Annotated in this window: 49 protein-coding genes and 5 pseudogenes; 34 read left to right on the forward strand and 20 right to left on the reverse strand. The window is 65.6% G+C overall.

What is annotated here, in order from left to right:
* Positions 1-10: 10 nt before the first annotated feature.
* From ACSQ9A_RS35195 to ACSQ9A_RS35270, 16 genes and pseudogenes are all read left to right on the forward strand, one after another.
* A complete protein-coding gene (locus ACSQ9A_RS35195; RefSeq protein ID WP_436307380.1) occupies positions 11-2,167 on the forward strand; it encodes a TonB-dependent siderophore receptor in 2,157 nt (718 codons plus the stop codon).
* A 19-nt stretch (positions 2,168-2,186) separates the two neighbouring features.
* The gene (locus ACSQ9A_RS35200; protein WP_436307381.1) at positions 2,187-2,951 is read left to right on the forward strand and encodes an ABC transporter ATP-binding protein; all 765 of its coding nucleotides are present in this window, start codon (positions 2,187-2,189) and stop codon (positions 2,949-2,951) included.
* Positions 2,948-4,375 carry an ABC transporter permease gene (locus ACSQ9A_RS35205; protein ID WP_436307382.1) on the forward strand — a complete coding sequence of 476 codons (1,428 nt, stop codon included), beginning with the start codon at positions 2,948-2,950 and terminating at the stop codon, positions 4,373-4,375. Before ACSQ9A_RS35200 ends, ACSQ9A_RS35205 begins: the two co-directional genes overlap by 4 nt.
* A complete protein-coding gene (locus tag ACSQ9A_RS35210) occupies positions 4,372-5,730 on the forward strand; it encodes a DUF3526 domain-containing protein (protein ID WP_436307383.1) in 1,359 nt (452 codons plus the stop codon). Before ACSQ9A_RS35205 ends, ACSQ9A_RS35210 begins: the two co-directional genes overlap by 4 nt.
* Positions 5,731-5,879: 149 nt before the next feature.
* Complete coding sequence (locus ACSQ9A_RS35215) at positions 5,880-7,283, forward strand: aspartate aminotransferase family protein (RefSeq protein WP_436307384.1); 1,404 nt, start codon at positions 5,880-5,882, stop codon at positions 7,281-7,283.
* 65 nt (positions 7,284-7,348) lie between these two features.
* Positions 7,349-7,843: an Lrp/AsnC family transcriptional regulator gene (locus ACSQ9A_RS35220; RefSeq protein WP_436307385.1), complete on the forward strand. Its 495-nt coding sequence runs from the start codon at positions 7,349-7,351 to the stop codon at positions 7,841-7,843.
* Positions 7,844-8,335: 492 nt separating this feature from the next.
* Complete coding sequence (locus tag ACSQ9A_RS35225; RefSeq protein ID WP_436307386.1) at positions 8,336-9,817, forward strand: aldehyde dehydrogenase family protein; 1,482 nt, start codon at positions 8,336-8,338, stop codon at positions 9,815-9,817.
* A 42-nt stretch (positions 9,818-9,859) separates the two neighbouring features.
* Positions 9,860-10,393 (forward strand): cupin domain-containing protein, encoded by a 534-nt coding sequence (locus tag ACSQ9A_RS35230; RefSeq protein WP_436296956.1) that lies wholly within the window; start codon positions 9,860-9,862, stop codon positions 10,391-10,393.
* A 20-nt stretch (positions 10,394-10,413) separates the two neighbouring features.
* On the forward strand, positions 10,414-11,739 hold the full coding sequence (locus ACSQ9A_RS35235; protein WP_436307387.1) for an NAD(P)/FAD-dependent oxidoreductase: 1,326 nt from the start codon (positions 10,414-10,416) through the stop codon (positions 11,737-11,739).
* A gap of 40 nt (positions 11,740-11,779) precedes the next feature.
* Positions 11,780-12,922, forward strand: coding sequence for an NAD(P)/FAD-dependent oxidoreductase (locus ACSQ9A_RS35240; RefSeq protein WP_436307388.1), 1,143 nt, complete (start codon positions 11,780-11,782; stop codon positions 12,920-12,922).
* On the forward strand, positions 12,912-13,220 hold the full coding sequence (locus tag ACSQ9A_RS35245) for a (2Fe-2S)-binding protein (protein WP_436307389.1): 309 nt from the start codon (positions 12,912-12,914) through the stop codon (positions 13,218-13,220). Before ACSQ9A_RS35240 ends, ACSQ9A_RS35245 begins: the two co-directional genes overlap by 11 nt.
* Complete coding sequence (locus ACSQ9A_RS35250; protein ID WP_436307390.1) at positions 13,210-14,586, forward strand: NAD(P)/FAD-dependent oxidoreductase; 1,377 nt, start codon at positions 13,210-13,212, stop codon at positions 14,584-14,586. Before ACSQ9A_RS35245 ends, ACSQ9A_RS35250 begins: the two co-directional genes overlap by 11 nt.
* A 34-nt stretch (positions 14,587-14,620) precedes the next feature.
* Positions 14,621-14,974, forward strand: a complete 354-nt coding sequence (locus ACSQ9A_RS35255) for a RidA family protein (protein ID WP_436307391.1) — start codon at positions 14,621-14,623, stop codon at positions 14,972-14,974.
* Positions 14,975-14,999: 25 nt separating this feature from the next.
* On the forward strand, positions 15,000-15,662 hold the full coding sequence (locus tag ACSQ9A_RS35260; protein ID WP_436307392.1) for an aspartate/glutamate racemase family protein: 663 nt from the start codon (positions 15,000-15,002) through the stop codon (positions 15,660-15,662).
* A 349-nt stretch (positions 15,663-16,011) separates the two neighbouring features.
* Positions 16,012-17,280, forward strand: a complete 1,269-nt coding sequence (gene otnK / locus ACSQ9A_RS35265) for a 3-oxo-tetronate kinase (RefSeq protein ID WP_436307393.1) — start codon at positions 16,012-16,014, stop codon at positions 17,278-17,280.
* Positions 17,277-17,570, forward strand: a pseudogene (locus ACSQ9A_RS35270) (class II aldolase/adducin family protein); the annotation flags it as partial. The gene otnK and the pseudogene ACSQ9A_RS35270, both read left to right, overlap by 4 nt.
* A 543-nt stretch (positions 17,571-18,113) precedes the next feature.
* Here ACSQ9A_RS35270 and ACSQ9A_RS35275 read toward each other — a convergent pair.
* The 3 genes from ACSQ9A_RS35275 to ACSQ9A_RS35285 all read right to left on the reverse strand — a co-directional run bounded on the left by ACSQ9A_RS35275 (position 18,114) and on the right by ACSQ9A_RS35285 (position 23,675).
* Positions 18,114-19,466 carry a hypothetical protein gene (locus ACSQ9A_RS35275; RefSeq protein WP_436307394.1) on the reverse strand — a complete coding sequence of 451 codons (1,353 nt, stop codon included), beginning with the start codon at positions 19,464-19,466 and terminating at the stop codon, positions 18,114-18,116.
* A 2-nt stretch (positions 19,467-19,468) separates the two neighbouring features.
* The gene (locus ACSQ9A_RS35280) at positions 19,469-21,550 is read right to left on the reverse strand and encodes a LamG-like jellyroll fold domain-containing protein (RefSeq protein ID WP_436307395.1); all 2,082 of its coding nucleotides are present in this window, start codon (positions 21,548-21,550) and stop codon (positions 19,469-19,471) included.
* Between the two features lie 571 nt (positions 21,551-22,121).
* Positions 22,122-23,675, reverse strand: coding sequence for a carboxylesterase family protein (locus tag ACSQ9A_RS35285; RefSeq protein ID WP_436307760.1), 1,554 nt, complete (start codon positions 23,673-23,675; stop codon positions 22,122-22,124).
* On the opposite strand from ACSQ9A_RS35285, the gene ACSQ9A_RS35290 reads away from it, so the two are divergent.
* Positions 23,634-23,780, forward strand: coding sequence for a hypothetical protein (locus tag ACSQ9A_RS35290; RefSeq protein WP_436307786.1), 147 nt, complete (start codon positions 23,634-23,636; stop codon positions 23,778-23,780). The two genes, ACSQ9A_RS35285 and ACSQ9A_RS35290, sit on opposite strands and share 42 nt — an antisense overlap.
* A 174-nt stretch (positions 23,781-23,954) precedes the next feature.
* Here ACSQ9A_RS35290 and ACSQ9A_RS35295 read toward each other — a convergent pair whose 3' ends face one another.
* From ACSQ9A_RS35295 to ACSQ9A_RS35320, 6 genes are all read right to left on the reverse strand, one after another.
* Positions 23,955-24,878: a LysR substrate-binding domain-containing protein gene (locus ACSQ9A_RS35295; protein ID WP_436307396.1), complete on the reverse strand. Its 924-nt coding sequence runs from the start codon at positions 24,876-24,878 to the stop codon at positions 23,955-23,957.
* Positions 24,879-25,243: 365 nt separating this feature from the next.
* Positions 25,244-25,489, reverse strand: coding sequence for a hypothetical protein (locus ACSQ9A_RS35300; protein WP_436295118.1), 246 nt, complete (start codon positions 25,487-25,489; stop codon positions 25,244-25,246).
* 317 nt (positions 25,490-25,806) lie between these two features.
* The gene (locus ACSQ9A_RS35305; RefSeq protein ID WP_436307397.1) at positions 25,807-27,138 is read right to left on the reverse strand and encodes an MmgE/PrpD family protein; all 1,332 of its coding nucleotides are present in this window, start codon (positions 27,136-27,138) and stop codon (positions 25,807-25,809) included.
* 13 nt (positions 27,139-27,151) lie between these two features.
* On the reverse strand, positions 27,152-29,245 hold the full coding sequence (locus ACSQ9A_RS35310) for an acetate--CoA ligase family protein (RefSeq protein WP_436307398.1): 2,094 nt from the start codon (positions 29,243-29,245) through the stop codon (positions 27,152-27,154).
* Complete coding sequence (locus ACSQ9A_RS35315; RefSeq protein WP_436307399.1) at positions 29,242-30,045, reverse strand: enoyl-CoA hydratase/isomerase family protein; 804 nt, start codon at positions 30,043-30,045, stop codon at positions 29,242-29,244. The genes ACSQ9A_RS35310 and ACSQ9A_RS35315 overlap by 4 nt, the downstream gene beginning before the upstream one ends.
* A gap of 13 nt (positions 30,046-30,058) precedes the next feature.
* Positions 30,059-31,057 (reverse strand): tripartite tricarboxylate transporter substrate binding protein, encoded by a 999-nt coding sequence (locus ACSQ9A_RS35320; RefSeq protein ID WP_436307761.1) that lies wholly within the window; start codon positions 31,055-31,057, stop codon positions 30,059-30,061.
* 169 nt (positions 31,058-31,226) lie between these two features.
* Here ACSQ9A_RS35320 and ACSQ9A_RS35325 point away from each other — a divergent pair, with 169 nt between their 5' ends.
* From ACSQ9A_RS35325 to ACSQ9A_RS35340, 4 genes are all read left to right on the forward strand, one after another.
* Positions 31,227-32,018: an IclR family transcriptional regulator gene (locus ACSQ9A_RS35325; protein ID WP_436307400.1), complete on the forward strand. Its 792-nt coding sequence runs from the start codon at positions 31,227-31,229 to the stop codon at positions 32,016-32,018.
* A gap of 291 nt (positions 32,019-32,309) precedes the next feature.
* Positions 32,310-33,212 (forward strand): LysR family transcriptional regulator, encoded by a 903-nt coding sequence (locus ACSQ9A_RS35330; RefSeq protein WP_436307401.1) that lies wholly within the window; start codon positions 32,310-32,312, stop codon positions 33,210-33,212.
* Between the two features lie 144 nt (positions 33,213-33,356).
* A complete protein-coding gene (locus ACSQ9A_RS35335; protein WP_436307402.1) occupies positions 33,357-34,778 on the forward strand; it encodes a nucleobase:cation symporter-2 family protein in 1,422 nt (473 codons plus the stop codon).
* Complete coding sequence (locus ACSQ9A_RS35340; protein ID WP_436307403.1) at positions 34,765-36,198, forward strand: 8-oxoguanine deaminase; 1,434 nt, start codon at positions 34,765-34,767, stop codon at positions 36,196-36,198. Before ACSQ9A_RS35335 ends, ACSQ9A_RS35340 begins: the two co-directional genes overlap by 14 nt.
* A 108-nt stretch (positions 36,199-36,306) precedes the next feature.
* Here ACSQ9A_RS35340 and ACSQ9A_RS35345 read toward each other — a convergent pair.
* Positions 36,307-36,449 (reverse strand): annotated as a pseudogene (locus ACSQ9A_RS35345) (acetyl-CoA C-acyltransferase); the annotation flags it as partial.
* A 183-nt stretch (positions 36,450-36,632) separates the two neighbouring features.
* On the opposite strand from ACSQ9A_RS35345, the gene ACSQ9A_RS35350 reads away from it, so the two are divergent.
* A complete protein-coding gene (locus ACSQ9A_RS35350; protein WP_436307404.1) occupies positions 36,633-36,791 on the forward strand; it encodes a hypothetical protein in 159 nt (52 codons plus the stop codon).
* Between the two features lie 246 nt (positions 36,792-37,037).
* Here ACSQ9A_RS35350 and ACSQ9A_RS35355 read toward each other — a convergent pair whose 3' ends face one another.
* Both ACSQ9A_RS35355 and ACSQ9A_RS35360 read right to left on the reverse strand, forming a co-directional pair.
* Positions 37,038-37,901 carry a hypothetical protein gene (locus tag ACSQ9A_RS35355; RefSeq protein ID WP_436307405.1) on the reverse strand — a complete coding sequence of 288 codons (864 nt, stop codon included), beginning with the start codon at positions 37,899-37,901 and terminating at the stop codon, positions 37,038-37,040.
* A 227-nt stretch (positions 37,902-38,128) separates the two neighbouring features.
* Positions 38,129-38,560 (reverse strand): ATP-binding domain-containing protein, encoded by a 432-nt coding sequence (locus ACSQ9A_RS35360; RefSeq protein WP_436307762.1) that lies wholly within the window; start codon positions 38,558-38,560, stop codon positions 38,129-38,131.
* Here ACSQ9A_RS35360 and ACSQ9A_RS35365 point away from each other — a divergent pair.
* Positions 38,465-38,665, forward strand: a pseudogene (locus tag ACSQ9A_RS35365) (LLM class flavin-dependent oxidoreductase); the annotation flags it as partial. The gene ACSQ9A_RS35360 and the pseudogene ACSQ9A_RS35365 sit on opposite strands and share 96 nt — an antisense overlap.
* A gap of 45 nt (positions 38,666-38,710) precedes the next feature.
* Here the strand turns inward: ACSQ9A_RS35365 and ACSQ9A_RS35370 are convergent.
* The gene (locus tag ACSQ9A_RS35370) at positions 38,711-39,601 is read right to left on the reverse strand and encodes a helix-turn-helix domain-containing protein (RefSeq protein WP_436307406.1); all 891 of its coding nucleotides are present in this window, start codon (positions 39,599-39,601) and stop codon (positions 38,711-38,713) included.
* A gap of 180 nt (positions 39,602-39,781) precedes the next feature.
* Here ACSQ9A_RS35370 and ACSQ9A_RS35375 point away from each other — a divergent pair, with 180 nt between their 5' ends.
* From ACSQ9A_RS35375 to ACSQ9A_RS35395, 5 genes are all read left to right on the forward strand, one after another.
* A complete protein-coding gene (locus tag ACSQ9A_RS35375; RefSeq protein ID WP_436307407.1) occupies positions 39,782-41,908 on the forward strand; it encodes a molybdopterin-containing oxidoreductase family protein in 2,127 nt (708 codons plus the stop codon).
* Positions 41,909-41,944: 36 nt separating this feature from the next.
* On the forward strand, positions 41,945-42,250 hold the full coding sequence (locus ACSQ9A_RS35380) for a 4Fe-4S dicluster domain-containing protein (RefSeq protein ID WP_436307408.1): 306 nt from the start codon (positions 41,945-41,947) through the stop codon (positions 42,248-42,250).
* On the forward strand, positions 42,247-43,614 hold the full coding sequence (locus tag ACSQ9A_RS35385; protein WP_436307409.1) for an FAD-dependent oxidoreductase: 1,368 nt from the start codon (positions 42,247-42,249) through the stop codon (positions 43,612-43,614). Before ACSQ9A_RS35380 ends, ACSQ9A_RS35385 begins: the two co-directional genes overlap by 4 nt.
* On the forward strand, positions 43,608-44,633 hold the full coding sequence (gene moaA / locus ACSQ9A_RS35390) for a GTP 3',8-cyclase MoaA (RefSeq protein ID WP_436307410.1): 1,026 nt from the start codon (positions 43,608-43,610) through the stop codon (positions 44,631-44,633). Before ACSQ9A_RS35385 ends, moaA begins: the two co-directional genes overlap by 7 nt.
* A 646-nt stretch (positions 44,634-45,279) precedes the next feature.
* Complete coding sequence (locus ACSQ9A_RS35395; protein WP_436307411.1) at positions 45,280-46,653, forward strand: amidohydrolase family protein; 1,374 nt, start codon at positions 45,280-45,282, stop codon at positions 46,651-46,653.
* A gap of 257 nt (positions 46,654-46,910) precedes the next feature.
* Here the strand turns inward: ACSQ9A_RS35395 and ACSQ9A_RS35400 are convergent.
* Positions 46,911-47,456: pseudogene (locus ACSQ9A_RS35400) on the reverse strand (helix-turn-helix domain-containing protein); the annotation flags it as partial.
* A 361-nt stretch (positions 47,457-47,817) separates the two neighbouring features.
* Here ACSQ9A_RS35400 and ACSQ9A_RS35405 point away from each other — a divergent pair.
* Complete coding sequence (locus ACSQ9A_RS35405; protein ID WP_436307412.1) at positions 47,818-48,081, forward strand: helix-turn-helix domain-containing protein; 264 nt, start codon at positions 47,818-47,820, stop codon at positions 48,079-48,081.
* Between the two features lie 118 nt (positions 48,082-48,199).
* Here the strand turns inward: ACSQ9A_RS35405 and ACSQ9A_RS35410 are convergent, their stop codons facing one another.
* The 3 genes from ACSQ9A_RS35410 to ACSQ9A_RS35420 all read right to left on the reverse strand — a co-directional run bounded on the left by ACSQ9A_RS35410 (position 48,200) and on the right by ACSQ9A_RS35420 (position 50,409).
* A complete protein-coding gene (locus ACSQ9A_RS35410) occupies positions 48,200-48,808 on the reverse strand; it encodes a hypothetical protein (protein WP_436307413.1) in 609 nt (202 codons plus the stop codon).
* A gap of 130 nt (positions 48,809-48,938) precedes the next feature.
* Entirely contained in the window at positions 48,939-49,349 is a 411-nt protein-coding gene (locus ACSQ9A_RS35415; protein ID WP_436307414.1) for a chorismate mutase family protein, read from the reverse strand.
* 10 nt (positions 49,350-49,359) lie between these two features.
* Positions 49,360-50,409, reverse strand: coding sequence for a Bug family tripartite tricarboxylate transporter substrate binding protein (locus tag ACSQ9A_RS35420; protein WP_436307415.1), 1,050 nt, complete (start codon positions 50,407-50,409; stop codon positions 49,360-49,362).
* A 641-nt stretch (positions 50,410-51,050) separates the two neighbouring features.
* Here ACSQ9A_RS35420 and ACSQ9A_RS35425 point away from each other — a divergent pair.
* From ACSQ9A_RS35425 to ACSQ9A_RS35440, 4 genes and pseudogenes are all read left to right on the forward strand, one after another.
* Positions 51,051-51,179: pseudogene (locus tag ACSQ9A_RS35425) on the forward strand (N-acylhomoserine lactone synthase); the annotation flags it as partial.
* A gap of 67 nt (positions 51,180-51,246) precedes the next feature.
* Entirely contained in the window at positions 51,247-51,618 is a 372-nt protein-coding gene (locus ACSQ9A_RS35430; RefSeq protein ID WP_436307763.1) for an acyl-homoserine-lactone synthase, read from the forward strand.
* Positions 51,619-51,641: 23 nt separating this feature from the next.
* Complete coding sequence (locus tag ACSQ9A_RS35435; protein WP_436293159.1) at positions 51,642-51,980, forward strand: transcriptional regulator; 339 nt, start codon at positions 51,642-51,644, stop codon at positions 51,978-51,980.
* Positions 51,955-52,437 (forward strand): helix-turn-helix domain-containing protein, encoded by a 483-nt coding sequence (locus ACSQ9A_RS35440; protein WP_436293158.1) that lies wholly within the window; start codon positions 51,955-51,957, stop codon positions 52,435-52,437. The genes ACSQ9A_RS35435 and ACSQ9A_RS35440 overlap by 26 nt, the downstream gene beginning before the upstream one ends.
* Positions 52,438-52,691: 254 nt before the next feature.
* Here ACSQ9A_RS35440 and ACSQ9A_RS35445 read toward each other — a convergent pair whose 3' ends face one another.
* From ACSQ9A_RS35445 to ACSQ9A_RS35455, 3 genes are all read right to left on the reverse strand, one after another.
* The gene (locus ACSQ9A_RS35445; RefSeq protein WP_436307416.1) at positions 52,692-52,874 is read right to left on the reverse strand and encodes a hypothetical protein; all 183 of its coding nucleotides are present in this window, start codon (positions 52,872-52,874) and stop codon (positions 52,692-52,694) included.
* A 401-nt stretch (positions 52,875-53,275) separates the two neighbouring features.
* Entirely contained in the window at positions 53,276-54,631 is a 1,356-nt protein-coding gene (locus ACSQ9A_RS35450) for a type II toxin-antitoxin system HipA family toxin (RefSeq protein ID WP_436307417.1), read from the reverse strand.
* A complete protein-coding gene (locus ACSQ9A_RS35455; protein ID WP_436307418.1) occupies positions 54,621-54,962 on the reverse strand; it encodes a helix-turn-helix domain-containing protein in 342 nt (113 codons plus the stop codon). Before ACSQ9A_RS35455 ends, ACSQ9A_RS35450 begins: the two co-directional genes overlap by 11 nt.
* 109 nt (positions 54,963-55,071) lie before the next feature.
* On the opposite strand from ACSQ9A_RS35455, the gene ACSQ9A_RS35460 reads away from it, so the two are divergent.
* On the forward strand, positions 55,072-55,428 hold the full coding sequence (locus ACSQ9A_RS35460) for a PHP domain-containing protein (protein ID WP_436307419.1): 357 nt from the start codon (positions 55,072-55,074) through the stop codon (positions 55,426-55,428).
* The last annotated feature ends 126 nt before the right edge of the window (positions 55,429-55,554 follow it).

Raw genomic sequence — 55,554 nt, forward strand, 5'->3', positions numbered from 1 at the left:
GAGACTCCTCATGATTTCCATGCAACGCCCTGGGGCGAGTGCGCCCTTTCCTCTCGCCCTCGCGGTCGCAGCATTGTTCACCCACCCTGCGATCGCTCAATCTTCCGACTCCCCCGCGGAGACCAGCCAGTTGTCCACGGTCGAAGTGGTCGGCCGCACCGAGTCCGGCGCCTATCACGCCGACGAAGCGGCCGGCGCCAAGACCGACTTGCCGCTACGCGAGCTGCCCCAGTCGGTACGCATCGTCACGCGCCAGGCCATCGACGATCTCGGCGCGACCAAGCTCGACGACGTGCTCGACTACGTCGGCGGCGTCTCGCGCCAGAACAATTTCGGCGGCCTCTGGGACAACATCGCCATCCGCGGCCTGCCCGGCAACGAGAACACCGGCATGGCGACGCTGCTGAACGGCTTCTCCTCGAACCGCGGCTTCAACGCCCCGCGCGATCTGGCAGGCGTCGAACGCATCGAGTTCCTCAAAGGGACGGCGGCCGCTCTCTACGGCAGCAGCGAGCCTGGCGGAACGCTCAACATCGTGTCCAAGCGGCCGCTCTGGAAGGCGGCCCATTCCGTCGAAGGCTATCTCGGCAGCTACGGCCTCAAGCGCGGCGCGTTCGACAGCACCGGCCCGATCGGCGAGAACTTCGCCTACCGGCTCAACGTCGCAGTGGAAGACCGCGACAGCTTTCGCGACCACGTGAGCGCCGAGCGAGGCGTGATCGCGCCGGCTTTCACGTGGAAGCTCGGCCGCGACACTGTGCTGGAGTATTCGGGGGAGTTCCTGCGGCACGCCACGCCGCTGGACCGCGGCGTGGTCGCCATCAACAACCGCCTCGGCGCGATCCCGCGCAGTCGCTTTCTGGGCGAGCCCGCGGACGGCGACGTGACGGTGGAGAACCAGACCCACCAGTTCATCCTGACGCACGAATGGAACTCGGCGTGGCGCAGCCGGCTGGGCCTGTCTTACCGCGAGACTTCGGTGAACGGCTTCTCGACAGAGGCTTCGGCTCTGCGCGCAGACAACGCCACGCTCACGCGCCAGCGACGCTTCCGCGACTTCGACTCGGACGACATCACCTTGCAGGCCGAGCTGCAGGGCAACGTGAAGACCGGCGCCATCGAGCACGAGCTGCTGTTCGGCCTGGAGAGCTTCCGCTTCAGCATGGACTCGCTCATGCTGCGGGCCAATCCGACGACGGCTCGGCCCTATGCAATCAACATCTACAACCCGGTCTATGGCCAAGCCCAACCGGTGCCGGGGCGCAACACCGACACGCTGGAACACCAGCGCAACACCGCGCTCTACGTGCAGGACGCGATCAAGCTCGCGCCCGAATGGCGCCTGGTCGCCGGCGCGCGCGTGGACAACTACCGCCAGTCGCTCGAGAACCGCATCACCGGCACCACCGCCCGCCAGGATCCGTCGTCGACCTCGCCGCGCATCGGCTTCGCCTGGCTGCCGGCGCCGCAATGGACCGTCTACGCGAACGCCGGCCGCTCGTTCCGCCCCAACGTCGGTTCCGACTTCGCGGCCCAGGGCTTCGAGCCGGAAACCGGCCGCGCGCTCGAGCTCGGTACCAAGTGGGAAAGCGCGGACAAGCGCATGGGTGCGACCGCCGCGCTGTTCGACATCCGCAAGCGCAACGTGCTGACTGCCGACCCCGTCAACACCGGCTACTCGATGGCCGCCGGCGAGATCCGCAGCCGCGGCCTCGAATTCGACTTCGCGGGCCAGCTGACGACGAACTGGCGCCTCAATGCCAGCCTGGTGCTCAACGACGTGGAGATCGCGAAGGACAACACGCTGGAAGTCGGCGGTCGACTGCTCAACGTCCCCCGTGTCAACGGCAGCTTGCTCGCGGTCTACGAGAACGCGCTTGCCAACGGGCAGCGCTATGGCATCGGCGGCGGCGTCACGCACGTGGGCAAGCGGCTGGGCCAGGCCCGCACGCAGGCCGAAGCCGATGCCGCGACGCCCGCCTTCGATCTGCCGAGCTACACCACCGCCAAGCTGGTCGCCTACTGGCGCATCAACCCCAGCCTGCGCGCGACGCTGGACGTCGACAACCTGTTCGACACCACCTACTACAGCAGCTCTTACAGCCGCCTCTGGGTGACGCCGGGCACGGCGCGCACCATCACCATCGGCTTGCAAGCCAAGTTCTGAACGCGAGCGAATGCAGACCATGCCCTTGACCGACCTTCCACCGCCGCGCGCTGTGACCGCGCCCCATCCTGCCCTCGAAGCCGCCGGTGTGGTCGCCGGCTACGGTGCCCACACCATCCTGCACGGGTTGGACCTCAGGGTCGAAGCCGGTGAAATCTATGCGCTGCTGGGTGCCAACGGCGCCGGCAAGACCACCACGCTGAGCCTGTTCCTGGGCTTCGTGCAGCCCGGGCGTGGTCGCGTGCGCGTGAACGGCACCGACCCTGTGGCCGACCCGACGTCTGCGCGGCGCCAGCTCGCATACATCCCCGAGAACGTGGCGCTCTACGAGCATCTGAGCGCGCGCGAGAACGTGGCCTACCTGCTCGACCTCGCGGGACAGCGCGCCAGTGTGCAGGCGATCGACGAGGCCCTCGCATGCGCCGGCCTGGAAGCTGCGGCGCACGGGCGGCGCGTATCGGGGTTTTCCAAGGGCATGCGCCAGAAGGTGTCGATCGCGCTGGCGCTGGCGCGCAAGGTGCCGGCGCTGCTGCTCGACGAGCCCACCTCCGGCCTCGACCCGCAGGCCACGGCCGAATTCAACCGCCTGCTGGGGCTGCTGCGTGCACAGGGGGTGGCCATCCTCATGGTCACGCACGACCTGCTCAGTGCCGCCGACGTGGCGGATCGCATCGGCTTCATCGACGGTGGACGGCTGGTCGAAGAAGTCGCAGCGTCGGGCCCGGAGCGTTTCGATGTGCGCGCACTGCACCGGCGCTACGCCGGCCAGGAGGCGCAGCAATGAGCGCCGTGCTGCGCATCGCGCGCGAGGAGTGGCGCCTGCTGCGGCGCGACCGCGTTGCCGTGCTCGGGTTGACCTTGCTGCTGCTGCTGACGGCCGTGGCCGCATTCACTGCTTGGGAACAGCGCCGCACCACGGACGCCGAGCGCGCGCGTCACCAGACGCAGGTGGACCACGAGTTCGAGGCCCAGCCCGACCGGCACCCGCACCGCATGGTGCACTACGGGCACTTCGTGTTCCGGCCGCTGAATCCGCTGGCGGCTTTCGATTCCGGGGTGGATGCCTACACGGGCCACACGCTCTTCCTCGAAGGACATCGGCAGAACAGCGCCAACTTCGGCGACGTGCGGCAATCTTCGCTCCTGCTGCGCTTCGGCCAGCTCACGCCGGCCTTCGTGCTGCAGGTGCTGGCACCACTGCTGCTCGTCTTCGTGGGCCATGCGGTCCTGGCGCGCGAGCGCGAGTCGGGCACGCTGCGCATCCTGCTGGCCCAGGGCGCAAGACCGCGCCAGATCGCGGCGGGCAAGCTGCTGGCCCTCTGCGGCGTGGCCGCGCTGGCCCTGCTGCCGGCGCTGCTGGCGCTGACCTGGATCGGCGCGGCGACATCGGCCCCAGGGAGCTTGGTCGTCGCGTTGGCGGCGGGCTACGGGCTGTGGCTGCTGATCTGGGCCGTCGGCATCGCCGGCTTGTCGACGTGGTTCGCGCGCGGGCGCGATGCGCTGGTGGCATTGCTGGCGGTCTGGGCGGTCAGCGTCGTGCTCGTGCCGCGCCTGGCGCCCGAACTCGTGGCCTCATCCCTGGCACTGCCCACGCGCTTCGAGACTGACATCGCGGTGGCGCGCGACCTGGCGGAACTAGGCGACAGCCACGACCCCGATGATCCCTACTTCGCGGACTTCAAGAAGAAGGTGCTTGCGCAGTACGGCGTCTCGAAAGTCCAAGATCTTCCCGTCAACTACAAAGGCCTGCTGGGCATGGAGGGCGAGCGGCTGACCAGTGCGCTCTTCGAGCATTACGCCAACGCCGGCTTCGAGCGCCAGGACGCACAGTTGCGCCGGATCGACGCCTTCGCATGGTTGAGCCCGGTGATCGCGCTGCGGCGCCTCTCCATGGCCGCCGCAGGCACCGACCTGCAGAGCTACCGCAGCTTCGTCGAGCAGGCCGAGCACCATCGCTATCGACTGGTGCAGGAACTCAACCGGCTGCAGGCCGAGAAGCTCAGCTTCGCTGGCGACCGGTCCAGCCGCGACAGCCGCATCAGCCACGCGCACTGGCACGACTTTGCCGAGTTTCGCTACGAAGCCGCACCGCCCATCGACGCGCTGCGCCGTGCGGCGTCAGCCGCAGGTGTGCTGCTGCTCTGGCTGGCGATGCTCGCGGGTCTGTTGGGACTGGCAGCGCAACGCCTGGGAAGGATCAAGCGATGAGCTGGCTCGCCCATGAATGGCGCCTCCTGGCGCGCTCGAGACTCGCTGTGACTGCGCTGGCATTGCTGCTGGTTCTGTCGGCCGTGGCCGTCATTTGCGGCGCCCGCGAAGTCGCGCGCCAGCAGCAGACGATTGCGCGTCTGGCCGAGCTACAGCAACATGATCTGGCTGCGCATGCGCGCAAGTACACCCACGGCGGCGATCCCGGCTCCGCCGCCTATTACAGCTTCCATGGCACCTGGGATGCACCGTCTGCCACGGCCTTCCTTGCGCTCGGGCTGCGCGATGCCGCACCCTATGTGCTGCGCGTGCGCGCACTGGCGCTGCAGGCTCAACTGCACGAAGGAGAGAGTTTCAATCCCGAGCTGGCACTGGCCGGACGCTTCGACTTCGGTTTCGTGCTGGTGTACCTGGCGCCTCTGTTCGTGATCGCCTTGTTGTACGACCTCGTTTCGGGCGAACGCCGGTCGGGCCGGCTGGGTACGCTACTGGCGATGTCCGGCGCCGGTCGGCGCCTGTGGCTGCGCCGTGCAGGGCTGCGCGTGGCGCTGGTATTCGCTTGCCTCGTGCTGCCGGTGCTGGGCGCAGGGCTGAGCAGCGGCACCGCAACGACAGCCCTGGCCACGGCACTCCTGGTCACGGCGGCCTACCTGGCGTTCTGGGGCGGCTTGGCGCTGATCGTGGCGACACGAAGCGGAAGCTCTGCCGCCAACGCAACGGCGCTCATGGGCTGCTGGGCGGTGTTGACCTTGGTCCTGCCCACCATCGCCAACGCCGCGCTTGCGCGCGCCGTCCCGGTGCACCAGGGCGTGGAGCTGATGCTGGCGCAGCGCCAGGCCGTGCATGGCGCGTGGGACCTGCCACCAGAGGCCACGATGGAGAAATTCTTCCGCACGCATCCCGAATGGAAGCACACCGCGCCGCTGCCTTCGGGCTTTCACTGGAAGTGGTACTACGCCTTTCAGCAGCTCGGCGACGAGAGCGTGGCGCCGCAGGTGGCGGCTTATCGCGAAGGCTTGCTCGCGCGCCAGCGCTGGACCGCACGCCTGGGTTGGCTGCTGCCGGGCGTCGGTGTGCAGGCCGCGCTGCATCGCCAGGCCGATACCGATCTGCAGGCGCAGCTCGCGTATCAGGATCGCATCGCAGATTTCCACGCGCGGTTGCGGACCTACTACTACCCGTACTTGTTCGACGACGTGCGCTTCGGTCTCCGCGACTTCGCCGCCCAGCCGCGCTTCAGCCCTTCGGCCAGGTCCGCGGAGACACCTGCGGGTCAATTGCCGGGACTCGTGCTGATGGGCATATGGGCCTTGGTGCTGGGCGTGGCCGCCACCGGTCGAGTGCGACCGATGTGAACGCCCGTGACGTACGCGCGACGGCACGATCTGCTGTAGCGACTCGCACAACCGCAGCCTGCTTTGCGCAAGGCCCTCAATGCAGCACCCGCGCGAGGGGCACGCGGCCTAAGCTTTTGGACATCCAAAGGCCCGACCTCAGCCCCACCATGACACACCCCACCGCATTACCCCACCAAGCCGCGCTCGACGCGATCGACCGCGCGCATCTGATCCATCCCGTCTCGCCCTGGCGCGTGCACGAGCAGCGCGGCCCCACCGTGCTCGCCTCGGGACGCGGCGCGTGGCTCACCGATGCCAGCGGCCACGAACTGCTCGACGCCTTCGCCGGCCTCTGGTGCGTGAACGTGGGCTACGGACAGGAGAGCGTGGTGCAGGCCGCGGCCGAGCAGATGCGCCGCCTTCCCTATGCGACGGGCTACTTCCACTTCAGCAGCGAGCCGGCCATTCGCCTGGCAGAGAAGCTGGTGCAGATCACGCCGGCATCGCTGACCCGCGTGTACCTGACGCTCGGCGGCTCCGAGGCGATCGATGCCGCGGTGCGCTTCATCGTGCAGTACCACAACGCGATCGGCAAGCCGTCGAAGAAGCAGTTCATCGCGCTGGAGCGCGGCTACCACGGCTCCTCGTCCACCGGCGCCGGCCTGACCGCACTGCCGGCCTTCCACCGCGGCTTCGACCTTCCGCTGCCCACGCAGCACTACATCCCGTCGCCCTACGCGTATCGCCATGCGGACGGCGCCGACCCGCAGGCGCTGATCGCAGCATCGGTTGCCGCATTGCGCGCCAAGGTGGCCGAGCTGGGCGCGGATAACGTAGCCGCCTTCTTTTGCGAGCCGATCCAGGGCTCGGGCGGCGTCATCGTGCCGCCCAAGGGCTGGTTGAAAGCCATGCGCGAGGCCACGCGCGAGCTCGGCATTCTCTTCGTCGTCGACGAGGTCATCACCGGCTTCGGCCGCACCGGCCCCATGTTCGCGTGCGAGGCCGAGGGCGTGGAGCCCGACCTGATGACCATGGCCAAGGGCCTGACCGCCGGCTACGCGCCGATGGGCGCGACGATGATGTCGGAGCAGGTCTATGCGGGCATTGCCGACGGCGTGCCGGCGGGCGCGTCGGTCGGCCACGGCGCCACGTACTCCGCGCACCCGGTCAGCGCCGCGGTCGCGCTGGAGGTGTTGCGCCTCTACGAGGAAGGCGGCGTGCTCGCCAACGGCCAGCGCGGCGCGGCCCATTTCGGGGCCGGGCTCGACGCGCTCTGCGCGCACCCGCTGGTGGGCGATGCGCGCCACCGCGGTCTGCTGGGTGCGTTGGAGCTGGTGAGCGACAAGGCGAGCAAGCGCGGCTTCGATGCCGCACTGGGCTTGTCCGACCGCATCTTCGCCGCGGGCTACCGCAACGGCCTGGTGTTCCGCTCCTTCGGCGACCACATCCTCGGTTTTGCGCCTGCACTCACCTTCACCGAAGACGAGTTCGCCCAGATGTTCACGCGCTTGAAGAAGACGCTGGACGAGGTGCTGGCCGCGCCCGACGTGCGCGCCGCATTGGCCGGCTGAGCGCGCCTGCGCAAACCAGGACCGACGCACGCAGAATCGGGGCATCTCTCCTACCCGGCGCCGCCATGTCAGAAGCTTTCAAGATCGACCGACTCGATCTGCGCATCCTGGCGCAGCTGCAAAAGAACGGGCGCATGACCAACGTGGACCTGGCCGATGCAGTGGGCCTGTCGTCCAGCCCCTGCCTGATGCGCGTGAAGCGGCTGGAGCAGGCAGGCTACATCGCCGGCTACGGCGCGCACCTGCGGCTGGAAAAGCTCGGCGACACGCTGACCGTGTTCACCGAGGTCACGCTGCAGGACCACCACCGCGAGGACTTCGCACCTTTCGAGGCCGCGATCCGCGAGGTCGACGAGGTGCTCGAGTGCCACCTGATGAGCGGCGGCTACGACTACCTGCTGCGCTTCCTGACGCGAGGTGTGAACCACTACCAGGAAGTGATCGAGGAACTGCTCGAACGCAACATCGGCATCGCGAAGTACTTCAGCTACATCGTGATCAAGTCGCCCTTCATCAAGACGCATTGTCCGATCGGACGGCTGTTTCCCCACCCGCGCTGAGAGGCGCGCCTTCGTTCCGTCCATACCCGCCACTGCGCTGACGGGCGACTGGCGCAGCCGCGGTTGACGGGCGACTACCACACGTACTTGTTCAAAGAAATGCGCTTCGGTCCCGGCGACTTCGCCAGCCGAACGCTTCAGCCGGTCCACCCGGTCGGCGGAGACACCTGCGGGTCAAGCGCTGGGACTGGTGCTGATTGCGTACTGGCTTGGTGCTGGGGGCGCAACCGGTCGAGTGCGTCCGATGTGAAGGCCTCTGACGTATGCACGACGGCAGCATCTGCTTTGGCGAGTCGCACAACCGCAGTCTGCGTTGTGCAAGACCCTCATTGAAGCACCGGCGCGAGGGGTGTGCAGCCTAAACTTTTGGACATCCAAAGGCCCGACCTCAGCCCCATCATGACGCACCCCACCGCATTAACAAGCCTCCGTGGCCACGCCTTTACGGATGGCAATGAACAACCCTCACGTCTTTTCCAAAAGGCCGACTCCATGAACTCCTCCATCATCGAGCACCTCAGGAGCGCTGGCCGCCTGGATCGCATGTTCATTGGCGGCGAGTGGGTCGTGCCTCAGGGGCAAGCTCAAACCTCTGTCATCGATCCGTCGACGGAGGAGCCTGTCGCAGAGATCGCGCTGGGCAGTGCAAGAGATGTCGCTGCAGCCGTGGCTGCGGCGCGGGGCGCCTTCGCGACCTGGTCCGTGAGTTCTGCCCAGAGCAGGGCCTTGCTTCTCGATCGCGTCCACTCCCTGATCCTCGAGCGCGCAGAACTGTTCGCTCAGGCGATCTCGTTGGAGATGGGCGCTGCCATCGGCTTTGCGCGCAGCACACAGGTGCCGTCTGCGGCCGAGCACATCCGCGTGGCCCGCGACAATGCGCGCAGTTATGCGTTTGTCACCCATCGCGGGGACATGGCCATCATGCGCGAGGCCATCGGCGTGTGCGGCCTGATCACACCCTGGAACTGGCCGCTCTACCAAATCACCGCCAAAGTCGGCCCCGCCCTGGCAGCGGGCTGCACGGTCGTTTTGAAGCCCAGCGAGCTGTCGCCCCTGAGCGCCTTGCTCTTTGCCGAGGTGATGCACGATGCCGGCATCCCGCCGGGTGTGTTCAATCTGGTGAATGGCAGCGGACCGGAGGTGGGCGCTGCCTTGGCGGAGCATCCCGACGTGGACATGATCTCGATCACCGGTTCGACGAGGGCCGGCGTCCTGGTAGCCCAAGCGGCGGCCCCGACAGTGAAGCGCGTGGCCCAGGAACTCGGCGGGAAATCTCCCAACGTGATCCTGCCGGATGCGGACCTCACGCGTGCCGTACCGGCAGGCGTGGCGGCCGGCTTCCGCAACGTCGGCCAATCCTGCAGCGCGCCGACTCGCATGATCGTGCCCCGCGCCCGCCTCCAGGAGGTCGAACGGATCGCGCTCGAAGCGGCATCCAGCATCGTCGTGGGCGATCCGCGTTCGCAGCAAACCACGCACGGCCCGGTGGCGAATCGCGCGCAGTTCAATCGGGTGCAGGAAATGATCGGCATCGGAATCGCCGAAGGCGCGCGGCTCATTTGTGGCGGCCTCGGGCGGCCAGAGGCTTTAAGCCGCGGCTTCTACTGCCGTCCGACCATCTTCTCCGCGGTGCAGCCTCGGATGCAGATCGCGCAGGAGGAGATCTTCGGGCCGGTGCTCGCGTTGATCCCCTACGACAGCGTGGACGAAGCTGTGGACATTGCCAACGACACCGTCTATGGCCTGGGCGCCCATGTGCAAGGCAAAGACCTTGCCGCAGCGCGCGCCGTCGCGGCGCGCATCCGCTCCGGGCAGGTGCACATCAATTATCCGGCCTGGAACCCCCATGCCCCCTTCGGTGGCTACAAGCGCTCGGGAAATGGCCGCGAATACGGCATAGAAGGTTTCGAGGAGTACCTGGAAACCAAGGCCGTTCTTGGCTTCCAGGATGCCTCGGCACCCAGTGCCATTTGACAGACTTTCAGTGAAAACATCGCGCATCGCGCAGGAGCAATCATGACCGTGGCCTTAGTGCTGCATCGCGCCGACGGCGCACCCGTTTCAACCTCCTTCCGCAGGACGGCGTTCGGCAAGGACGACCCCTTTCCGCGGCATCGGGAGATCGCGTGGGAAGGACCGGGTTCGATGAGCGCAGGCCGAATCAGCTTCATCGGTGAGCTCGAAGTCCCGAGCTTTCCCCACACCGAGACCATCGTCGTCATGGCCGGAGAGCTCAGCCTGACGGCGGCCGGCGCGACACCGCTCGTGCTCCGCCCCGGTGAAGGGGCCGTCATCGCCCGCGGCACGGCAGTTCGCATACTGGCCCGATCGCGCACGCTGTTCGTGTTCTGCGCCGCAGCGGCAGAGGGGCCGAACAACCCCGGCATCACGCCGCTGCGCGCCGGCAGCGTGCGGTTCGCAGCCCCTGATGGAAGCGTCCTGTCGGTGGGAACGGGCGATGCGCTGTTCGTACCCCAGGGCGCACCGATCGGATGGGAAAGCAGTGATCGCGTGGCGAAGTTCTACGTGGTCCAAAGCGTCCAGGCTTGAATCGACGAGCGAGATTCATCATGTCCCCTCCGCTGCACCATATCAACACTTCCCCCAAGCTGCCGGCCTCCGCTGACGTCGTCGTGATCGGCGGCGGCATCATCGGTGTCTTTACCGCCTACTACCTGGCCAAGCGCGGCGTTTCAGTCGCCTTGGTCGAAAAGGGCAGGATCGGCGCCGAGCAGTCGAGCCGCAACTGGGGCTGGTGCCGGCAGCAGAACCGCGACGCGCGCGAACTGCCCATGGCGAGCAAGAGCCTCGATCTCTGGGAACGATTTGCCGCCGAAAGCGGTGAAGACACGGGTTTTCATCGCTGCGGGCTCTTGTATCTCAGCAACGACGAGGCCGAGCTGTCTCGTTGGTCCAGCTGGCGTGATTTTGCGAAGACCGCCGGCGTGACGACCTACATGCTCAACAGCCGGCAGGCCGCGCAGCGCGGGCAAGCGACTGGCCGCGCCTGGAAAGGCGGCGTCTTCTCGCCCACCGATGGCACCGCCGATCCTGCCAAGGCTGCGCCGGCCGTGGCAGCCGCGCTCATCAAGCTCGGAGGCAGCGTTCATCAGAATTGCGCGGCCCGCGGCATCGAGACGGAAGGCGGACGGGTCAGCGGCGTCATCACGGAAGCCGGGGTCATCAAGACCAGGACCGCCGTGCTCGCCGGTGGCGCCTGGGCCTCCTCGTTCTGCCGGCAGCTCGGCATCCGTTTTCCCCAGGCCTCGATCCGCCAATCCATCCTGAGCGTGTCGCCTGTGGAGCATCGCTTGCCGGATGCCCTGTTTACGGCGGGCGTGTCCGTCACGCGCCGCAACGACGGACGCTACGCACTGGCCATCAGCGGCCGCGCACGCGTGGACGTGACGCCACAGTTCATGCGATTCGCCCCGCAGTTCGTGCCCATGTTCGCCAAGCGCTGGCGCAGCCTTCTTCCGGGAGGCCTGGAAGGCGTTCGCGGCGGCCACGAAACGCTGAAGCGGTGGCGGCTCGATGCGCCGACCCCGATGGAGCGGGTGCGCATCCTCGATCCGAAGCCCTGTTTGTCCACGGTCAGGGAGACCCACCGCCGCGCTGTCGAACTCCTGCCTGAACTGCGCGAAGCAAGGATCACGGACGCCTGGGCCGGCTTTGTCGATAGCACGCCGGATGGTGTTCCCGGCATCGGCGAAGTGCCGTCCATCCCGGGCTTCATCCTGGCTGCGGGCTTTTCGGGACACGGCTTCGGCATCGGTCCTGGCGCCGGCCACCTGATCGCGGACCTGGCCAGCGGTGCCGAACCGATCGTGGATCCCGTACCGTACCGGCCCGAGCGGTTCAGCGGCTCAGCATGGGGCAAGGTCGCTGATTTCTAGGCCGCGCACAGCATCGCGGTAACGGGCACCAAAGGCATACATGTCTTCGAGCGATGTGATCGTGATTGGCGGCGGCTTGGTCGGCACGGCAGTGGCCTACGGGCTGGGCCAGCTCGGCAAGAACATCACGGTCCTGGATGAAGGCGACGATGTGTTTCGCGCTTCCCGCGGAAACTTCGGCTTGATCTGGGTTCACGGCAAGGGCCGCGGCGTTCCCGACTATGCCCGCTGGACCAGGGAGTCCGCGCGGCTGTGGCCCGCGCTCGCCGCGCAACTTCACGGCGAAACCGGCATCGATGTCCAGGCCAGGCAGACCGGCGCCTTCAACCTGTGCTTTTCCGAGGCCGAACTCGCCTCGCGCAGCGAGCGGCTTGCCGCCGTGCGCGATGAAGTAGGCGGCGAATATCCCTACGAGATCCTCGACCGCGCGGCCCTGCTGCAGCGATTGCCCCACGTCGGACCGAAGGTGGTCGGCGCCAGCTACTCGCCGATGGACGGCCATGTCAATCCGCTCAAGCTGCTGCGCGCCCTGCACACCGCGTGCATCCAGCGGGGCGTGATGCTGAAGACAGGCCATGGGGTGGAGTGCATCACGCACGCAGACGGCCTGTTCACGGCGCACATCCGGGGGCAGCAGTTTCGCGCGCCCAAGCTCGTACTGGCCGCGGGACTCGGCAACGCGCGCCTGGCCGGTCAAGTCGGCCTCCACGCGCCGGTGCGGCCGAATCGCGGGCAATTGATCGTCACCGAGCGCACCGAAAAGCTCTTCGACTATCCCACGGGGCATATCCGGCAGACCGACGAGGGCGGCATCCAGATCGGGGAGTCCATGGAAGACGCGGGCTTCGACGACAGCACAACGACCAGCACCTTGGCCGAGCTCGCGCGCCGCGCCGTCGCCAGTTTTCCCATGCTCGGCCAGCTCAATGTGGTCCGGGTATGGGGCGCGTTGCGGGTGATGACGCCCGACGGCTATCCGATCTACCAGGAGTCGACATCTTGCCCGGGCGCCTACGTCGTCACTTGCCACAGCGGCGTGACCCTGGCCGCGGCCCACGCCTTTCGCATCGCCCCGTGGATCGACGGCGCAGCCGCGCCCGAGGAGCTGGACGCCTTTCGAGGCGATCGCTTTCCCGCCGCAGACCATCCGACACAGGCCCTGGATTACCACCATGCCCACTGAACCGCTCTTTCACCCAATCTCGGCGGCCACCGAGCCCTCCATCGATGTCGAGTTCGACGGTCGCCGCCTTGCGGTGCTGGGCCAGCGCTCGGTGGCTGCCGCCTTGCTGGCGGCCGGTGTGTCGCGCTTTCGCTCCACGCCCGTGTCGGGTGCGCCACGTGCTCCCTACTGCATGATGGGCGTTTGTTTCGAATGTCTGCTGGAAATCGATGGCGTGGCCAATCGCCAGGCGTGCCTCGTGACAGTGCAACCGGGCATGAAGATCCGCTCGCAGGAAGGCGCCCGCCATGCAGCTTGACGCGGTAGACGTGGCGGTGATCGGCGCGGGCCCGGCGGGTCTCGCAGCGGCTGCCAGCGTGGCCGAACTGGGGCTGTCGGTCGCATTGCTCGACGAGCAGTCGCATCCCGGCGGACAGATCTACCGCGACGTCACTCGCGTTCGGGCCGATCGGCTGCAGGTGCTCGGGAACGACTACGCCGCAGGCCGAGCGCTGGTGGAGCGCTTCACGCAATCGACGGCGCGGCACGTGGGCGGCGCGTCCATCTGGAACATCACCCGTGACCGCGTCATTCACTACTTGAAGGATGGGCGATCCCAATCCATGACAGCCGGCCAGGTCATCCTGTGCACCGGTGCGATGGAGCGGCCATTTCCGATTCCGGGCTGGACGCTGCCCGGCGTGATGACGGCCGGGGCGGCGCAAATCCTTCTCAAGAGCGCCGGCGTGGCGCCATCGCAGCCGGTCGTGCTTGCGGGCTGCGGACCGTTGCTGTACCTGCTGGCTTGGCAGTACTTGCGGGCCGGTGTGCGCATCGGCGCGATCGTCGACACCACGCAGCGCGGCGACTACCTGCGGGCCCTGCGCCATCTCGGCGGCGCCATCGCGGGATGGCGCGACGTGAGGAAAGGGCTGGGCCTGATCCGTAGCATCCGCGACGCGGGCATCCCCTACCACCGCGCTGCCACCGATCTCGCCGTGGAAGGGAGCGCACGGGCGGAGGCCCTGCGCTTTCGTATCGGAGCCACGTCGCACCGGGTGCAGACCGACCTGGTCCTGCTGCACCAGGGCGTGGTGCCGAACAACCAGATCACGGCGTCGCTGCGCCTGGCGCACCGTTGGGACGACCAGCAGCTGTGCTGGGTGCCGGCGGCCGATGCCTGGGGCCGCCTCGAGCTGGACGGCTTCCTGATCGCCGGCGACGGGCGTGGCATTGCCGGCGGGTTGGCAGCGGCCTTGCAAGGGCAGCTCGCCGGCGTGGCCGCGGCGCACGACGCCGGGCGCGTGTCCGAACTCGAACGCGACCGCCAGGCCGAGCCGCTGCGGTCGGCGCTTCGTCGCCAGCTGCACATCCGGCCTTTCCTCGACACGCTTTACCACCCCAAGATGCAGCATCGCGTGCCGGCCGACGACGTGATCGCCTGCCGCTGCGAGGAAGTCTCGGCCGGCGAACTGCGCCGATCGGTTGCCCTCGGCTGCCAGGGGCCGAGCCAGGCCAAAGCCTTCACGCGCTGCGGCATGGGCCCCTGCCAGGGCCGCCTTTGCGGCCTGACGGTCACCGAGGTCATCGCGCATGAGCGCGGCGTCTCTCCGGCCGAGGTCGGCCACTACCGGATCCGCGCTCCCATCAAGCCGATCACGCTCGAACAGCTGGCCGCACTTTGATTCCATTTTTTCTCAACGCCTGGAGATCGCACCAATGACCGACATCACCCGCATCGAACCCACCCATCGCCTCAGCCGCCTGGTCGTGCACAACGGCGTCGCCTACATGACAGGCGTCACCGCGCAGGACGGCACGTTGGACATCCAGGGCCAGACCCGCCAGGTGCTCGAGAAGATCGACGGCCACCTCGCCAAGGCCGGCATCGACAAGACGCGCATGCTGTCGGTGCAGATCTGGTTGAAGGACATCGAGCGCGATTTCGCGGGCATGAACGAGGTGTGGGACGCGTGGGTGCCCAAAGGCGCCGGTCCGGCACGCGCCACCGGCGAGTCCAAGCTGGCACACCCCGACTTGCTGGTGGAGATTCTGGTCACCTCCGCTGTCTGAGTCGTTGACCACCCGAAGGGCTTCCATGATCCGGCGCATTGCCTTCATCCATACGGTCGCGATGCTGGTCGAGCGTTTCCGTCCGCGCTTCCAGTCGGAACTGCCAGAAACAGACTGCTTTCACATGCTGGACGAAAGTGTCCTGCAGGATCTGATCCGGCAAGGTCCTTCAAGCGGCATCACGCGCCGCATCGTCACACTCTCACAAGTGGCGGCCGATGCGGGTGCCGAGCTGATCGTTTTCACGTGCTCGTCGACCTCACCGGCCATCGATACCGCGCGCCAGACGGTGAGTGTGCCGATCCTCAAGATCGACGATCCCCTCTACGCCCGCGTGGCAAGCGCGCCAGGCCGCGTCGGCCTGATCTGCACGACCTCGTCGACGGTCGCACCGAGCCGGGCACTGCTGACTGCGCACGCCCAGAGCGCGGGCCTGGATATCCCGGCGGAGAGCGTCCTGTGCGCGGCGGCATTCGACGCCTTGGCCACTAACCGGCGTGACCTGCACGATCGCCTCGTGTGCGAGGCTGCGGCAGAGTTGGCGCCACGCGTCGATCGCATCGTCCTGGCGCAGGCCTCGTTGGCGCACCTGGGCGAACCGCTCGCCGACCAACTGGGGCTGCCGGTCTTCGCGAGCCCGGAACTGTTGGTGCAGGAGGTGGTCGCCCGAGTACGGGATTCGGCCTGATGCTTGCCCGCCATGACCGAAGCCGCCGCCCCCTCACGCTCGAGGTCTTGAAGGCGGCGGCAGAGAGCGCGCGCGCCCAGGGAGTTTCAGTCCTTGCGCTCACGGACAGCGTCCTGTCGCCATCTGCCCGCCACACGCAGGTCATCCTTGAAGGTGCGCGACGCGGAGCTCGCCGGCTTCCGCACGGTGGCGGTGTCGTTGGCCTTATGCCATGGCCTGGCCGTAGGCCTGGTCATGGAAGAGGAATCCAGGACTCGGCGCGGCACGCGGCGAACGGCACGATAGTCATCGCCTGGCTGCGATCCTTCTCGGGCAGCAAACTGTCCTTCGCTCGCAACAAGGAATAGCCATGACCATCCTGCTCGGCTGCATCGCCGACGACTTCACCGGCGCGACCGATCTCGCCAACAACCTGGTGCGCGCCGGCATGCGCGTGGTGCAGACCATCGGCGTGCCGCAAGAGCCGCTGGCCGCCGAAGTCGATGCGGTGGTGGTGGCGCTCAAGTCGCGCACCATCGCGCCGGCCGAGGCGGTGGCGCACTCGCTGGCCGCGCTGCGCTGGCTGCAGGCCGAGGGCGCGCAGCAGATCTATTTCAAGTACTGCTCCACTTTCGACAGCACGCCCGAGGGCAATATCGGGCCGGTGACCGAGGCGCTGATGGATGCGCTGAACTGCGATTTCACCATCGCCACGCCGGCCTTCCCCGACAACAAGCGCACCGTCTTCAAGGGCTACCTGTTCGCCGGCGAGGTGCTGCTCAACGAGAGCGGCATGCAGAACCATCCGCTCACGCCGATGACCGATGCCAACCTGGTGCGCGTGCTGCAGGCGCAGACGCGGCGCAAGGTGGGGCTGATCGATCATGTGGCCATGGCGCAGGGACCGGCCGCGATCGGCGAGCGCATCGCACAGTTGCGCGCGCAGGGCGTGGGCATCGCGATCGTCGATGCGGTCTCGAACGACGACCTGCTGCGCCTCGGCCCGGCGCTGGCGCAGATGCCGCTGGTCACGGCCGGCTCGGGCGTCGCGATCGGGTTGCCGGGCAACTTCGGCATCGCGCCTTCGTCCGCCGCGAGCGCGCTGCCTGCGGCTTCGGGGCTCAGGGCCGTGGTGTCGGGCAGCTGCTCGCTTGCCACCAACCGGCAGGTGCAGCACTTCATCGCATCGGGACGGCCGGCGCTGGCGATCGATCCCTTGCGCATCGCGGCAGGCGTCGACGTGGCGACCGAGGCGCTGGACTGGGCTGCACCGCTCGTCGAATCCGGCCCGGTGCTGGTCTATTCGACGGCCGAGTCCGGCGCCGTGAAATCGGTGCAGGGCCGGCTCGGCGTCGAGGAGGCCGGCGCGATGGTGGAGCGCACCATCGCCGCGATCGCGCGCGGGCTGGTCGCGCAAGGCGTGCGCCAGCTGGTGGTGGCGGGCGGTGAAACGTCCGGCGCCTGCGTGCAGGCGCTCGGCATCGCGCAACTGCAGATCGGCGCGCAGATCGACCCCGGCGTGCCGTGGTGCCATGCGCCGGCCGCGGCGGCCGGCGGCGCGAGTCTGCATATCGCGCTCAAGTCCGGCAACTTCGGCACTGACGATTTCTTTTCGAAAGCCTTTACAGTCATCGGATGAAAGAGAGCGAATCGCGCGAAGAGATCTGCCGGATCGGCCGCAGCCTGTTCGAGCGCGGCTATGTGCATGCCACCGCCGGCAACATCAGCGTGCGGCTCGATGACGACGGCTTCCTGATCACGCCCACCGATGCCTGCCTCGGATTTCTCGACCCGGCGAAGCTCGCGCGCCTCGATGCCGGCCTGAACCAGACCGCCGGCGATCGCGCCAGCAAGACCATCGCGCTGCATGCGCGCATCCATGCCGCAGCCACGCGCTTCGATGCCGGAACGCGCTGCGTGATCCACACCCCGAGAGCATCCATATCGACGCGTCCGGCGGCATCGCGTGGAAATGCGTACGCGCGTTTGGCATGGAATAGTGACTGGAAGCGAAGCTCGTAGTCGAAACGCGGGGTTGCGGCATCAGATGAAGCGTTTCATGGCGATCTCCTTTTGCGTGCATTGATGTTCGCCCGCGCAGCCCGTTTGAACTAGCCCCTTCGTGCGCTCGCTATCCGAAAACTGCCAGTACTTGCGTTGGAGCCATAAGAAGGGGGCTCATCGATGACCATGCCGTGCAGCAGCTCTCAGGCGCTTCACTTCATCAAGGAGGCGGTTGTCATGCCGCCATGAACCTGCCGCTCGATCAAGAGATGCGGGTGGAGTGACGTGGAGAAGGTCCAGAAACAGCGAAGCCCAATACCGTGGAAGCCCGTCCCCGTCCCACGGGCGAAACTACGCGCCTGGCGCTAGAGCTTTCACCAGCGCGGTGTTGCCGCTTCCGCCAACTGGGGCAATCCGATCATCTTCAGGTGATCAATGTGGGAGGGAACAGAGGTTGCTGGCGGTGCGCTACTTCAAGGTGGCGCCGCCTCGTGCGAGGTACTGACCCGACAGGCGGGCAAATTGGCCACCATCGGTGCTGATCGAGGTTTGATGGGCCCCCCCTGAGCTGAAGACGATCGCGAAAGTATGGGTGTCACCGTACTCCTGGGCGTTGCGCAGCATGTAGTCGACATGGTTGTTGCGATAGTGCAGGTCGGTGCCACCGGGCGTGGCGGACGGCACGCCCATCGGCGTCTGCCACCACAGGATCGGCAGTCCATTGCCCAGGGCTGCGCGATAGTCCGAAATCTGCCTCTGGGACTCGTGGAAGTTCGGGCTGGTGATGTTGCTTTCGTCCCAATAGAACGGGCCGCTTCGTCCCGTGCATTCCGCGGGAGGCGATGGGACTTCCCTGCAGCCCGCGTCGCGGTCGCTCGTCTGGGCGACGATGAAGTCTGCCTGATGTGCCCCGACCGCCCGCATCTGCGCGCCGACCGCGGCAGCGGTGCCGCTCCAGAATGCGGGCGGGAACCCCACCAGCGCCTTGGGCGCGATCTGCCTGCCCATCTGCACCAGGCATTGGCCGAGGCCCCCGGCGGTGTTCGGCAAGCCGCCGCATTCGGGCTGGCTGTTCACGACGGCCGCCATTTGCGTCGCATCGCGATTCGGCGCTTGCGCCGCAACGAACCCCCAGAAGTCCGGCTCCAGATTGATCAGAACGGGCGTACCGAGGGCTGCAATGCGCTGGTACATCAGCCGGACCTGCGCCCAGTAGTTGTTCATGAAAGTCGCGTTGGCGATGCCGCTCAAATTGCCCTCGCCGTTCGCAGTCATCTGGTACAGCGTGAACATCGGAATCGCGCCGTAAGCCTGGATGGCCTGCGCGGTGTACGTGACGTACGCCCCGTCGGGACTGTTCCAGCTGGGCCAGGCGCCTGCGCCAACGCCCACGAGGTAGGTGTCCACGATGTCCGGACGAATGCCCTGGCTTTGCATCTGCGCGAGGGTATTGCCCGCGCCGAGTCCGACCAGCACCCGAGCGGGCTTGCCGAGCTTGGCCACCAACGCGGCGGTCGCCGCGACGGGCGAAGCGCCTTCACCTGTGCCACCGGTGCCACTTGTGCCACCGCCGCTTTGGCTATCGCCACCCTGGCTGACGCCATTACCGCCCTGGCTGCCACTGCTGCCGGCCAAGCCACCGCCTTGAGTACCGCCGCCTCCGCCACTGCCGCCACCGCAGGCAAACAGGAGCACCGAAAGCATCAGTGCAGAAACGCATCGTTGGGAAAACATCATCATGAAAAAGGCGCTTTTGAGATTGAAAGAAGACCAGCCGCCGCACACGTCCCGAACTTCGATTCTGGGGATCCGTCGCTTCAAACCTAAACCAACGCTGCGATCTCAGCCGCGCTCAAGGCCCCGTGGTAGACCCGGAAATCGTCCACGCGCCCCGGCAGCGTCGGATCTGCGGTGAACTGGGAGCGCCCGAGCCAGTTCTGCGTGGTCTCCCCGAGGTCGAAGGGCGCCAGCGTCATCTGCGTGTTGGTGCCCACTGCGATGCCGTCGACGTACAGCGTGCCGAGCGTGCCGGACAGGGTCACCGCCACATGCACCCAGCGGCCGGTCGGCAGCGCCGCAACGCCCTCGATCAGCTGCTCGTTGTAGCCGTGAACCGTGGAGATCGCAAAGCGCACCGTGCCGACATTGCTGCGCGGCGTCAGCATCATGTAGCGGCGCGGGCCGGAGCCGAAGTCGAAGACGCGCGACCATGTGGCGGCGCTGTCCAGGTACACCTTCGCCGCAATCGTGAAGTCGGCGAGGTCCTTCACCAGGCCCGCGGCGAGCGTGGCGTGGCCGTTGGCACCGTCGTCGGTCTTCTTCTGCAGCAGCAGCTCGGACTTGATCGCCGCCTGCACCTCGTTCGATGCCGCGCTCTCCCCTGCCGCATTCACGGCAACGATTGCGTAGTGGTACACGGCGCCGGGGATGACGGTGTTGTCCGTGAATGTCAGCGTGTCGGTGATGCCCGAGGTGATCGTGGTGTAGGGGCCGCCCGCGCTGCCCGCGCGCTTGACCGTGTAGCTCTGCGCGTCGGTGCAGCCCCACCACGACAGCAGCACCTGCGGCCCGCGCACCCGCGCCGTGAGGCCGCTCGGGCGACCGCGCGTCGCGATCGGGTCACGCGTGAAAGTCAGGGTTCCGAAACCGAGTTGATCGCCGTTGCTGCCGTCCCGCTCGGGGCGCAGCTGGGCCGCCTGCAGCGCCGCATAGGGCGTCGCGATGCCGAGGCGGTTGGCGTAGTGGTTGTGCACGCTCTCCCAGACCACGCGCTGGTGCCCTTGCGCGCCCGTCGACAGCACGGACTGCGTGCCTTGCCTGTTGATGTTGGTGAGGAAGGGCACCGTGTAGAAGGCGCTGGCCGCATCGCGCAGATTGGACTTCGCCACGTATTCGACGCCGGCGAGGAAGCGGTTGTTCTCATAGCCGTAGATGTCGTCGCCCTGGTTCCACGCCATCTCGCAGAACGCGCCTGCGAGGCCGATGCCCAGCGTGCAGTGGCCCTGGTCGCGGCCGCTCTCCTGCCATTGGCCCAGATAGCCCGGATGCACGTGGTAGACCGCCTGCAGGCCCGCCCCGTTGCCTTGACCGGTCTTGTAGTAGCCGAGGGCCTCGTCGTAGATGTCCTGCCGGTCGCACAGCACGCCGATGGCCAGCATCGATGCCAGCGCGCACTGGTCCCAGTTGGCCCAGTAGTTGGTGATGACGGCACCGTTGTGGTTGACCAGGAAGTTGTGGTTGAGCGGATAGAACACCGTGAGCATCATGTTCTGGAAGCGCGCCAGGTCGCTCGCCGCCCAGCCCGCGTAGGAGCGCATGATCTCGGCCGCATTCGCGAACTGGTAGCCATAGATGCCGGCGGCCAGGAAGCGGTCGGCGTTGCCGTGGATCGCGGTCAGCGTGGACGACCATGCGTTCAGGAACACCACCGCGCGATCGGCGTAGCGCACGTCCCCGGAGACCTTCCAGCGCAATGCGAGCTGATAGGCGCGCGCGATGTCGATGAACATCTGGGCGAAGTTCGAATCTTCGCCGCCGCGGATGACGATGGCCAGCGGACGCGGGCTGGCGCCGAGCTGGGAGCGGCCGTTGGAGGTCAACGCGTTCCAGCCGCTCAGCCAGGGCTCTGCACCGGCCGCGACCTTCAGGCGCATGCGCTCGAAATCGGCTTCGGTGTGCAGCAGGCCGGGATGCGTGAACTTTCGCGCTTGCGAGGCCGGGGTCGAGTTCGCGGCAGGCTCGGTCGCAGCGACTTCGGTGGACGTGGCCGTCGAAGTCGCCGCATTCTGTTGCGCGGTCCCGAGCGCGCCGGCGCCGCCAAAGCCGCTGCTTCCACCGTCTCCGCAGGCCGCGGTTCCCAGGGCCGCGAAGCTCACTGCGCCCATGCAGAAAAGGCGGCGATCCATCGAGATGGTGTTGTTGTCGTTCCCTGATGGATTCACTGTCGACCTGGCGTAGTCCTGTTGAAGGAGCGATTCAGCAACATGCATGCCCGTCGTTCGCGGCGCAGCACCCGAACGGGTCCGCGCAGAGGATCCGTGTCCGGCACCTGACAACCAGCGTCATGCGAGACGCTCGATCAAGCGAAAAATGTCACACTCCGATGCGCTTTAGCGGCGCGCCGGGATCCATGAAGCTGAGGAGATACGAACTTCACCTTACAAGACGCCGCATTCGCTTGAAACGCTCAGCCAAGCTGGAGAGCCACACCGCAGCGCAGCACACGAGCTCAAGGCAAGCTTTAGACGCTTGGTCCGCCGCGCTGGACCTGCTCGTGCAGCCTAACCTGTACCCTGCAATCGCCGCCGGATGTTCGGCCTCGCCAAAGTCGGACAGCCGACACCCATGTCTCCGCGGCGCTCGGTCACCCAGCGCCGCAGGAGGTTGGCCCCACCCCCTCAAGGCAAGTTCTCCCGAAAAATCACCTGACTCCGCGTCCATTCCCCCGCCTCGGACGGTGCGCGTGGCGCGAAACCCTCAATAGCCCAGCACAGCATCCCAGACCGTCAATTGATTCAGCTTCGGCACCGCACCCAGCACGGTGTCGCCTGTTGCGCCTTCGCCCCAGCGCACCGCAGTCGCAGTCCCGGGCCGGTACAGCGGCCAGGCTTCACCGGTGCCGAGCCTGGGCTGCGCCTCGCTGGCGAACGACACCATGGCCGCCATGAATTGGTTGGACAACTGCGCCTCCTGCGGTGCGGCACCCAGCTTGTCGCGGTGGTAGTTCAGTCCGTAGGTTCCGAACAGCATGGGAACCTCAGCGCAGTGCGGCACGCCACGCCCGGGCGCCTTGACCGCATGCATGTAGGTGCCGAAGCGAACCGGCACGCCGGCCGTGGAAAGACGGGCTGCATAGCGCGTCCCGAAATTGCGCAGCAACTGGTCGCCGAAGATGTCCATCCACAGCAGCGATGGCGTCGTCGGCCGCTCTTCCGCAACCGCGGCTTGAACATACACGTCGATGACTGTATTGGCGGCGTCGGTTCGCCCACCGAGCTGGGCCGCCAGTGCGGCGCCCAGGGCTGGCAGCGTGGCGGGAGGTGTCGGCGTGAGCATGGTGTTGGTCGCCGGATCGTAGAGGTCCCACCAGAACGCGCCTTCGTCGAGCGTGTAGTCGATGACGACAGGCAGGTCCGACGGCCAGTCGCGCCGGGTCCAGTCGCCCAGGTAGGTCTTGCCGTCGGCGACGGGCGCGAGCTTGTAGGGCGACGCGCCCGAGGTGAATCCTGCCGGCAGCGGCGCCGCATTCTGAGCCAGCTCCGCATCGTGCAATGCCTTTGCCGGCACGTCCCGCAGCCCGCGTGGCGTGGTACCGAGCTTGGTCGCGAGCAACTCGGTGTAGGCCGCCGCATCCGACACGGTCAATGAGGCAGGCGGTGTCACGTTCGGCGGGCTGAGCAGCACGGCCTTGTGGAAGGTGCTGCGGTACGCAGGGTTCTGGGCCAGCATCGCCGTGTGCATGGCGCCGCCCGATTGGCCCACGACGCAGACGCGCCCGGGATCGCCGCCGAACGCGGCAATGTTGTCGCGCACCCATCGCAGCGCCGCGTCCATGTCCTGCAACTGCCAATTCGCCGTTGAGCCATTGCTCGCATCGACGAAGTCCGGATGGGACAGCAAGCCGAGAGCGCCCAACCGATAGTTGGCCGTGACCACGACGACGCCGCGCTGCGCAAGCAACTTGCCGTTCATGAGCGGCATGCCGGTTGCGCCGGTGCGGAAGCCACCACCGTGGAACCAGACGATCACCGGCAGGCGCTGAGCTCCTGATGGGCTCCAGACGTTGAGCGTCAAGCAGTCTTCGCTTTGAAGGTCTGGCGATGGATAGATCCAGGACACCGTGCCTCCGACGGTCTGCAGGCTGGCTGCCCCGAAAGCAGCGGCGTCGACGATTCCGGTTGCAGGCTGGACTGGTCGCGGCGTCTGGAAGCGCAGTGGCCCTACAGGTGGCTGGGCATAGGAAATCCCCAACCACGAAGTGACGCCATCTTGCTGTCGGCCGCGAAAACTGCCGGACGCGGTTGCGGCCACGAGATTGTCATCGCCGCCGACACCGATGTCGCCGATGCCGCCGCCGACGCTGTCACCGCCACCGCCGCAGCCCACCAGGGGCGCGGCTGCCAGTGCGGCACTTGAGAGCAGGAAGCGCCGGCGTGTGGCCGCTGCGCGAAGAGCGTCTATTTGCATATGTCTCCTGTCGGATGCACCGCCCGGGGGTGAACGGCTAGGGAGAATGCTAGGTATCGCGCGTACTTCGCATAAGGCCGCCACCGCAATGCAGCGTTCCAGAGGTGCAATGATGCAGGGTGGTCAGCGCATACCGCGTTCGAGCGAGGCCATGCCTTCTGCCAGCGCATCGATGAACCGGCGACCCGCCAGCGTGAGGGCGCGCCGCGAGGGATACAGCACGTAGATGCCCACCTGAGGCGCAGCCCAGTCAGGCGCGATCACGCGCAGGCGGCCTTCTTCGATGTCCTGGCGGCACAGCGCATGCGGTAGCTGTGCGACACCCACCCCTGCCAATGCCGCTTCGCGAATGAGCAGCAGGTTGTCGGTGCTGAAGCGCACGTCCACGGCGATCTCATGCTGGCCATGACGGGAATGCTGCAGAGACCATTGCGCAGGATCGGGGAAGAACGTCCATCCCACCGCCGGAAAGCAAGGAAAGTCCGTCGGTCCCGGATTCTCCGGGATTTCGTGCGCCAGACCCGGTGCGCTCACGATCACGTAGTGCGCATGCACGAGGCAACGTGCGACCAGGCTCGAATCACGAAGTGGCTGAAGACTCGGCTGTATGGCGAGGTCTGCCGGCGCCATGAAGGGACGGCTCCTGCCATCGGTCGACTCGATCACGATTTTCACGCGGGGATACCGTGCCATGAACGCGATTGCGATGCGGCCGACCAAGGCCGAAGCCAGCGCCATCGGGCACAACACACGCAACATGCCCGAGGGTTCGCCGCGCGAATCGCTTGCTGCGGCCGCAGCGCCTTGCAACTGCGTACGAACGCTCACCGCGTCTTCGTAGGTTCGCCAGCCGACATCGGTCACCGTGAAACGCCGCGAGGTGCGCACGAGAAGATGGACGCCCAGGTTGTTTTCGAGCGCCGCGACCGAGCGGCTTAGCCGCGAGGGTGGAACCCCGAACCTGGCGCCTGCAGCATTGAATCCCCCGGCGTCCACGACAGCAGCGAATGCCATCAGGTCTTGGAACAGCTTCGACAGTTCATCCATGAGGACGGTAGCTTAAGGTGGTCACGAACGTCAGGTCCTGGGCGAACTGAGCACCACCTGCGAATGACTGGTATTGCCTTATTGTCCTTCGCAAGCATTGGCGATGCTCGACTGTCGTCCGGCGAGGATTGGCCGCGTTTCGCTGAAGGGACAGACTCGGCGATATCGATCGGACCAAGGAGGGCAGTACTCTGACAGTGGGCTCGGCTCCCAAGCCTGCCCAATTGGACGTATGGGACGCACTGCTGGGCTATTAGGATCGCTTGAGACACGTCCTTCAAACGGGATACTCGATGTGGGCTTCGTCGCTCGTTCGCGGCGCAACTTCTTTCGACCGCGGGGAGTCGAGCTGCGCTGCGGAGCAGTTACTGAGCGGCTCGTGTGGGGTCGCGCGGACAGATGACCGGGAATGCGTAGTCGCGCCCCATCAGAGCCCGGGCAAACAGGTAGGTGTTTCGCGCGCGGTCGCCGAGTGCATCGAGATCCACGCGCCCAGCGGCGTCGCAGGGAAAGGCCAGGCACTGCACGCTTTCGGTGATTGGAAGGAAGCGCAACTCACGACTGAAGCTCATGCAAGGCGCTGCGTTCACAGTGTGATGCTGGGATGCCATGATGTCTCTCCGTAGAGTTTTCTCGTTGACAAGAATAGACGCAGGTCCGCAGTGACTGGTGCCGTTGTGGGCGCTGCGGCGGCAGATCGTTGGGGATCGGAGGGCCTTTTCAACAGGAGATAGTCACAAATGTGCGAGGCGAATGCCGGAGCTTCAGAGGTCCATTTCAAGCTGGCCACGATGCTGCGTTTGGCGCCAGGATCCATGCCCACTCCCTGCCAAGGGAAGAACGCGCGAATTGATCCAGAAAGTGACATGGAGCGTCGCTTCAAATTCGACCTGGGATAGTTATCGTTAGCTTTTCGAGTTAAAGGCCGTCAAGCGTGAGGCAGTGTCGCGCTCGCGTCCAATGCCCATATCTGCGCCAGCAGCGCCTGAGAACGGTCGCTTCCAATCACGGGCGACGCCAACTCCATATACTTTCCTTCGAGCTCGTCATCTGTCAGAGCCTGCTCGGGATCACCCTTGCGGTTGGGCTGCAGGTGGTCAAGACGACGCCCGTCGCGGGTCTCGATGACGACGCGTGCGGCGCGCTGCCCTGGAAAGGCCGCATCCAGTGCCGGATCGACCGCGACTTCGATGCGCTCCATCAGCGCGCGCGTGACCTGATCCTCCAGCCGAGCTGGCTCGTAGGCCGCCAGGCGCACGCTGCCGTGCGCCAATGCCGTTGCCACCACGTAAGTCAGGCTGAACCGCGCTTCGTTGGCCGTGGTCGGATGTGTGTAGCAGGCGATGTCGAGCGCAGGCCGGTATGTCGCCACGTGCACGCGCGCGATGTTGCCGGCTTCGAGACCGTAACGCTGCTTCAGCTCGAGCGCAGCGTCGATGGCGGCGAAGGTGTGACCGCAGCCGATGTGATTCTTGAAGGTCAGCCTGGTGATGTGGAAGTCCTGCCCTAATGTCGCACCTGCCTGTGACCAGTCCGGGCCGTTGCTCATGGCTTGGCCCAAACCGATCTCGCCGTCCAGCACGTCAAGCGAGCCGGTGACGCCGCGCCCCGCGAGCTGGGCCGCGAGAACGCCTGCTTCTGCGGCGCGGCCTGCATGCAGCGGCTTGGACATCGAGTCCATGCGGAATGCCTGCTGCAGGCCGGCCGTGAAGGTGGCCGCCGTCGCCAAGGCATGCGCGAAGGCCGGTTCGTCCAGCGACATCAAGCAGGCAGCTGCGGCCGCAGCACCGAAACTGCCGACCGTGCCCGTGCTGTGCCAGTACTTGTAGTGCGGTCGGCCCATGACCACACCGATGCGCGTCGACACTTCGTATCCCAGAACGACACCCCGCAGGAACTCGAGCCCGTTGGCGCCAACGTTCTGCCCCGCGGCCAACGCCGCCGCCACGGTCGCGGCACCCGGGTGATACATGGCGTCCCGGAAACTGTCATCCACTTCTGCGGCGTGAGCGGCTGTTCCGTTGATGAGCGCTGCCGCGCGCGCTGTCGCCGAGCGACCCCGGGCCAGCGAAGCTCGACCTCGGTCGAGGTCATCGGCCAAGGCTTCTTCGAGTTGCCGCACGGGCGCGGCACTCAGACCGGGAAACAGCGAGGCATACCAATCGATCACGGCGCGTTTGGCGTGATGAATGACCTCGGGTGGCAGCGGCTGTCGATGAAACTCGGCAGAGTAACGGGCGAAGACTTCCGTAGCGTGCATTTCAACTTCCAGCTCAGGCCAGCACGACCACGCCGTCAGCGGCACGCACACCCTGCCCCTGCGGCAGCACGAACACCGGGTTGATCTCGGCCTCGAGCAAGCGCTCACCGAGCTGGGCCGCCATCTTGGAGAAGGCAACGATGGCATTGACCAGCGCCTCGACATCGGCCTTGGGGCGGCCACGGAAGCCGTCCAGCAACGGCCAGGTCTTCAGCTCGCGCGCCATGGAGAGCGCATCCTCGCGGCTCAGACCACCTTGGGAGGGCAACAGCCGCAACGTGGTGTCCTTGAACAGCTCGGCAGTGATGCCGCCCATACCCAGCAGGATGGCAGTGCCCAGCACGTCGTGGTGCATGCCCAGGATCAGCTCGGTGCCGCCGCCCACCATTTCCTGCACCAGGAAGCGCTGCGGCCGCACGCCTGCCTTGCTCTCGACCTCGGCGGCCATCGCCTGCAGGCGCGCCCCCACCGTCTCAGCCGTCAGGTTCACGGCAACGCCGCCGACATCGCTCTTGTGTGTGATCTCAGCCGAAAGAATCTTGAGCACGACCCGATCGCCCAGCTCGCGCGCCGCAGCTTCGGCCTGGGCCGGCGTGGTCACCACCACCTCTCGCGCGCAGGGCACGCCGAAGTGGGTGAACAGCTGCTTGGCCTGGGCTTCATCCAGGGAGCCTGCCGGCAGTTCGTCGATGACCACATCGGCCTCGGGCGCGCTGGATGACTTCGGCTCCTGCCAGCTGCCGACGTTCAGCATCGCGCCCAGCGCGGTGGTGCAGCTTTCGGCTGCGGCAAAGGCGGGTACCCCGCGCTGCGTCAGCAACGCAGCGACTTCGGGCGCGTGCGGGCTCACATAGGCGATCACCGGCTTGTCCGAATTGGGCAGGCAATCCTGGATGGCGCCTGCCATCAGCTCCGGCATGGCCAGGCTGGACGAGCCGACGATGATCGTCAGCGCGTCGTAGCTGGGGCTCTTGAGCAGGATGTCGATGGCGCCGCGCAGCAGGTCCGGCTGCAGACCGGCCAAGGTCACGTCGATGGGGTTGCGGTCGAGCACCGCGTGATCGCCGCTCTGCAGCGCGCGCAACGCCTCGGCCGTTGCAGCATCCGGCACCGGCGTCTCAAATCCGTGCATGCCAAGATCGTCCGATACCAACGTTCCGGCGCCACCCGTCGAGGTCAGGATGGCCACGCGCTTGCCGCGTAGCTTGCGACCCGTGGCCAATGCGACCGGAATGTCGAGAAGATCACCAAAGGTCTCGGCACGGATCACGCCGACTTGCTTAAACAACGCGTCGTACATGCTGTCGGCGCCCGCCAACGCACCGGTGTGCGACACGGCAGCCTTCGCACCGGCTTCGGAGCGACCGATCTTGAACGCGACGACAGGCTTGCCCGCGCGAGCCGCCTTCAGAGCAGCGGCGCGAAACTTCTCGGGATTGCGCACGCTCTCCACATAGAGGGCGATGACCTTGGTGTCCGCGTCGTCAGCCAGATGATCGACAAAATCCGCCAGGTCCAGATCCACCTCGTTGCTGGTCGAGATCAACTTCGACAGGCCGATTCCACGTGCCGCGGCACGCGACAGCAGCGCGCCGAGGATGCCCCCGCTTTGCGAAACCACGCCGATCCCGCCGACCGGGAAATGATCCATCTCGAGCGCGCCACTGGCGGAGAGCACGATGTTGTCGGTCAGGTTAACCAGTCCGATCGTGTTGGGGCCGAGGATGCGCATGCTGCCAGCCGCCTCGATGAGCTGCTGCTGGCGGCGCGCACCTTCCTCGCCGGTCTCGGTATACCCGCTGGCGAGAACGATCGCGGCGGCAGTTCCTTTCGCCGCGAGTTCCCGGACAGCCTGGTGCGCCCGCTCGGCACCCAGCAGCACGATGGCGACATCGGGCGTGCCTGGAATCGAGGCGATATCGGGATAGCAGGTCAGGCCATCGATCGAGCTGACACGCGGATTGACCGGAAAGATCTCGCCGGTAAAGCCGTGCTTGCGCAGATAGGCCACTGGCCGGCCGGCGGTCTTGGCGGCATCCGCCGAAGCGCCGATCACTGCGACGCTGCGAGGCTTGAGAAGCCTGGTGACGGAGTTCAGTTCGGTCATTTCGTCGTCTCCCTTTTTGCGTTGCTCTTGGCCAGGAAGGCCATCACCGATTCGCGATGCTCGGTACTGGTGTAGCAAATGCCCTGCGCCTGGCTGCCCTGGGCGAACACCTGATGCGCGGACATCTCGAAGCTCTGGTTGAGGATCGTCTTGCCCAATGCCAATGCGGTGGCCGAGCCCTTGCTCATCTCGGCTGCCCAGCGCTGCGCGTCGGGAACGAGGGTCTCGGCATCCGACCGGCGATCGGCGATGCCAAGGCGCAGGGCTTCTTCAAGCTCGACTTTCCGGCCGCTGAAGATCAGTTCCTTGGCCTTCGACAGGCCTACCCGGCGCGGCAGGAAGTACATGCCGCCGCCATCGGGAACGATGCCGCGATTGATGTACGACCAGGTGAAGCTCGCCGCATCCGAAGCGATGATGAAGTCGCATGCCAGCGCCGTGTCGGCCCCCAGGCCGGAAGCAGCCCCGTTAACGGCAGCGATCGTCGGCTTGGGCATGGTGTGTAGCAGCGATTGGGTATGGTGCACACGTTGCTGGCGGCTCCACCCGTTGAATCCCACCTCGCCTGCAGGCGCCTGCATCCGCCGCTCCATGCCGGCGACATCCCCGCCGGCGCAGAAGCCCTTGCCGCGTCCGGTGAGCACCAAGGCACGGATTGCCTTGTCGTACGCCACATGCTCCAGCGCCGCGATGAACTGCGTGCGCATGTCGTCGCTCATGGCGTTGCGTTTGTCGGGACGGTTCAGCCACAGCGTGGCGATGCCGTCTGCGACCTCGAGCTCGATCAGTCGTTCGGTCATTTCAACGTCTCCGTCATTCGTTGGTAATGTTGTTTTCCTTGACCACCTTGCGCCAACGCGCTTCCTCACCCTTGGCGTACTTGTCGAAGTCCGCCGGCGAGCCGCCATTGATCACGAGGCCCTCCCCTTCCACGCGCTTGCGAAAGGCCTCCGTCTGGACTGCCTTTTTGGCGGCTGCGTTCAGGCGGGCGATGACATCGGCCGGAGTGCCTGCAGGCACATACAGGCCGTACCAGCTGTCGGCCACGTAGCCGGGCACACCGCTTTCCGCGATCGTGGGAACCTTGGCCAGAGCGTGGGAGGACGATCGCGTGGCCGTGGTCACTGCCAGCGCACGCAGCTTGCCGCTTTCGACGAAAGTCCCCACTGCAGCCGCAGTCGCGAACATGACATCCACCTGGCCACCCAGCAGATCGGTGATCGCGGGACCAGCGCCCCGGTAGGGGATGTGGGTGATGTTCGTCTTCGTCAGGTTCTTGAAGAGTTCACCCGCGAGGTGCGCCGACGTGCCCGCGCCTTGTGACGCGAACGACAGCTTGCCCGGGTTCGCCTTGGCTGCGTCGATGAGGTCCTTGACCGATTTGAGAGGGCTCTCCGCCCGCACCACCAGCACGTTCGGAGAAACCCCGATCAGCATGACCGGCGCGAAGGCTTTCTCGTAGTTGTAGGGGAGCTTGCTCTGGATGCTGGGGTTCACCACGTGGGCCACGGTGGCCATCACCATCGTGTAGCCATCGGGTGCGGACTTTGCCACTGCGTCCGTCCCGATGATCGTGCCCGCACCGGGCTTGTTGTCGATGATGACCGGCTGACCCAGTTCCTGGCCCATGGCGATGCCCATGGTTCGGGCGACCAGATCAGTGCCGCCGCCGGGTGCGAACGGCACGACTATCTTGACGGGCCTGTCGGGGAAGGCTGCAAGTGCCGGCGTCGTGATGGCGGCGGCCGCCGCTGCGATCAAAAAAAGGACCAAGCCGATCCTGAGGCGTGCCAAGGGCAAGCGCTTTTGCATGGTTGTCTCCAAGTGGAAGTGGGATAAGCGAAGAGCTGAGATCGATGGCGGTTCGGGTCTTCTCATCGAGTGCCACTAGCTTAGGTCTGCGAAACGCTTTGCGCACCCCCCGATTTCCATTCCTTGGAATTACACTTCTGGCTTCGCATCTGCTCGGAATCCCTTGTTTATGTCAACCAGACGTCAACATTTCGAAGAGCCCACGCTGAACCGATCCCTGGAGCGGGGGATCGAGATCCTTCGGGCCTTCAGGCCGGGTGCCGACTTGCTGGGAAACGGCGAGATCTCGGAACGCACCGGGATTTCGCGCGCTACCGTCAGTCGCCTGACCCAGACGCTGGTTGAGGTCGGGATGCTCGAGCACGATCGGAACCTACGGGCCTACCGACTTGCCGCGCCCGTACTGAGCTTTGCCCACGCCATGCGCGGCGGCTCCCCTGTGTTGAGCGTGGTCGCGCCCCTGATGCGGACATTGGCGGAGAAACTTCGTATCAATGTCGGCTTGGCGGTTTCGGATCGAGACGAAATGGTCTACCTTGAATCGGTCCGCTACAACCGCCGGGTGTCGCTGCGCAACGTCGTCGCCGGACAGCGAGTGCCGATGGAACTCACGTCGCTTGGCCGGGCCTACCTCGCGGTCGCCGATGAGCCCACCCGGCGCACTCTCATGGCGCAGTTCCGCGAACGACGCGGGAACGGCTGGAACCAGATTCGTGACGAAATCAAGAGCGCAATCCGGAGCGTGACGGAGCGCGGCTTTTGCACGGCTTCCTGGCAACCGGAGGTGATCGCCCTCGCGACGCCGCTTGTGGTGGAAGGCCGACCTGTCTACGTGCTCAACGTGAGCGTCACGACGAAGGGCAGCATTGCGGAGACCGAATCGATGCTTGGAGGCCCGCTGCTCGAGCTCTCGAAGAACGTGAAAGCCACCCTCGCCGCGCTGGAGGTTCGGAGAGCCTAGCACCTGCGCACAAGGTACTCTCTTCGCGGTCTTGAGATCGTCAACCCGCGCAAGGGGGCTGTAGCGACGAAGGAGGTTCGGCAGTCGGGCTGAGACCGGACGTTCATCGCGGACAGTAGAAAAATCCTCCTTGGGGCACCAGGGCAGACGCTGGCGCAATACTTGGCGCCATCTCCGCAGCCCAGTGCGGCGATCTCGTAGACTCAACGCGCATCTTGCCTCCTGGGATCCGCCCCAGGCGCAGTTCGCGCGGCTGCACCTGGATTCATTCACTTTCGATCTCATCTTCCAATGCACGCCAAGGTAGTCCGCTATTTTGTGGAAGTCGTCCGAACAGGATCGATCCGCAAGGCGGCCGAGCAGTTGCATGTGGTTCCGACGGCGATCAATCGGCAGATCCTCAATCTCGAAGCAGAACTGGGGACTCCGCTCTTCGAGCGCATCCACAACAAGCTCAAGCTCACACCCGTCGGCGAGATCGTGCTCGCGCATGCGCGCACCACGCTGCAGGAGTTCGAGTCGGTGCGAGAACACATCGACGCGGTGCGGGGGCTGCGGCAAGGCGAGGCGTCGCTCGCGACGACTACAGGGCTTGCCAGCGCGTTCCTTCCCGCAGTGGCGCAACGTTGCAGGGCGGCCCATCCCGGCCTTCAACTCAAGTTGCTCGACATGCCGATCGCGGCCGTCATCCGGGCAGTGGCCGACGGCGATACCGATCTGGCGCTGGCCTACGACGTGCCCGACACCACCGTGCTGCGAACGCTGTTCTCGAGCGAATGGCCGATCGGCGCCGTCGTTGCGCCGGACCATCCGCTGACGGCGCGAGCCACGACCACGCTCGCGGACTGCGTGGGCTTTGCACTGATCCTGCCGGCTGCCGCTCTTTCGCTCAGGACCATCCTCGATGGCGCATTCGGGCGTTGCGCCATCGGAGTGTCTCCCATCGTCGAGACCACCTCGACCGCGCTGATGCGCAAGCTGGTTGCGCAGCGCCAGGGCGTCGCGCTGCTCAATCGCCTGGACATCGAAGAGGATCTTCGCGCCGGCACGCTCGTGTTCGTTCCGCTGCGCGATGCCGGATTGCAGCCACAGCGTCTGTCGCTGGTGGCGCGCTCCGGCAATGGGCCGAGTCCTGCTGCAGGGTTGCTTGCCGCCCAGGTCATCGACTGTCTCGAGGAAGCCTTGGTCCGCTGAGGCGGGGATGATGACAGCCGGTGTCCACTTTTCGTGGACGCAAGAGGCCATTTATTGACTTTGCGCTGCTCGGGGGTGCGCTTCTAGACTCCGTCCGCCGATCGAAGCGCCGCCATGGCGCCATGCGGCGGAAAGGTCATCCAGATGCTTACCACTCACACGACCGATGCCGGAGACAACCCGAGCAGCGACGCGGTCGACCAGAAGATCCCGCTTCCGCGCTGCGCGGCCCTGGGCCTGCAGCACGTGCTGGTCATGTACGCCGGCACCGTCGCCGTGCCGCTCATCGTCGGCGGGGCGCTCGGCCTGTCCAAGGCGGACATCGCGTTCCTCATCAACGCCGACCTGCTTGCCGCCGGCATCGCGACGCTGATCCAGGCCCTGGGCCTTTGGGGCTTCGGCGTCCGCATGCCGGTGATGATGGGCGTGACCTTCGCCGCCGTCGGGCCGATGATCGCGATCGGCATCAACCCGTCGCTCGGACTGCCCGCGATCTACGGCGCGACCATCGCGGCGGGCATCTTCGGCATGCTGGTCGCGCCCCTGATGGGGCGCCTGCTGGGGGTGTTCCCGCCGCTCGTCACCGGCACCGTCATCACCTTGATCGGCATCTCGCTCATGGGCGTGGCGATCAACTGGGCCGCGGGAGGCCAGCCGACTGTCGGCCGCGTGATCGACGGGATGAGCCATGCGACAGCCAACCCGGACTACGGCGATCCGGCGAAGCTTGCCATCGCCGCCTTCGTGCTGCTGGTTGTGCTTGCGATCACGCGCTTCGGCAAGGGCCTGATCGCCAACATCGCGATCCTGCTGGGCATCGTCGCCGGGGTCTGCGTGTCGCTGGCGTTCGGCCTCATGCAGTTCGACGGCCTTGCGGAGGCGAACTGGGTCGCCCTGACCACCCCGCTGCACTTCGGCATGCCGCGCTTCGAGTTCACGGCCATCGTCTCCATGTGCATCGTCATGCTGATCACGCTGGTGGAGTCGACCGGCATGTTCCTTGCGCTCAGTGCCATCACCGGCCGTCGCATGACGCCGGAGCTGCTGACGCGCGGCCTGCGTGCGGATGGCCTCGGCACCGTGCTGGGCGGCGTGTTCAACACCTTCCCGTACACCTCCTTCTCGCAGAATGTCGGGTTGGTCACGGTGACCGGCGTCCGCTCGCGCTACGTCGCAGCCATGGGTGGCCTGTTCCTGATCCTGCTGGCACTGCTGCCCAAGGTGGCGCACCTCGTGGCGTCGGTCCCGTCCTTCGTGCTCGGAGGTGCAGGCATTGTGATGTTCGGCATGGTGGCGGCAACCGGCGTGCGGATCCTGGGCGCCGTCGACTTTGCGAAGAATCGTCACGCGCTGTACGTGATTGCGATCTCGATCAGTCTCGGCCTGATCCCCACGCTGTCGCCCAACTTCTTCCAGCATCTTCCCGCATGGACGCATCCGCTGACGCACAGCGGCATCGTGCTCGGCACGTGTGCAGCCGTGCTCTTGAATCTCTTCTATCACGGCGTGCTGTCGAAGGACCGCGCATTCGCGCTGGCCGCCAGCACCTCCCATGGCAGTGAATGACATGTTTCAGCTTTCCGAGAACTCCCGCCCCCTGCTGCTTCGCCACGCCGATGTGCTCGTCACCATGGACGCCCAGCGTCGCGAGATCGCCGACGGCGCGGTGGTCGTCGAAGGTCCCGCCATTGCCTGGGTCGGCGCGACCAGCGAGTTGCCCGCGGCCTGGCGCGATGCAGCCGGCAGCGGCTCGATGGAGGTCGTCGACCTGCACGGCCATGTGCTGATGCCGGGCCTGGTCAACACGCATCACCACATGTACCAGAGCCTCACGCGCGTGGTTCCGGACGCGCAAGATGCCGAACTCTTCGGCTGGCTCGAGAACCTCTACCTGCTGTGGGGCCACCTGACGCCCGAGATGATCCGTGTCTCCACGCAGACCGCCATGGCCGAGCTCATGCTGTCGGGCTGCACGACCACCAGCGATCACCTTTACATCTTTCCCAACGGAGCGCGACTCGACGATTCCATCGAGGCGGCCGAGCGCATGGGCATGCGATTTCACGCCGCCCGCGGCAGCATGAGCGTTGGCCGCAGCCACGGCGGCCTGCCGCCGGATTCGGTGGTCGAAGACGAGGCCGCCATCCTGGCCGACAGCGAGCGTCTCATCAGGCGCTGGCACGACCCCTCGCGCCACAGCATGCGGCGGGTCGTGCTCGCTCCGTGTTCCCCGTTCTCGGTATCGCGCGACCTCATGCGCCAGTCGGCCTTGCTGGCGCGCGAGTACGGCGTGTCACTGCACACCCACCTGGCCGAGAACGACAACGACATCGCTTATTCACGAGAGAAGTTCGGCATGACGCCCGCCGAGTACGCCGAAGACTTGGGCTGGGTCGGCCACGACGTGTGGCACGCCCACTGCGTCAAGCTGGACCCTGCCGGCATCGCCCTGTTCGCCCGAACGGGGACGGGCGTCGCGCATTGCCCGTGCTCCAACATGCGGCTCGGGTCGGGCATCGCCCCCGTCCGCTCGATGCGCAGCGCGGGCGTGTCCGTCGGACTGGGCGTCGACGGCAGTGCATCGAACGATGGAGCGCACATGCTGGGCGAGGCGCGCCAGGCGCTGCTGCTGCAGCGCGTCGGCTTCGGGCCGGCCGCGCTGACTGCGCGCGAGGCGCTGGAGATCGCCACGCTGGGCGGCGCCGCGGTTCTCGGCCGCGACGACATCGGCGCATTGGCACCGGGGATGGCGGCTGATCTAGTGGCATTCGACCTGCGTGGCGTGACGCATGCAGGCGCAAGCCATGATCAGGTCGCCTCACTCGTGTTCTGTCACGCGGTGAATGCGGCGCTCAACGTCATCAACGGGCGCGTGCGCGTACGTGACGGCAAGCTGGTCGACATGGACCTGGCGCCGATGCTGGCGCAGCACCGGTCATTGGCGCGAAGGCTCTACGAGGCGGCGAGGCATCCGCACATGGCCTGACGCGAACATCGATTGCGCAGCGCGCCGCGGATTCCGTTCTATGCGCCGTCAGCCACTCTGAGAATGGCTGGTCGTTCTCGGTGGTGATGCCATATGCATCTTCTCTCACGGATCGTGCAGGATGTCGACCATGTAGTCGATCAGGTGTGCGTTGCCCATCATGGCGCGCTGCGGCTCATCGATTTGGAGCCCGCGCCAATGGCAATGTCGCAGTCGCCCATCGCAATGGCCTGTGCCGCCGACACGATGGCCTACAAGCCCGAACGCGCCATTGCGATGTTTCCAACAATGGCAGGACACATCCGTCGATACGCATCGCACAACGCCTCCGCACCGAGCTCGACCGCCATCGCGACGAAGGAAGAATCTCCGAAGCCTGCTACGCCAGGCCAACGGAGCACCCATCTCCCCCTCTCGAGGATTGGATCGGGAAGGTGATCGACAAGACCAACGAGATGGCGAAGAACGAGGCGGCGCGCAAGGAAGCAAGGAAGTGGCGAAGCGACTCAGCTGAGTTCGATCGACGCGACGCCCGATGCGCGACACGGCCGGTGAATCCGAACAGGCCTGTACGGGCCATCGCATTCGAGTAACTGAACCGGTTCGCTGTCTGCGGGGACTGCTCCGGTCCCCTACCCTGCCCTTCGCAAGCGACCGTCGGAAGGCAAGTCTGCAGCGTAAGCGGTCTTCCAAGTTGACAAGCACGGACGTCTGCAAGCTGGCGCTCTGGGGACCTTCATAGTTCCTGCTGTGCTGTCAGCGCCAGATGCCGAGCGCTGCGGCTGCAAATACCTCGGCAGATGTTGGAGAAGGTCGGCCTCGGCTCACCTGCCCACCATCTATCGAAGTTCAGTAGGCCCGAGGCTCCGATACCAGGTAATGCCCTGCCGTTCCACACTTCCTCTCTCCTTTCGAACATGAAACTGGCCGGACTTTCTGAGGAGCTCGCTCCAGTTTTGACAGAAGTACTTGGGCGGCCGATGCTCTGGGTGAGTGGCCCGAATCGCCTCGAGCGCGGTGTCAAGGCGAGTCATCTCCCCTGGAGCGGTGTTCTGCTCTTGCCGGCGCAGCAGCACGACGGCAGTGCTGTTCGGCCAGTCGACCGTACCGTCCGGCAAGATGCCGTGAAAGAGTTGGTCGAACTCTGGGCTCTGCACGAACGCCGCAAAGTGCTTCTGGGCCTCTATCGCCGTCTTCGCCCACTGAAGGATGTCCTCATATGACGATTGCGCAGTCGCAAGGCCTTCCTCAAGCACAGTGATAGCCTTTTGGCATCCGACTTGAGTGAGCAGGTCGTGGTCCTCAAGGAAATGATGGACGATGCGATTGCGAAGCTCCTTGAACTCGTCGAGCCTCGCCCTCGTTTGCTCCAGCTCCTCGGCGGGCAACTCCAGGGCAAAGCGCGTGCGAAAGACCGGTTTGTCCGGATCGACGTGCGGCTCCTCGGCTTCTTCAGGGGCCGGGGCACCCAACTCTCGAAGGTACGTGCGTTTGATCTCGTCGAAGAGGTACCCCATCGGTTTGGAGCCGAACAGCTCCTTCCGGCGCTGCTGATTCAGGGGCGCCGTCTCAACGGTTCCGAAAGCGACGCTATCGATGACCAGGGCCTTCAGTAGCATCTCATAGCGCTGCACGCGAAGCAGGAAGCGTCCAAGCTTCCGGTGGACTATCGCCTGTAGTTCTTGCAGATCGGAATCGTTCATCCTCGCTCCAGTCTGAGCCGCGCGCATTCTGCCCTAGCTCGGCCCGCCGCGGTTAACGCGTCGCCCGCTGCATCCTACGCAGTGCTTGTCTCTATGGCCGTCCTCTATAGGCACGACGGTACCCGCGCCCATCGCGCTTGTAGTCGCATTTCGAAACGTAGAAGGAAAGCAAATGGGGATGCGCGATCGTCATACGTGCCCCATTGACATTCTGGACGGTCAGTAGGTCACGCGAAAGGAGCTTGGCCGCGGCTTGACTGGGCCTGCACGAGTACAAGGCACCGCTCCTTCGCGCGTGTTACAGCGTTGTATAGAAGTCGACGTTTCTGGTCGTCGCTGCCTCCAATCGCCGCCGGCCATAGCACGATCACATCGTCGAACTCTCGGTTCTTTGCGCCATGAACCGTCATGCCCCTCCAGCCGTTTTCATCACCCTTCCGTGCTCGGCGTCGTTGAGCGAACCCTTGCTCGATCGCCAGTTCAAGCTCGTCCTTGGAAAAGGTGGTCTTGGATCGAGCTCTTCTTTGCGTGTCCATCCAATCGGAAAGATCTCGTGTGGCTCGGGAGGATTCGTGCTCCGCACGGGCCGCAAGGGGCTGCTCGACCTGCTTGAAGAATGGCGTGCGGCCGGCGTCAACCACGCCGCCCTCGGCATTCAGTTCGCCCAGCGGCCGGTGCGCGAGCTGCTCCAGGAACTCGCGGAAGAAGTGCTTCCGCACTTTCCTGCACTGACGGCACCGGCCGCGCGCCCTTCTCGGTGGTGAGCCTTGGTGGAGCAGGACCCGCCTGCCGCCTCTTCGGATGCAGGCTCAAACGCTTGTGCGGGCCCTGAACTGGCTGGGCGACAACCCGGTCGAGTGGCGAAACGCCTTGGAGAAGTTGGCCAGCGACGAGAAGCCGGCCGAGAGCGCAATGTCCTCGATCGAGCAGCGCTCCTCGCGCAGGCGGCGCTTGGCCAGCATAAGCCGCCGCTCGGCAACGAAGGCATGCGGCGCCCGACCCGTCGCCGCCCTGAAGCTGCGCGTGAAGTGGCCCACGCTCATGCAGGCGATGCCCGCCAGCTCGGCCACCGTGAAGTCCTGGTCCAGATTGCCGTCGATGAAGTCGACCACGCGCGACAGGCGCCGGCTGTCCAGCGGCTTGGGCGCCTTGTCTACCAGCGGCCGGGCCAGGCCCAACTCCGAATAGTTCTTGAGCAGGTGGGCGCTGAGCGCCACCGAGAGGCTTTCGACGAACAGCCTCCCGACTCCCGTTTCGTTGGACAACTCGCAAACGATCTGGTCCGCGATCATGGTCACGAACGGGTCGTGGTCCACGGCTTGGTAGCGCAGGCCGGCCCTGGCCGGGTCGATGTCGAACTCGCGCTGGACCGTCTCGGCGAAGGGGTTGCCGGGCAGGAAGAGGTGCAGGCAGTCGGCGATGGGCTCGACCACGTTGATGTATTCCTCCTCGACGCCTGCGGGGCACAGCCAGATGGTCCCCCGGTGGCCCCGTGTGTGCTCGCGCCGGCCACCGCCGGCGCGGTCGACCAGCGTCTGCCCGCTCAGTTGAATCGCCACTTCGGTTGCGCGCGGCACGAGCCGGGGCAGTTCACCAGGCGCGTGCGTCCACCGCTCGGCCAGGATGTTCGACCAGCCCAACGCATTGGAGGTCTGGTGCATCGTGCTGTTGACGTACTTGTCCAACGAGTGCCCGAACATGGTGCTCGACCGGGTCTGGAAATTGATCGTGGGGAGAAAAGTCAGCAGGAATCGTGCCGAATCTTCATCCGCACACCAGGAAAAGTAAATAGCGCAATGGGATAAGGACTTTGGCCCCCTTGCTCGCCAGACTTTGCTCCACCACTACCCCACGTGAAGCACTGGAGAGAAAGGACCCCTATGGCCCGACATGTTGTCGTGGGCGCCTGCCCACACGATTGCCCCGATACCTGCTCGATCCTGACCACCGTCGACGACGGCAAGGCGGTGGCGGTGCGCGGCAATCCGAATCACCCCTTCACTCGCGGCCGGCTTTGCGTGAAGGTCAACAACTACCAGGACCGGGTCTACAGCGACCAGCGGCTGCTCCATCCCATGCGCCGCAGCGGGCCCAAGGGCAGCGGCCAGTTCGAGCGAATTTCATGGCACGAGGCGCTGGCCGAGATCGGCAGCCGCTGGAAGGCGCTCATTGCCACGGACGGCCCGCAGTCGATCCTGCCCTACAGCTACCTGGGAACGCAGGGAATCCTCAACGGCCTGAACGTGGGCGACCCCTTGTTCAACAAGCTGGGCGCCACGGTGTGCGAGCGGACCTTCTGCGACTCGGCCTCGTGCACCGCCTACATGATGACCATCGGCCACACGCCCGGCGCGGACCCCGAGAGCTTCGTGCATTCCAAGTACATCGTCCTGTGGGCCTGCAACACGCTGAGCACCAACTCGCACCACTGGCCCTTCATCGAGCAGGCAAGAAAGAACGGCGCCAAGCTGGTCGTGATCGATCCGGTGCGCACGCGCACCGCCCGCCTGGCCGACTGGCACATCCCCATCCGGCCGGGCACCGACGGCGCGCTGGCGCTGGCGATGGCGCACATCCTTATCAAGGAAGGCTTGATCGACCGTGACTACATCGACCAGCACACGCTGGGCTTCGATGAGCTGGCCGAGAGGGTTCAGGCGTACACGCCGGAGTTCGCTGCCGAACAGACCGGCATCCCCGTGGAGGACATCCTCAAGTTGACGAGGGAATATGCTTCCACGCCGCCCGCGGTGGTGCGCATCGGCGTTGCGGTGGAACGCCACGCCGGCGGCGGGCAGACCGTTCGCGCCATCTCCTGCCTGCCCGCACTCATCGGCGCATGGAAGCACGTGGGCGGCGGCTTGCTGCAGTTGCCGATCTGGGCCTTTCCGGTGAACTGGCCGGGCCTGATGCGGCCGGACCTCCAGCCCGAGTCGATGCGCGTGATCAACTCATGGCGGCTCGGTGCGGCGCTGACCGGCGAGCTGCAGCTGGCCCCAGCGATCCGTTCGCTGTTCGTCTACAACGCCAACCCCATGGCTATGGTCAGCGACCAGGACAAGATCGAACGAGGCTTGGCGCGGGAAGACCTCTTTACCGTGGTCAGCGAGCACTTCATGACCGATACCGCGCGCTACGCGGACATCCTGCTGCCGGCCACGACCCAGCTCGAGCAGAAGGACATCATGTTCTCGTGGGGCCACCTCTACCTGTCCTACAACAACCCTGCCATCGAGCCGCTGGGCGAAGCGGTGTCCAACACCGAGCTTTTCAGGCGCCTGGCCATGGCCATGGGCATCGACGACCCGTTCTTCCATCGGACAGACGACGAGATGATCGAGGCGTCGCTGGACTGGAGCAGCCCGGTGCTCGAGGGAATCACCCTGGCGGAGCTCAAGCAGAAAGGCTTCATGCGCCTGAACATGCCCGCACCTGGCGACTGGGCGCCGCACCGTGAAGGGAATTTTCCGACCCCGTCCGGCAAGTGTGAATTCAAGTCCTCCATGGCGGAGGGCGGCAACTTCGTGGTGCCGCTTTTCAGGCAGGGCTATGGCGGCCAGCAGTCGGGTGAACCGGTGGACCCGCTGCCGCACTACATCGCGCCCAACGAGAGCCCGGCAACGGCGGCGGACTTGGCGCGGCGCTATCCGCTCAGTCTGATTTCGCCCAAGAGCCACGCCTTTCTCAACTCCAACTACGGCAATCTGCCGGCCCAGCAGGCCCAGGCCGGCGAGGAACAACTGGTGCTCCTGCACCCGGATGACGCGAGCGCGCGGGGCATTGCTGCCGGAGCGCCGATCCGCATCTTCAACGACCGGGGCGCCTTCGAGGCGAAGGCCACGCTGTCGGCGGACGTGTCGCCGGGCCTTGTCATGGCGCCCTCGGGCTACTGGCATCGGTCGAACCGGGCCGGCGCCACGGTGCACGCGCTGACGCCCATCGCCTTCGCGGACCTGGGCCGCGCGCCCACCTTCTCCGACGCGCTGGTGCAAGTTGTTGCCATCTGAGCCCGCGCTCGTTTCCCAACCGCTCCCACATCGCATATGACCTACGTTGTCACCGACCTTTGCACCGGATGCCGCTACACCGAGTGCGTCACCGTCTGCCCCGTCACGTGCTTTCACATGGACGACCGGATGACCTACATCGATCCGGAGAACTGCATCGACTGCGGAGGCTGCGCCACCGCCTGCCCGGTGGGCGCCATCCAGGCCTCCTTCCTTCTTCCCGTCGACAAGGCGCAATGGATCGAGATCAACCGGGTTCGGTCAGCAGAAACGCCGGTCATCGCCGATCGCCTGCCACCCTTGCCCACCGCCGAAGCGCGGCGCGCGGAGCTGGGCCTATGAGCGATGCCGGCGCCGCTACGTTGTCTGCGTCGTTCAGGGTGGCCGTCGTGGGCGCGGGCCCCAGCGGCTTCTACGCGGCCGAGGCGCTGCTGCGCTCGGCGCTGCCCATGCGCGTGGACCTGCTGGAGCGGCTGCCCGTGCCCCATGGACTCGTCCGCTATGGTGTGGCGCCCGACCACCCCAAGCTCAAGCAGGTGACCGCCGTGTTCGACCGCATCGCGGCCATGCCCGGGTTTCGCTTTGTCGGCGGCGTGGAAGTCGGCACTGACGTGTCGGTCGACGATCTGCTCGCGAGCTACCACGCGGTCGTTCTGGCCACGGGCGCACCGCTGGGCCGGCGCATGAATATCGCTGGCGAGGGCCTGCCCGGCAGCCACATGGCGAGCGATTTCGTCGGCTGGTACAACGGTCATCCGGACCAGAAGGACTGCCATTTCGATCTGTCCTGCGAACGCGCGGTGATCGTCGGCCAGGGCAATGTCTCGCTCGACGTGGCGCGCATCCTGCTCAAGGGCGTGAACGAACTGCGCCGCACCGACATCGCCGCCCATGCGCTGGATGCCCTGGCCCAAAGCCGCGTGCGCGAGGTGCACATCGTCGGGCGCCGTGGGCCCACGGACATTCGCTTTTCGCCCAAGGAATTGCACGAGATCGGCGAACTTCCTTCGTGCGACGCGCTGGTGGATGCCGCCGACATTCGTGCCGGCAGTTTTGCCGCTCCTGCGGGAACGGATGCCGAGAAGGTGGCGGCCATCGCCATGCTGGAGCGCCTTGCCGGTGTACACCCTGCGAAGGACAAGCGCTGCGTCTTCCGCTTTCACCTGGAGCCGCAGGGCATTGAAGGCTCCACCTCCGTTGACTGCATTCGTTTCAACAGGCCGCGAGGCTGGGCGGCGAGCCTGGAGCCGGCGTCCGTCGGCATCGAATGCGGCCTGGTGTTCTCCAGCATCGGCCGGCGGTCCTGCTCGATCGGCGGCGTGCCCTACGACGAAAGCCGGGGGACACATGCGAATTTCCAGGGACGGGTCGTGAGTGCCGGCCAAGTGGTGGAAGGCCTCTATGTTTGCGGCTGGTGCAAGCGCGGGCCCCAAGGCACCATCGGCACCAACCGCGCCTGCAGCTACGAAACGGCGCAGGCCGTGCTGGCCGATCTGCCCGCGCTGGCGCATCGCGCCCTCACAGCCGGGCACCAACTGCATGCCGGCAGGCCGGCCCAATACCTGGGGAAGTACCTGGATTTCCGGGACTGGGCGCGGATCGACAAGGCCGAGGTTGCGCGTGGCGCGGCCATCGGCAAGCCCAGGGAAAAGTTCGTGTCGCTGGAGCATCTCTACGCCGCCGCCCGCGAGGAACACCCATGCTGATCGATCAACGCCAAGTCTCGCTGATGCCGCTGGTCGATACCTACGAGCGGCGAATCAGCTACCTGCGCCTCTCCGTGACCGACCGCTGCAATCTGCGCTGCGTCTACTGCATGTCCGAAAACATGCGGTTTCATCCGAGCCCGGAGCTGCTGACGATCGAGGAGCTGGATCGAATCGCCCGACTCTTCATTGCGCGTGGCGTGAAAAAGCTGCGCATCACGGGCGGAGAGCCCTTGGTACGCAAGGGCGTCATCGATCTGTTCCGTTCTCTGTCGGACTGCCTGCATGACGGCTCCTTGCACGAACTCACCCTGACCACCAACGGCCTTCGGCTGGCGCACTTTGCGCACGACCTTGCCGCGGCCGGCGTGCGGCGAGTCAATGTCTCGCTGGACACGCTCGATGCGCAGCGCTTCGCGCAGCTCACCCGTGGCGGATTGCTCGGCGAGGTGCTCGAGGGCATCGAAGCTGCGCAAGCGGCCGGCATGGCGGTCAAGCTCAACGCTGTCGCCTTGCGTGGCATCACCGACGAGGAAATCCACACGCTCATCGAATTTGCGCACGGCCGGGGCATGACCCTGACCCTGATCGAGACCATGCCCCTGGGCGAGACGGGTCTTGACCGGGGGAGCCAGTTCCTGGGGCTCGACGTGCTTCGCCGCGAGATCGGCAAGCGGTGGACGCTCACCGACGTGCCCAACCGCAGCGGCGGCCCCGCGCGCTACGCAAGGCTTGAGCAAACCGGCGGGCTCATCGGCTTCATCACGCCTCTCACAGAGCACTTCTGCGGCGACTGCAATCGCGTGCGGGTGACGGCCGTGGGCACGCTCTATACCTGCCTCGGGCACGAAGACGGTGTCGACCTCAGAGAGTTGCTGCGCGGCCCCATGGCGGAAGCAGAGCTGCACCAGGCCATTGGCAATGCCATCGCACACAAGCCCAAGGGCCACGACTTCTCGCTTCAAGGGCGCGCCTTGCCGGTCAGGCTGGTCCGCCACATGTCTGTGACTGGCGGATAGTTGGCTCGGAGAAGCTCATCGGGTCTCTCTGCCAAGATCACCAACGGGGCCGCCATTTGGCAGTGGCGGCTTTCCAGATGCTTACCTCGCTTTCGGATCTGCCGCGGTAGCGGCTCTGGACAACGACCAAGCGGCCGGCTGCTCTGCAGCGGTTGCTGTCCTTGGCTCGCGGGCTTCCACTGACGGCTCAGTAGCTGCTTGCTGACCTTGAGTCCGGGTCAAATGGGTTCAGCTTGCCCGCGTGCGCGCGATACGAGTCGAACCTGATCAGGACGTTGGGGCTTGCGTCGTAAGGTCGCCGACAAGAGGGAGTGGCGGGTTCAAGCAACTCGAGAAGGCGCGGACGACGCGCGGTGAATAGCTGACCACGATCCAGGTTGGCCCATCACCCCCCGTACGAGATCGAGGCCCGCTTCAGGCCGTAGCAATCTTCCGCTCCCCGGACCCGGAACGTCCGCCTTCAGTCTTCTTGCCACTCTCGAGGCGTTCTACACACAGCACAGCCCGCCCGCGGGAGTACCTAGCTTGTGTTCTAGGGCCGAGCCCCCGCGGCGCGGAGCAGAATCGGGAGGTCTCGTCGAAACCAAGGGGCTCATGGCGCCGTTGGCGGGCCGGCGGGTCTTCTTGATCAAACCGGGGGACCACCATGCATGACAGCGACCCTGAGGGCAAGCGCCTTCCCATCAAGCTCGACAGCACCTCGAATGGCGAGTTCGCACCGGTGTCGCTGTGGCCGGCGAACATCGAAGCTAACCGCCTCGCACACGAGGCCGCGGCAACCAACGCGAAGCGACTGGGATGCTCGAAGCGAGCGTTCCTGACCTCGTCCTGTGGCGCAGCCAGCACGCTGCTGGCCTTCAACGCGGCCAATGCCGCGGCCGGAAGGACCGGCGGCTTCTTCGAGCTGCCCAGCGACGCGGTGCTGGATATGCAGCTCGCGCGCGCGCAGGTCGGCCCCGCCAGGCAGGAGTTCATCCTCGACGTCCAGGGCCACTTCATCGACACGCCGAAAGGCAATTCAAAGGGCGCGGAGGTCTTCCTCAAGGACGTGTTCATGGACAGCGACACCGACGTGATGGTGCTGTCCTTCGTACCCTCCGCTCGCGACGCCGAACCGGTCACGATCCAGGCCGCCGACGAGGTCCGCCGGCTGGTCGACAAGCTCGAGGGAACGCACCGGCTGCTGCTGCATGGACGCGTCAACCCGAACCAGCCCGGAGACCTCGAGGGCATGGACGAGTTGCACGAGAAGTGGGGCATCAGCGCCTGGAAGACCTACACGCAGTATGGACCGAACGGCAAGGGCTACTTCCTGCACGACGACGTCGGCATCCGGTTCATCGAGAAGGCTCGCGCACTGGGCGTCAAGAACATCTGCATCCACAAGGGCCTGCCGTTCGGACCACGCTCCTACGAGCACAGCCAGTGCAGCGACATCGGCGTCGTCGCCAGGCGTTACCCGGACGTGAACTTCCTGATCTATCACTCGGGCTTCGTCAGCACGGTGACCGAAAAGGCCTACGACGCGAGCGGCAAGAGCGACGGCATCGACACGCTGATTACGTCCTTGCGCAAACACCAGGTCAAGCCGAACAGCAACGTCTATGCGGAGCTGGGCAGCACGTGGCGCTTCCTAATGCGTGACCCCGAACAGGCGGCTCACGCCCTGGGAAAACTGATCGTCGCGTGCGGCGAGAACAACGTGCTGTGGGGCACGGATTCGATCTGGTACGGCTCACCGCAGGACCAGATCCAAGCCTTCCGGACGTTCCAGATCTCGGCGGAACTGCGCGAACGGCATGGCTATCCGGAGATGACGCCTGCGCTGCGGGCCAAGATATTCGGTCTCAACGCCGCGAACGTGTACGGCTTGACGCCGACGGAAGTGAAGCGATACACCGCCCGCGACTCGGTCGCCCGAAAGCGCATGGCCTACCTGGAGAAACCCGATCCTCACTTCAGGACCTACGGGCCAAAGACGCGACGCGAGTTCCTCAGGGTGTTCGATCCAGCTGGCTGAGCAGCGCAGGGGAGACTGTTGGCGGAAGACGCTCTCACCCGGTACGTCTCAACGACTGGTTTCCGCTCGAACCGTCGTTCGACCGACGCCGCGCGAGTGGGCGCAATCAGTCTAAAGCGGTAGTCGGGCCTTGTCGCGAAACGCAGGACGATCGCCATCGTCGATAAGCCCCGATCGCTGCGCGCCGTGAGCTCTAAACAACCCATGTCAGTCGACGGGCTAGGTAAGGACACTTGAAGCGGCAACAGACTCTGGAACTATCCGCGCAGCGTGAACACGACAGACAGGTACGACACGGGCTGCGCCTCAACGGCCTCGATCCCATGCAAGGCCGTGGCATCAAAGAGAAGTGAATCTCCCACCTTGAGTTGGACCACCCTTGTCCCATACCGATAGCTCACTTCGCCCGACAACAGGTACAAGAACTTTAGACCCGGGTGCTGGAAAGTGACATAGGGCTCGGCGCCAGGCAGAAGGGTCACAAGGTAGGGTTCGACGAAGAGGTTTCCCGAAAGGATGTGGCCGATCAGTTCATAGCGGTAGTCAGCAACGGCTCCGACGCGGTCCACCTGCACTCCCCTACCGGCCGGCACATGTGAAAAGTCGGTTCGGCTTGGCTGATCGCCGAAGAACCGCGAGATCGGAACGTTCAGTCCACGGGCTATGCGGTAAAGGGTCTCAACCGATGGAGACACCAAGCCCCGCTCGATGCGAGACAGCATGGATGAAGAAATGCCCGAGGCGGCTGCAACCTTGCCACCCGAGACCCCCGCCGCGAGTCGCAGGGTCCGCACCTGAGCGCCGACTTCGCATGTAGCGGCGCTGCGCGTTGATTCATTTCCGTGGGCAGGCCGGCCGTGTGACGGCAAGACCGGCAGCTTTAGCGGGCGCGCCGTCGGGAAGGGAGAAGCGACCTCTCTAAGACTCATACCAGTGTTCCAGTCCGCGATCGCAGAGTCACGAACAACCAACCGACCCTTGCAGTGGCGAGGCTCCGCCCTGCTCCGCGGCGCCAAAGCTCGAAGACGCCCACCCGCCGAATGAACTTGTCCCTATGAGGCCGAAGCGCGGGCCTGGATAAGCAAAAGAGGCTTGAGGTTGGCACAGGCTATGTTATCTATAGACACGTGTCTTTTGTCAACAGCCACGCCAAAGTCACGCGCAATGCGACCCAGCCGCAATGCGCTCCTCCTTGAAGCTCTTGGCCTTGTGCTCAAGGAGCGGAGGCTTGAACTCGGCCTTACTCAAGAAGACGTAGCGGGGGAAGCTGAGATCGATCGCCCATTCGTGACGCTGATCGAGGTTGCGCGCAAACAGCCCACTGTCAGCGTTTTTTGGAAGCTCGCGGGTGCGTTGCAAATTGCGCCGGGCGACTTAGCGAAGCGAGTGGATCAGCGCTATTCAAAGATTTCGAAGCGTTCGGGTTGACCGTCAGCCGAACCGCGGCGCCTTTTAACGAAGCCCCGACCCAGGCTCAGCCTCGCGAGCACGTGCTTTGCCCTGACGCCGATCGCGTGCCTTAGAAGACCCAGGTCTTCATTTGGCTTCAACAGTCGCCAGGCCCACCTCGTGTCCGGAACTGCCGTGCGACCGGGCTGTCCTTCCAGACAACGGCCCTGCCTTCATCCACGGCTTCGCGCCCGTAGACGATCCATGCGTCGCAGATGGCGCCGATGGGCTCGATCACCTCAAAGCGCTCAGCGTGTGCCGCCGCGAAGGACGCGAAGACGACGCCCGCTTCGTAGCGTCCTTCGGCGAGGCCGGCTTGGACCGCGAGCACCGTGGGCTCATGGACGACGGTCGGCCAGGCGGAAAGGTCGGCATAGGACTGCGTGGCGGGCTGCACGCCCACCTTGCCGGTGCCCTCCCCGCTTCCCATGGCCCTTACCAGCGCCATGGGACGGCTGGGGGAAATGAAGGCGTCGACCACCACCATGGCTGCGCGATAGGTGCCCGTGATCTCGGCGGCCGCGGGATGAACGGCGCATTGAAGCAGATAGTCCGCCTCGCCGGCAATCAGCGCACGTGCGCCGGCATGGAAGTCGTTGAACAGCACGATGCGAGAGACTTCCGCGATGCCATGCGCGGCAAGGTACTGCTGGAGAACGAAGTGGTGGTTGCTGCCCTCGAGGCCCAAGGTCGAGAAAGTGAGCATGTGCTTTAACAGTAGAGCATGACTGGTGACAGTTGGTCGTCCTCGACGGCTGCCATTGCGGGGTTCGCGGCCTTCGCGAGCTGCCGGCGATGCCGCGACCGGCTCTGGTCTGAATGAAAGATGGGCGGCTTCATGCAGGCGCTGCGGGCACACCGATGATCGCATCCTCCAGGCGGCAGGTCTCCGTGATGATCAGCTCGTAGAGCGCACGCAGGAACGTCGGGCTCATGCCGTGCTCGGCGGCAAAGGCAGCCGCCCGTTCCTGCACCACCCCGATGCGGTGGGGCTGCATCATCGGGATCGCATGGTCGCGCTTGTGCAGGCCGATCCGGCAGCAGCAGTCAAGCCGCTGCCGCAGGGTCTCGAGCAGCGTCCTGTCCAGAGCGTCGAGCTCGTCGCGCAGCGCCTGCAGGATCTGTTGGGCTTCCTCGTTGCTGCTGTCGGCAGGGGCTGCGCTCCCGTTCTGCATGGCAGACGCTGCGTCATTGGCCGCGGCCGTGGTTTGCTGGCGCCCGCTCGGGCGCGGTTGTTCAGGGTTCATGGGGGTCTCCCTACTCGAGCTTGATGCCCTGGCTCGCGATGATCTGGGTGAGCTCTGCCGTGTCCGCCCTCACCCGGCGGACCAGCGCCTCGCCCGATATGCCGGCCGCCTCGTAGCCATGCTGGAAGAGCTTCTGCCGCACCTCGGGGGAGCGGATGACTTCCGAGAGGACCTGGGTCAGGCGCTGGACGATCGGGGTGGGCAGGCTGGCGGGGGCTGCCGCAGCAGTCCAGATCTCGAGCTCGAAATCCTTGAGTCCTGCTTCCTGCAAGCTCGGATAGTCGGGCACGAGTGCGGAGCGGCGCGCCGAGGTCACGCCGATCGCGCGGAGCTTTCCGGCCTTGACCTGCACTTCGGCAAGGCCCGGCGGAAGGAGCGCCAGTTGCAACTGGGCGCTGGCCAGGCCGGTGATGACCTGCGGATTGCCCTGGTAGGGCACGTGCACGGCGCCGATCCCGGTGCGGGCCTTGAGGAGCTCCATGCCAAGGTGGCCGATCGTGCCGATGCCGGGCGTCCCATAGCTCCAGGTGCTGCCGGCAGCGCGCGCGGCGTCGAGGAAGCCGCGGGCGTCGGCCTTCGAGACCTCCGACGTCGTGGCGAGCACCAAGGGCGCCGTGCAGATGATGCTGAGCGGCACCAGGTCCTTTTGCGGGTCGTAGGGGGTCGCCGGATTGAGGACCTTGGCAATGGTCATGTTGCCGTTGATGAGGATGCCCACCGTGTGCCTGTCGGTGGACTTCGCGACGATGTCCGCCGCGATGTTGCCGCTCGCGCCCGGATGGTTCTCGACGACCACCGGCTGGCCCAGCGCCCTCGCCATGGGGATGGCCAGGGTGCGCGCAACGAAGTCCGGCGACGAACCGCCGCCAAAGCCGACGATGAGGCGCAGCGGTCGCGTCGGCCAGTTCAGATCCGCCGGCTGGTTGCTCGAGGTGCCCGGTGGGCTGGGATCGGTGCGACTCGCACCAGACGATTGCGCGAAGGCGGCGCCGGCGCAGGCGAGCGCGCCGAAAACGCACAACAGGCGCGCGGCAAATGATCGAAAAAGGAGGAAGGACATGGCAAGAGAAGTTGGAAATCGGAAGCCAAGTCTTTCTTCGACAACGCGCCGAATCAACTCCTGCTTGGTGCGCAAAAAGCCTCCACACTTGCTCAGCGACACACAGGCCCGACTCGCCGAGGAGCGGGCGCGGTGAGGACCTCGTCGCACTTGCTTGGTGTGCAAGATCGTTGTCGAGCGTCGGCGGCGCGCTGGTGCGCTGCGGGCGTGTCGCGGCACGCGCGCACGAAGATTCTTGCTGCGTCTTCGCGTCAGCTGCGGTCATTGCGGCAGTCCCTCAAGGCGCTTTCATGGCGCGCAGGCTGGTGGGCTTTTCGAGTGACTTGGGACTGGTCATGCGTGACGCGGTGCACGTGCAAAGGGCGCAGCTTGCGTTCGTCGCCCGCGAGCATTTCGGAGTGCATTCACGTGCGGCCATCAAGCGACCTGGCCGTCCTCGTGACCTCCGAGAGCGCGCGCGATCCGGTCAGCCTGTGGTGAGCGGCAGCGCATCCGTGGTGTCGGACGGGACGATCGTGTGTTCAGCCCCTACCAATTCCGGTAGTGCCGCCCTGCCCGCTGCCTCGCTGTAATTCGATCACTTCGGACAAGAAGGGTCGCACATGGAATTCATCACGGGCACCGCCGATGTCCCGCCAGGCATGCTGTTCGATCTGGCGCACTACCGCCATCGCGTCTTCGTGCAAGGTCTGGGCTGGAAGCTTCCTGCGCGACAGCGCATTGAACTCGACGAGTTCGACCGGCGCGATACGCGGTACGTGGTGGCACTGGACACCCAGCGCAGGATCGTCGGCACGACCCGACTGCTGTCGACCGAGGCCCTACCTGCTCAAGGAAGTGTTCCCCGATCTGTTGGGCGGCGCGCGGTTTCCGCATTCACCGCAGATGTGGGAGCTCTCGCGCTTCGCGGCGGTGGATCTCGAGTCGGCGAAACGGGACTTCCACCGTTCGCTCGCCTCCCCGCTCGCGCTGCAGGTCCTGGAGGCGGCCATGGGCCTGGCGGCCCGCTGCGGCGCGACCCAGCTGATCAGCGTTTCGCCCCCGGCGGTTGAACGCATCCTGCGCGCCGCCGGCCTGCGCGCACAACGCGCCGGACCCCCGATGGAATTCGACGGCGAGATGCTCATTGCCTGCCTCCTCCAGGTCGATCCGACCTGGCGCGCGCCGGCACCCACCTCGGTCACGCCAGGCGAGCGCGTCGCCGCCTGAGTATATCGGCAGGAACTACGCCATTGGCGTACACTTCGAACATCCTGACGGTCGTTGAAACGCCGACGTTCCAGAAGCTTTGGCCGAACTATTGGACGGAGGAAGAGCGCGGCGAGTTCGCAGCCTACATCGCAGCGAACCCAGACGATGGAGACCCGGTAAAGAGATCGGGAGGTGTGCGGAAGGTGCGATGGAGCCGGGCTGGATCGGGCAAGAGTGGCGGCGTGCGGATTGTCTACTTCAACCGCAAGAAGGCCGGCGAAGTCGTTCTGTTGTTGATCTACGCCAAAGCGAACCTTGATTCGATCTCCGGCGAAACGTTGAAGGAGTTGCGTGATGCCGCAGAAAAAGCCTCTGAGTGATGCCGAGCTGGCTGCCTTTGAAGCCGGCCAGGACTTCGAAGCCTTGCTCGTTCAATCGGCGCGCGAGATGGGCGCCGGGAAGACGCGCAAGGTGTACACCCCTGTCGTGGCAGCTCGCGAAAATGCGGGCCTGTCGCAAGCCGCGTTTGCCGAACTGCTCGGTGTCTCTGTGCGCACCTTGCAGCAGTGGGAACAGGGCCGTCGCGAGCCCACGGGCGCAGCGAAGACGCTGATAACGATCGCCGCAAAGATGCCGGAAGCACTCAAGGCAGTCGATCCGAATTTCAAGGCGCCCGCCGCGCGCGTTGCCAGTGCCCGTGCGGTTGCCGTCATGCGTAGCGCAGTCGAGGCGGCAAACAACGCATTTGAGGCCGTGCAGCGCGCAGCTGTCCATTCCGCAAAGAAGGCACCTCAGCGCGCCCATGGCCGCGTGGTTGCCAAGCACATCAAGGCCTGAATCCATCGAATGCCGGGCAACAGCTCGCGAGACCTACGACGGGTCGCGGTGGGGTGTGCGAAGGTTTTGGGACACCTCTCACCGGCCGTCGATAGCGTCCAGCCGAGCGCATCGCCGCCTGATCGCGACGAAACGCGTCAGCGCAGGCTTGCCGTCGGCCGTCCATCGGAGAACCTCGACCTGCCGACGCGTGAGCGGCTCGTGGAGCGCCGCCTGGGCGCCGCCAAGATGGCCGGCGAGTGTCAAATAGTGAATCAGGCCGCGGCGCAGTTCTGAAGAGAAACCACGACCGCGTTCGAGCCGTCGTCATAGATCTCGGGGCCAAGGATCGTGCCAGTCATCATGCCGGCCTTGAAGCCAGGAGCGCGAGTGGTGCAGGTGAAGTAGATCTTGTCGCGCTTGTTGATGTGAAAGAACCCTGCCCAGGTTCTTGGCATCGAGCTTGGCTACCTTCCCATGGAGCCAGTCCGAGCCTCCATCCCCCTTCTCCTTCTTGATCGCCAGTTTGATCGCCTGATAGTCCAGCGTGCCGGGAGCGCCGGCAGAGGCTGATCCCTTCTGGCGAGCGTTCTTCGAGGCATCGGCCTTCGATGTGGGTGCGAGCGCGGGAGCTGGGCCGGGGGAGGGTGCAGTCGCCACCGGTGCTGCGGGAGCTGGCGCCGCGGCTCGGGGTTGAAAGGTGCAGCCGGTGAACAGAATGGAGGCCGCAGCAACCAACACGAGAGACTTCGAGCTCATCGATCAAGATTCAGAGTTTTGATCCGACGAGTCTGTCGCCTCCGATGCTGATCGCGCTAGGTTGAGCGTGCAGAATTCACGCGAATGGTCGTTCAAGTACTCACCCGCCGCTCGTGCGTCCCTCTCGTTGACTACCTTCGGCCTCTTCGGCATCCGCCAGTCCAGAGCGAGCCACTCGGCTGATGACCTGTTTCAACGTAGGTGGAAAGCAACTGGAAAACTTCTCGATCGCCGCCTCGCTCAGGCCGCTTTGGGCGAAGCACTGTCGCCAGTTCTGGCGCACGGTGGCCTGAATACTGTCGTGAATTTCGGCTGCCTGCGCGTGCGACAGATCGAAGCTTGCGCACTCGCTGAGGATGTTGTCGCGCGTCGGTTCCGCGTCGTCGCCCACGCGCATCGCCTGAACGCGCCTCTGCGTTGTCGGAATCCGAGGGACCATGTCGTAAGCACCGGACAAACGGAATCCGTCGCCCATTTCATCGGCGACGAAGCCGTGGTTGCGATCGTGGTCGTCCGTGTTGGACACGACGCAGTTGAACACCATGCGTCCGAACAGTTCGTGCTTGTCCGCAAGCGGCTTGGCGCTCCACCGCGTCAGATCGCGCGCCAGGCCGGGATAGCTGCCGGTATAGGAGTTCTCGTTGACACCCGAGGACCTGAGGACCGTCCGCGCGCTCACGAATGCGTCGCGGCTCCACGCTGTGGCGCCGTCCTCGTTCTTCACGGCGGTCCGGTCGAATCGCTTCACGAGCAGGAGCTCGGCCCCGTCGATCGTGACGATCTCCGAATCCACCGTATCGATACCGCAGCGCCGAGCGAGCGCGTGCATGGCATGCTCGAGGCGTGCCACCGGAACTTCCGGGTCATCGTGGCGAGATGGAAACTTCGCGAGCCACTGGAAGGCTTCGTCCGCGATCGTCAGCTTTGGTCTGGCTCCGCCCATCGCCGTGTTCGGTCGGACCCAATTCTCGAGAGAGGGGTCTTCCTTACGTCCACGTTCGATCCCGGCAAGAACACCGACCGCGGCCTTGAGCACGTCGCGCCCCGGAAGGGCGCGTTGCACGGGCGGCACTTCTGGCGCTTCGCTGAAATCGAGATTCCCCACCCGGTCACCCTGACTGCGCAGTAGGTACCCAACCGGCGATTCGGGCTTGCCGTACATCAGGTCGATCACCCCACGGCCCCAATCGTCGGGCGATGCGTCGACGAACACGCCGAAGAACCCGAGCTGCGCTGTCGTCGGATGCTCGCCGGCCCGCAGCGGAAGCATCACGGGATCGATCGGACGCGCATGGGTCAGGGCCAGATAGGACTTGGCGTAAACGAACTTACCCACGCCGCCGGCGGCGGTCTTTTCATTGTTGAATCGCCCGCACAAGGTTGGATGGACGTCGCCTGGGAGGTACACCCAAACGTATGCCTGGTTGGCCGGAGGCTCGTTGCGCTTAGAAGTCATTGTCGACCTTCGTTCCCACGCGCACCCGCTTGGTCTGGGTCGAGAGTTCCAGCGCCAGGCCGTCGCGGTCCAATCCCGGATCCGCGAGGAGATCAACCTCTTCGTCGAGACCGAGCGCCCAGAGCGCTTTGACGTACGCGCCGATTCCCGTGCTCACCTCTCCGCGCTCGATGGCTTCCATCGTCGATCGGGAAACGCCCGCACGCTGCGCGAAGTCTTCGCGCCGCAGCCGCCGGCGCGTGCGGGCCGCACGGATTCGCTGACCGAGTCGCTGGACTCGATCCACGACCGCATCGGGATCTGAGGTTGGAGTACTTGCCATAGGAGGCATTATCCTGATTTAACGCGTGGCCTGCAATGTACCGAAACACGACAGCAGCATAGTCAGGACGGCGTGCGGGTCAAAGAACGCGACAAGGACTCTCTGCGATACTGGTTTTATGTGCAGTATCGAGCCGCCGCCCTTCGCAGAGCTCCACTGCCGGTCGAACTTCACCTTCCTCGTGGGCGCCTCCCAGCCCGAGGAGATGGTGGAGCGTGCCGCGGCCAAGCTGTACTCGGCCCTGGCCCTGACAGATGAATGCTCGGTCTCGGGCGTGGTGCGCGGCCATCTGGCGGCGCGCGAGGCCAACATCCATTTCATCTGCGGCAGCGAGATCCAACTCACCACGCAGAGCGGACACAGACACGCCAGGATCGTTTTCCTGGCCCAGACGAAAGCGGGTGGGGCAACCTCTGCGAATGCATCACGCTCGCGCGCCGGAGAGCCGCCAAGGGCAGCTATAGCGCCTTGGTGACGGACGTCGAGGGCAAGAACATCCAGGCGCCGCACTTGGCCGGCATGCCCGGCTGCCTGGCGCTGCTCTTGCCTGAACCCGACGCCACTGTCGAATCGTTGTTCGCGCAGGCGATGTGGCTCAAGA

The organism is Variovorax sp. LjRoot290, assembly GCF_964253985.1.
GTDB lineage: Bacteria > Pseudomonadota > Gammaproteobacteria > Burkholderiales > Burkholderiaceae_C > Variovorax.

What these genes read in the sequence shown, in the direction of transcription:
- ACSQ9A_RS35195 (WP_436307380.1), top strand. Translation starts at nt 11, where the DNA reads ATGATTTCCATGCAACGCCCTGGGGCGAGTGCGCCCTTTCCTCTCGCC.
- ACSQ9A_RS35200 (WP_436307381.1), top strand. Translation starts at nt 2,187, where the DNA reads ATGCCCTTGACCGACCTTCCACCGCCGCGCGCTGTGACCGCGCCCCAT.
- ACSQ9A_RS35205 (WP_436307382.1), top strand. Translation starts at nt 2,948, where the DNA reads ATGAGCGCCGTGCTGCGCATCGCGCGCGAGGAGTGGCGCCTGCTGCGG.
- ACSQ9A_RS35210 (WP_436307383.1), top strand. Translation starts at nt 4,372, where the DNA reads ATGAGCTGGCTCGCCCATGAATGGCGCCTCCTGGCGCGCTCGAGACTC.
- ACSQ9A_RS35215 (WP_436307384.1), top strand. Translation starts at nt 5,880, where the DNA reads ATGACACACCCCACCGCATTACCCCACCAAGCCGCGCTCGACGCGATC.
- ACSQ9A_RS35220 (WP_436307385.1), top strand. Translation starts at nt 7,349, where the DNA reads ATGTCAGAAGCTTTCAAGATCGACCGACTCGATCTGCGCATCCTGGCG.
- ACSQ9A_RS35225 (WP_436307386.1), top strand. Translation starts at nt 8,336, where the DNA reads ATGAACTCCTCCATCATCGAGCACCTCAGGAGCGCTGGCCGCCTGGAT.
- ACSQ9A_RS35230 (WP_436296956.1), top strand. Translation starts at nt 9,860, where the DNA reads ATGACCGTGGCCTTAGTGCTGCATCGCGCCGACGGCGCACCCGTTTCA.
- ACSQ9A_RS35235 (WP_436307387.1), top strand. Translation starts at nt 10,414, where the DNA reads ATGTCCCCTCCGCTGCACCATATCAACACTTCCCCCAAGCTGCCGGCC.
- ACSQ9A_RS35240 (WP_436307388.1), top strand. Translation starts at nt 11,780, where the DNA reads ATGTCTTCGAGCGATGTGATCGTGATTGGCGGCGGCTTGGTCGGCACG.
- ACSQ9A_RS35245 (WP_436307389.1), top strand. Translation starts at nt 12,912, where the DNA reads ATGCCCACTGAACCGCTCTTTCACCCAATCTCGGCGGCCACCGAGCCC.
- ACSQ9A_RS35250 (WP_436307390.1), top strand. Translation starts at nt 13,210, where the DNA reads ATGCAGCTTGACGCGGTAGACGTGGCGGTGATCGGCGCGGGCCCGGCG.
- ACSQ9A_RS35255 (WP_436307391.1), top strand. Translation starts at nt 14,621, where the DNA reads ATGACCGACATCACCCGCATCGAACCCACCCATCGCCTCAGCCGCCTG.
- ACSQ9A_RS35260 (WP_436307392.1), top strand. Translation starts at nt 15,000, where the DNA reads ATGATCCGGCGCATTGCCTTCATCCATACGGTCGCGATGCTGGTCGAG.
- otnK (WP_436307393.1), top strand. Translation starts at nt 16,012, where the DNA reads ATGACCATCCTGCTCGGCTGCATCGCCGACGACTTCACCGGCGCGACC.
- ACSQ9A_RS35280 (WP_436307395.1), bottom strand. Translation starts at nt 21,550, where the DNA reads ATGGATCGCCGCCTTTTCTGCATGGGCGCAGTGAGCTTCGCGGCCCTG.
- ACSQ9A_RS35295 (WP_436307396.1), bottom strand. Translation starts at nt 24,878, where the DNA reads ATGGATGAACTGTCGAAGCTGTTCCAAGACCTGATGGCATTCGCTGCT.
- ACSQ9A_RS35300 (WP_436295118.1), bottom strand. Translation starts at nt 25,489, where the DNA reads ATGGCATCCCAGCATCACACTGTGAACGCAGCGCCTTGCATGAGCTTC.
- ACSQ9A_RS35305 (WP_436307397.1), bottom strand. Translation starts at nt 27,138, where the DNA reads ATGCACGCTACGGAAGTCTTCGCCCGTTACTCTGCCGAGTTTCATCGA.
- ACSQ9A_RS35310 (WP_436307398.1), bottom strand. Translation starts at nt 29,245, where the DNA reads ATGACCGAACTGAACTCCGTCACCAGGCTTCTCAAGCCTCGCAGCGTC.
- ACSQ9A_RS35315 (WP_436307399.1), bottom strand. Translation starts at nt 30,045, where the DNA reads ATGACCGAACGACTGATCGAGCTCGAGGTCGCAGACGGCATCGCCACG.
- ACSQ9A_RS35320 (WP_436307761.1), bottom strand. Translation starts at nt 31,057, where the DNA reads ATGCAAAAGCGCTTGCCCTTGGCACGCCTCAGGATCGGCTTGGTCCTT.
- ACSQ9A_RS35325 (WP_436307400.1), top strand. Translation starts at nt 31,227, where the DNA reads ATGTCAACCAGACGTCAACATTTCGAAGAGCCCACGCTGAACCGATCC.
- ACSQ9A_RS35330 (WP_436307401.1), top strand. Translation starts at nt 32,310, where the DNA reads ATGCACGCCAAGGTAGTCCGCTATTTTGTGGAAGTCGTCCGAACAGGA.
- ACSQ9A_RS35335 (WP_436307402.1), top strand. Translation starts at nt 33,357, where the DNA reads ATGCTTACCACTCACACGACCGATGCCGGAGACAACCCGAGCAGCGAC.
- ACSQ9A_RS35340 (WP_436307403.1), top strand. Translation starts at nt 34,765, where the DNA reads ATGGCAGTGAATGACATGTTTCAGCTTTCCGAGAACTCCCGCCCCCTG.
- ACSQ9A_RS35355 (WP_436307405.1), bottom strand. Translation starts at nt 37,901, where the DNA reads ATGAACGATTCCGATCTGCAAGAACTACAGGCGATAGTCCACCGGAAG.
- ACSQ9A_RS35370 (WP_436307406.1), bottom strand. Translation starts at nt 39,601, where the DNA reads ATGTTCGGGCACTCGTTGGACAAGTACGTCAACAGCACGATGCACCAG.
- ACSQ9A_RS35375 (WP_436307407.1), top strand. Translation starts at nt 39,782, where the DNA reads ATGGCCCGACATGTTGTCGTGGGCGCCTGCCCACACGATTGCCCCGAT.
- ACSQ9A_RS35380 (WP_436307408.1), top strand. Translation starts at nt 41,945, where the DNA reads ATGACCTACGTTGTCACCGACCTTTGCACCGGATGCCGCTACACCGAG.
- ACSQ9A_RS35385 (WP_436307409.1), top strand. Translation starts at nt 42,247, where the DNA reads ATGAGCGATGCCGGCGCCGCTACGTTGTCTGCGTCGTTCAGGGTGGCC.
- moaA (WP_436307410.1), top strand. Translation starts at nt 43,608, where the DNA reads ATGCTGATCGATCAACGCCAAGTCTCGCTGATGCCGCTGGTCGATACC.
- ACSQ9A_RS35395 (WP_436307411.1), top strand. Translation starts at nt 45,280, where the DNA reads ATGCATGACAGCGACCCTGAGGGCAAGCGCCTTCCCATCAAGCTCGAC.
- ACSQ9A_RS35405 (WP_436307412.1), top strand. Translation starts at nt 47,818, where the DNA reads ATGCGACCCAGCCGCAATGCGCTCCTCCTTGAAGCTCTTGGCCTTGTG.
- ACSQ9A_RS35410 (WP_436307413.1), bottom strand. Translation starts at nt 48,808, where the DNA reads ATGCTCACTTTCTCGACCTTGGGCCTCGAGGGCAGCAACCACCACTTC.
- ACSQ9A_RS35415 (WP_436307414.1), bottom strand. Translation starts at nt 49,349, where the DNA reads ATGAACCCTGAACAACCGCGCCCGAGCGGGCGCCAGCAAACCACGGCC.
- ACSQ9A_RS35420 (WP_436307415.1), bottom strand. Translation starts at nt 50,409, where the DNA reads ATGTCCTTCCTCCTTTTTCGATCATTTGCCGCGCGCCTGTTGTGCGTT.
- ACSQ9A_RS35440 (WP_436293158.1), top strand. Translation starts at nt 51,955, where the DNA reads ATGCCGCAGAAAAAGCCTCTGAGTGATGCCGAGCTGGCTGCCTTTGAA.
- ACSQ9A_RS35445 (WP_436307416.1), bottom strand. Translation starts at nt 52,874, where the DNA reads ATGCCAAGAACCTGGGCAGGGTTCTTTCACATCAACAAGCGCGACAAG.
- ACSQ9A_RS35450 (WP_436307417.1), bottom strand. Translation starts at nt 54,631, where the DNA reads ATGACTTCTAAGCGCAACGAGCCTCCGGCCAACCAGGCATACGTTTGG.
- ACSQ9A_RS35455 (WP_436307418.1), bottom strand. Translation starts at nt 54,962, where the DNA reads ATGCCTCCTATGGCAAGTACTCCAACCTCAGATCCCGATGCGGTCGTG.
- ACSQ9A_RS35460 (WP_436307419.1), top strand. Translation starts at nt 55,072, where the DNA reads ATGTGCAGTATCGAGCCGCCGCCCTTCGCAGAGCTCCACTGCCGGTCG.